Here is a 57437-nt window from a genome sequence, read left to right on the forward strand (position 1 = left end):
AGTCGGAGGTCGTCGTGGTAGTCGGCCATGTCCGAAACCCTAGCGAGCCCACCCCGATCGGGACAGTCGGGCTCGCGGACCGGGCGGTCGCGGCCGGTCGGGCGCCAGCCCTCCGGAGCAGGTGGGGGGCACGCCGCCGGCCCCGAGCCCTACGGCACGCGTCGGCCCCGAGGGCCCCGGCCGTGCACCGGGCCCGCTCCGAGCCACTCGGCACCCGCCCGCCCCGCCGACCCCGGTCGTGCACCGGACCCGCTCCGAGCCCTACGGCACCCGCCCGCCCCGCCGACCCCGGCCGTGCACCGAACCCGCCCCGAGCCGAAGGGCCGCGCCGGTGCCGAAAGGAAGAGCGCGAGGAGGCCGCGAGGAACGAGCGGCATCGGAGCGCCGACCGTCGGCACCGGATCAAAGCGGCCCGGAGGCGAGCGGGCGAAGAATCAGTGCGCGGAGCCGCTGAGCTGGAGGCCGATCACTCCGGCGATCACCAGGGAGATGGAGACCAGCTTGAGCACCGAGGTGGTCTCGTCCAGGAAGAGCATGCCGTAGATCGCGGTGCCGGCCGCGCCGATGCCGGTCCACACCGCGTACGCGGGGCCGACCGGGAGGGTCTTCAGGGAGATGGTGAGCAGGCCGAAGCTGCCGAGGGCGAAGACGCAGAAGCTGATGGTGGGCCAGAGCTTGGTGAAGCCTTCACTGAGCTTGAGGTTGATCGCGAAGCCGGTCTCCAGGAGGCCGGCGAGGATCACCAGGGCCCATGCCATCGCGTGCTCTCCCTGTCGATCGGCGGACCGGACCGTGATCCGGCCCGACTTTCCTATGATCACCAGGCGGAGGCGCTCCGACACCTCGAACGCGCGAAAACACCGGACTCAGCGGGCCCCGCGGCCCTCCGCAGAGCCTCACTCGTCCTCGCGGGCCTCCTTGCTGGCCAGCAGACGGCGCAGCGAGTAGAGCCGGGCCTGCTCGGCGTGGCCCTCGGCGACCCAGGCGTCCAGCGCACAGTCCGGCTCGTCGTGGCTGCACGCACGCGGGCACTCGGCGGTGCCGGGCTCCAGGTCGGGGAAGGCCAGGATGACCCGCGACGGGTCGATGTGCGAGAGGCCGAAGGACCGGAAACCCGGGGTGTCGATCACCCAGCCGGGGTCGAGGGCCTTCTTCGAGCCCGGCTTGGCGCCGGGCGGCGGAGGCAGCCGCAGCGCGAGGGCCGAGACGGTGGTGTGCCGGCCCCGGCCGGTCACCGCGTTGACCCGGCCGGTGCTCCGCTGGTGCTGCGGGACGAGGGCGTTGACCAGCGTGGTCTTCCCGACGCCGGAATGGCCGATGAACACCGTGCGCAGGCCGCGCAGCCGCTCCCGGACGGTCTCGGCACCGGTGGTCGCCAGCTCGTCCCGGCGGGTCACCACGTACTGGATGCCGAGCGGGGCGTAGGCGTCCAGCAGCGGTTCCGCCGGGCCCAGGTCGGCCTTGGTGAGGACGAGCAGCGGCTCCATCCCCGCGTCGTACGCGGCGACCAGGCAGCGGTCGATCAGCCGGGGCCGGGGCTCCGGGTCGGCCAGCGCGGTGACGATGGCGAGCTGCTCGGCGTTGGCGACGACGATCCGCTCGTACGGGTCGTCGTCGTCCGCGGTACGCCGCAGGACCGAACTGCGCTCCTCGACCCGGACGATCCGGGCCAGCGTGTCGGCGTCGCCGGAGAGGTCGCCGACCAGGGAGACGTTGTCGCCGACGACGACCCCCTTGCGGCCCAGCTCGCGGGCCTTCATCGCGACGATCTCGCGCTCCTGCTTGGTGCCCGGGTCGATCAGACAGGTCAGCCGGCCGCGGTCGACGGTGAGCACCATCGCCTCGGCGGCGTCCTCGTGCTTGGGCCGGATCCGGGTCCGCGGCCGGGAACCCTTCCGTCCCGGACGGTTGCGGATGTCGTCCTCGTCGGCGTCCTTGCCGTAACGGCGCATGTCCTCAGTCTCCCGCTCAGCCGCCCGCCACCGCTCCCGTGAGCAGCTCGTCCCACATCGCGGGGAAGTCCGGCAGGGTCTTGGCGGTGGTGGCCACGTTCTCCACCAGGACGCCGGGGACGGCCAGGCCGATCACCGCGGCGGCGGTGGCCAGACGGTGGTCCTCGTACGTGTGGAAGACGCCGCCGCCCAGCTTGCGGGGGCGGATCCGCAGACCGTCCTCGGTCTCGCTGACGTCGCCGCCGAGGTCGTTGATCTCCTTGGCGAGCGCGGCCAGCCGGTCCGTCTCGTGCAGGCGCAGGTGGGCGATGCCGTAGAGGTGAGACTCCGAGTCGGCGAGGGCGGCGACGGCGGCGATCACCGGGGTGAGCTCGCCGACGTCGTGCAGGTCGGCCTCGATGCCGTGGATCCGGCCGGTGCCGGTGAACTGGAGGCCCTCGTCCGTGAACTCGCAGCTGCCGCCCATCCGGGTGTAGATGTCGCGCAGCTGGTCGCCCGGCTGGGTGGTGTGCCGCGGCCAGTCGCGGACGGTCACCCGGCCGCCGGTGACCAGGGCGGCGGCGAAGAACGGCGCGGCGTTCGACAGGTCGGGCTCGACCACCATGTCGCGGCCGATCAGGGCGCCCGGCGTGACCCGCCAGACGTCCTTCTCGCCACCGTCCTCGGGGGCGTCGACCTGCACGCCCGCCAGCCGGAGCATCTCGACGGTCATCCGGATGTGCGGCAGCGACGGGACCGGGCCGCCGACGTGCCGGACCTCGACGCCCTGGTTGTAGCGGGCACCGGAGAGCAGCAGGGCGGAGACGAACTGCGAGGAGGACGAGGCGTCGAGCTCGACCGGCCCGCCCTCCAGCGCGCCCGTGCCGTGCACGGTGAGCGGGAAGGCGCCGCGGCCGCCGTCGTCGATCCGGGCGCCGAGCGCGCGCAGGGCGTTGATCACGCCGTGCTGGGGACGCTCGTGGCTGCGCGGGTCGCCGTCGAAGTGGACCGGGCCGTCGGCGAGGACGGCGAGCGGGGGAAGGAAGCGCATGACCGTGCCGGCGTTGCCGACGTCGACGGAGGCCGGGCCGCGCAGGGCGGGGGCGGGGATGACCCGCCAGGCCTCGCCGCCGCCGGTGCCGCCGGAGTCGTTGTTGACCTGCTCCTCGATGCCGACACCGAGCGCGCGCAGGCCGTCGGCCATCAGCTGGGAGTCCCGGCTGCGCAGCGGACGGCGCACCCAGCCGGGCTCGTCCGCCAGTGCCGCCAGCACCAGGGCCCGGTTGGTGACCGACTTGGAGCCGGGGATGGTGACGGTGGCGTCAACGGGGCTGGTCGCGACGGGGGCGGGCCACAGGGTCTCGGTCATGGGGCAAGTTTAGGGGCCGTACCGAAACAGTCTCTGCCGTGCTGTCGCCCGCTCGCCTCCGGGCCGCTTTGATCCGGTGCCGACGGTCGGCGCTCCGATGCCGCTCGTTCCTCGCGGCCTCCTCGCGCTCTCCCTTTCGGCACCGGCGCGGCCCTTCGGCTCGGGGCGGGTTCGGCGCATGGCCCGGGTTGGCGGGGCGGGCGGGTGCCGTAGGGCCCGGAGCGGGTCCGGTGCACGACCGGGGCCGGCGGGGTGGGCGGGTGCCGAGTGGCTCGGGGCGGGGCCGGTGTGTCGGTGGGGTGAGCGGGTGCCCTGCCGGCTCTGGCGAGCGGGCGCCGGGCAGCGTTTACGGCAGGGCCGGGGTTCGTGGGGCCCCGCCGTGTGCCCTGCCGGCCCTGGCGGGCGGGTGCCGTGCGGCGGCTCAGAGGGGGCGGAGCAGCCAGGTGGTGCCGAGGGCGAGGGCGGCGAGGGCGGTGACCAGGAAGAGCGTGATCCAGGCGAGGCCGGGGACGCCGGTGAGCCGGGCCAGCTGGTCGGCGTCGGAGTCGGTGGCCTGGCCCCGGCGGCGCTGGTGCTGGAGTTCGAGGACCGGGCGGACGGCGCCGAACAGCAGGAACCAGCTGCCCAGGTAGGCGAAGCCGGCCTGGACCTCGGGGCTGCCGAACCAGGAGACCAGGAAGAACGCGGCGCCGGTGACCAGCACGCTCAGGAAGCCGAAGGCGTTGCGGATGCGCACCAGCAGGGCGAGCAGCAGCGCGATGGCGAGCCAGAGCAGCAGCGTGATCCGGTCGGCGGCGAGCAGGGCGGCGCAGCCGAGGCCGAGCAGGGCGGGGGCGGTGTAGCCGGCGGCGGCGGTGAGGACCATGCCGGGGCCGGTGGGGCGGCCGTAGGAGAGGGTGAGGCCGGAGGTGTCGGAGTGCAGCCTGATGCCGGCCAGCCTGCGGTTCGTGGCGACGGCGGCGAGGCCGTGGCCGCCCTCGTGCGCGATGGTCACCGCGTTGCGGGCTATCCGCCAGACCGGGCGGGCGAGGACGGCGAGCAGGGCGGCGGCGCCGGTGGCGAGGGCGAGCCAGCCGGGCGGGGCGGGCTGGGTGCCGGTGACGGCGCTCCACAGTTCGTCGATGGTCCTGGCGTCCATGGGTCTCCTCCGCCTCGGTTCGGCCGTCCCGGGGTGGCAGCCTGCCATGCGGGGGGACGGCCCGGCAGGGGCGGGTGGTTCTGCGGCGGGTGTGAGGAGGGGGTGAGAATCCCGGCGGCGGTCGTGGTCGTGGCAAGCTGACGCCATGTGCGGTCGCTTCGCTTCGAGCACCAGGCCCGAGGACATCGTCGAGCTGTTCGGCGTCCGGCAGTGGGATCCGGCGGAGACGCTGGCCCCGAGCTGGAACGTCGCACCCACGCAGAGCGCCTTCGTGGTGCTGGAGCGGGTGCCGAAGGGGGAGCGGGCTCCGGTGCGGCAGCTGCGGGTGCTGCGCTGGGGGCTGGTGCCGCAGTGGGCGAAGTCGCCGGAGACGGCGGTGAAGATGATCAACGCCCGGTCGGACACGGTGCACGAGAAGCCCTCGTACCGGCAGGCCTTCACGTCCCGGCGGTGCATCCTGCCGGTGGACGGCTACTACGAGTGGCAGACGCTGCCGGGCGAGCGGGGCAAGGCGAGGAAGAAGCCCTTCTTCGTCTCCCGGGTGGACAGGGCGCCGCTGGCACTGGCCGGGCTGTACGAGTTCTGGCGGAACCGGGCGGTGCCGTCGGACCACCCGGAGGGCTGGCTGGTGACCTTCACCGTCGTGACCACCGACGCGGAGGAGCTGCTGGCGCCGATCCACGAGCGGATGCCGCTCTTCCTCGATCCGGGGTCGTTCGACGAGTGGCTGGACCCGGGGCTGAGCGACCCGGAGGAGCTGCGGCGGCTGCTGATACCCCCGCCGCCCGGGGCGTTGCGGGCCACCCCGGTGTCGCCGGCGGTCGGCAGCATCCGCAACGACGAGCCCGGGCTGACCGAGCCGTACACCGAGGTCGAGTACGAGACCACGCTCTTCTGACCCCCCGTCCTCCCGTACCGTCCTCCCGTTCCCAGCCAGCTCACCCACCCACCCGCACCGGAGCCGCCGTGACCCAGGAAGCCGTGACGAGGGAACTCGTCCCCACCACCGCCGGGGACGCCCGGATCACCCTGCACCGGGCGGCCGTGCCCCGGGCGGTGCTGGCGCTGGGGCACGGCGCCGGCGGCGGGGTCGAGGCGCGGGACCTGGTGGCGCTGGCCGGGGCGCTGCCCGCGCGGGGGATCTCGGTGGCGCTGGTCGAGCAGCCCTGGCGGGTGGCCGGGAAGCGGGTCGCCCCCGCGCCGAGGACGCTGGACGCGGGGTGGACGCCGGTGGCCGAGCGGCTGGCCGGCGCCGGGTTGCCGCTGGTGGTGGGCGGGCGCAGCGCCGGGGCCCGGGTGGCGTGCCGGACGGGTGCGGAGACCGGGGCGGCCGGGGTGGTGGCGCTGGCGTTCCCGCTGCACCCGCCGGGCCGGCCGGAGCGGAGCCGGGCGGAGGAGCTGCTGGGGTCGGGCCTGCCGACGCTGGTGGTGCAGGGCGGGGCGGACCCGTTCGGTGGGCCGGCGGAGTTCCCGGAGCTGCCGGGGACGCACGAGCTGGTGGCGCTGGAGTACGGCAACCACGGTTTCGAGGTGCCGAAGCGGGCGCCGGTGGGCCAGGGCGAGGTGCTGGAGCTGATCGTCTCGGCGGTGGGCGACTGGGTGCTGCGGCTGCTCTGAGGGGCGTTCCGGCGCTCCGTGCGCGGGCTGTCGCCGTCCGTTCACCCGTTCGAGCGAACTGCGGGCGGGGGGCGGGAATGCGGGAGTGATTCCAGTGGTTGACACCCTCGTCAGCTTGAGTCCCGATGGAAGGCAGGGCAGATGGGTTCGATCGCGTGCCCCGAGCGGCCGGACGAGCGCGAGGCCGCGGCGGCGTTCGCCCCCTCCTGGTCGGAGTGGATTGCCGCGGGCGAGAAGCCCGTCAGCCCGATATCCTCCATTTCGGGGCGGCCCGCCGTGGGCCGTGTCCGTCATGCCGAGGAGGTGGGTCCGGTCGTCGGGACCGAGCACGAGGCCGAGCCGGGCGGGGGCCCGGAGGAGGGCCTGCCCACGGGTGCGGCGCTCACCGGTGAGGAGCTGGCCGAGGCGATCGGCGAGGACACCTTCCGGGTGTCGGCGGAGGAGAGCGAGGAGGCCCGGCGGGAGCGCTTCGAGCGCGACGCCCTGGGCTACCTGGATCCGATGTACTCGGCGGCGCTGCGGATGACCCGCAACCCGGCGGACGCGGAGGACCTGCTCCAGGAGGCGTTCGCCAAGGCGTACGCGTCGTTCCACCAGTTCCGCGAGGGCACCAACCTCAAGGCCTGGCTGTACCGCATCCTCACCAACACGTTCATCAACTCGTACCGCAAGAAGCAGCGGGAGCCCCAGCGCACCGCCGCCGAGGAGATCGAGGACTGGCAGCTGGCCAGGGCCGAGTCGCACATGTCGACCGGCCTTCGCTCGGCGGAGACCCAGGCCCTGGACCACCTCCCGGACAGCGACGTCAAGGACGCCCTCCAGGCCATCCCGGAGGAGTTCCGTATCGCCGTCTATCTCGCGGACGTAGAGGGCTTTGCGTACAAGGAGATCGCGGACATCATGGGTACTCCCATCGGTACGGTGATGTCCCGGCTGCACCGCGGCCGCCGTCAGCTGCGCGGCATGCTGGAGGATTACGCCCGTGAGCGCGGGCTGGTCCCGGCCGGCAGTGGGGCAGGGCAGGAAGCGAAGGGCTCGGGCTCATGAGCTGCGGCGATCCGCACGACACCGAGTGTGGCGAGGTCCTCGACCACCTCTACGAATTCCTCGACAACGAGATGGCCGAGGGCGACTGCGCCAAGCTGCGCGAGCACTTCGACGAATGCTCGCCGTGCCTGAAGCAGTACGGGCTGGAGCAGGCGATCAAGGCACTGATCAAGCGTTCCTGCGGCTGCGACGACACCCCGGCCGATCTGCGGGGCAAGGTGCTGGCCAGGATCGACTCGATCCGGGCCGGGCAGCGCTCGGGCGAGACGGTGGTGGTCGCCGTCGAGACCACGGTCGAGGTGCACGCCGAGGTGGCGGGACCGGCCCGGTCCTCCGGGGAGGCGGCGGACGAGCCGTCCGCCCGTTCCGGTGCCCCGGTCGAGGCGGGGGCCCAGGCGGAGTGAGCGGAGGCCCGCCGGTAGCGGCGGGCGAGGAGTGACCTGTGCGCCGAACGGCGTGCGCGGGGCGGCCCCGGGAGCGAGTGCTCCCGGGGCCGCCCTCTTTCCGCTCGTGTGCGCCGTCACTCGTTCGAGTGACTTGGGGGTGTGCCAGCTGCGGCATTCCGCGATCATGCGTCCCCGCAGCGGAACAGCGCCCTATCCTCCTGACGGGCGCTCACCGCCGGTTGGCCCGGCGCGCCGGGCGCCGCGCGGGCCAGGACGGCGGGGAGGTCGAGATCGCTACCGACAGTGGAGACGCGGACCTGCCGGAGGGCGCCGCGCGCTACCTCGTGGCCGTCCCGGTGGCGGCGCTCTGCTGCCTGCTGCCGCTGCTGCCCGTACCGGGCCCGACGCAGCCGCCGCACTGGCTCGGTGCTCCGGTGGACTGGCCCAAGGTCGGGCTGCTGGCCTTCCTGCACGGGTGCTGGGAGTCGCTCGCGCAGGGGCTGCCCACGCCGTGCCTGCGGCTGGTCCGGATGGCGCTGCGGCGTCCGCCGGTGCGGCTCCGGGTGCCGGCCCGGCCCAGTGTCAACGCCTTCTTCCCGGTGCTGTTCGCCGGGGTGCTGATGCTGCCGCCGGCCGCCGCCGCGCTGGTGGCGGCACCGGCCGCGCTGGTCGGCGCCGCCGAACCGGTCTGCCGGCGGCGGCAGCTCTGGAACGGGTCCCAGCTCGCGCTCTCCGCCTTCGCCGCCTCGGTGGTCTTCCACCTGCTGGCCGGTCCGCAGCTGCTGCTCGGCTCCCGCTTCCCCGCCGCGCTGCTCCCCGGGTTCGCCGCCCTCGGCGCGTTCTGCCTGGTCAACGGGGTTCTGGTGGGCGGCATGCTGGTGCTGGCGGAGGGCCGCCGGGCGACCGTGCTGCTGCGCGGGCCGGCCGCCGCGGTCGGGCTGCCGGTGCTGGTGCACGCGGCCGGCGGGCTGATGGTCGCCGTCCTGTGGCAGGGCCCGTACGGTGCGTTCGCGGCGCTGCTGGCCCTGCTGCCGCTGACCATCTCCGCCTGGGTGTTCGCCCAGGGGCACCGGGAGCGCGACGCCCACCAGGCCACCGTCCAGGCGCTGGTGCAGGCGGTGGAGATCAAGGACGCCTACACCCGGGGGCACAGCGAACGGGTCGGCAAGGCGGCCGTCCTGATCGCCGGCCAGCTCGGCATGGAGTCCGAGCGGCTGCGCACCCTGCGGTACGCGGGTGTCCTGCACGACGTCGGCAAGCTGGGCGTCGCCACCGAGCTGTTGCGCAGAAACGGTCCCCTCAGCGACGCCGAGCGGCGGGCCGTCGAGGTGCACCCGGTGCACGGGTACGAGCTGGTGCGCGGGATCGCCTTCCTGGGCGAGGCGCACGCCGGGATCCTGCACCACCACGAGCGGATGGACGGACGGGGCTACCCGAGCGGACTGGCCGGCGGCCAGATCCCGGAGTTCGCAAGGATCATCTCGGTCGCGGACGCCTTCGACTCGATGACCTCGACCCGCTCCTACCGGCGCGGCCGGCCGGTCGCCGAGGCGGTGGCGGAGCTGGAGCGCTGCTCGGGCAGCCAGTTCGACCCGGTGATGGTGCGGGCGCTGGTCTCCGCGCTGGCCGTGCACGACTGGCAGCCGGTGCTGCCGCCGCCCGTCGACTGCATCCGGGCGGTGCCGGACATCCCGCTCGGCGTGCCCGAACCGGCCCGGGCGGCCCCGCGCGGGGTCCCCGCCCAGGGCGGCACCGTGCCGACGGCCGGGCCGTCGTGAGCGCGGGGGCCGACCGGGGCAGGCCGGCGGGCGCGCGGACGAGGAGCGCGGGCCTGGTGCGCGTGGTGCACGCCGGGGCGCTCGCGCTGCTGGCCGCTGCGTTCGGGGCGGTCGCCGTCCGCGGGGTGGCCGAGCCCGGGGTGGCCCTGGCCTTCACCGCGCTGATCGCGCTCGGCGAGTGCGTCCGGATCACCCTTCCGGGGGACCGTGAGCAGGCGCCGATCGGGGCCGCGGGGGCGCTTGCGTACGCGCTGCTCGGGCCGCTGCGCGGGCTGCCGACCGCGCACGGGGCGCTCCAGGTGGTGGCGGTGACCGGGACGGGGCTGCTGCTCGCCCTGCTGCCCGCCGCGGTGCGGGCGGCGCTGCCGGGCCCGCACGGCGCCCGCGGCCACCGGCGCCCGCCCTGGGGGGACCGGGCCCGGTGGGACGGCGCGGCCCGGCGGCTGCTCGGCGCCGCCTTCGCGGCCGTGGTGTTCCAGCCGCTCTACAACAGCGGGGTGGTCGACCGGTACTCCGCGGACGGCCCGGCGTACGGCGCGTTCCTGACGGCCGTCGCCGCGCTCGCCGCGCTCTGCGACGCCACCCTGGCGGCGCTGCTGCGCCGGGCCCGCACCGGGCTGCGGTTCCCGGCGGCGCTGGAGGACGAGCTGCGTTCGCTGTTCGGGATCGGGTCGGCGATCGTCGCCACCGGCATGCTGGTCAGCCTGGCCGCCGGTGAGGTGGGGCTCTGGGCGCTGCCGCTGTTCTGCGCGCCGCTGCTGCTCGCCCAGGTGTCGTTCCGGCGGGCGGCGGCCGTCCGGGCCACCACCGGGCAGACCATCGCGAGCCTGGCCAAGGCCACCGAGGTGGCCGGCTACACCCCGCCCGGGCACGCCCGCCGGGTCGCCGACACCGCCTGCGCGCTCGGCCGTGAGCTGGGCCTCGGCACCCGGGAGCTCGCGCTGCTGGAGTACGCGGCGCTGATGCACGACGTCGGGCAGCTGTCGCTGGTCGAGCCGGTGCCCGGCGGGGCGACGGCACTGCTGCCGGACGAGGAGCAGCAGCGGATCGCCCGGCTCGGCAGTGAGGTGATCCGGCGGACCGGGGTGCCCCGGCAGGTCGCCGAGCAGGTCGCCCGGCTGGCCGACCCGTGGCCCGGGCCGGGCGGCGTCGGGCGGCCGGTGCCGCTGGCCGCGCGGATCATCCGGGTGGCGAACGCGCACGACGACCTGCTGACGGCGGCGCGGGGGCGCGGGGTGGGCGAGGCGGTGGGCCGCCTGGAGGTGATGGAGGTGCTCCGGCTGGGGCGCGGGAGGGTGTACGACGCCCGGGTGGTGGACGCGCTGGTGCGGGTGCGCGGGTAGCCGGGGCCGCGGCGGTCCGGCGCCGTCCGGGGTTGAGCCTGCGGGGCGGGGCGGGCAGGCTGGGGGTGGGGGCCGGAGACGGGCAACCGCGGCGGTGGGAAGCGCGGGCGGCGGTGGGCGTGGTTGGATGCGGTCGTAGCGTGGAACACCGACCCGGGGCACCGGGCCCGGGACGCGGGAGCGGACACGGGACTTGAGCGGACGACGACGGCAGGGACGAACGTGAGGATCTTCCACCGGGCACGACACCGGCCGTCCGCCACCTGGCGGCAGACGACCGACCGGGCTTTCACGCTGATCGGTGACGGCCGCTACGAGGACGCCGGCGCGCTGCTGGTGATGGCGGCCGACCTGGAGCCGTGGCTGTCGGACTCGTGGTTCAACCTCGCGCTGCTGCACAAGTTCCGCCGCGACTGGGAGCAGGCGCGGGCGGCCGGGCTGCGGGCGGTGGCGCTGCTGGACCGCGAGCAGGGCGCCCCGGACTGGTGGAACCTGGGGATCACGGCGACCGCGCTGCAGGACTGGCCGCTGGCCCGGCGGGCCTGGCAGGCGTACGGGCTGCGGCTGCCCGGGGGCCCGGGCGGGCACCAGGACGGGCCGGTCAGCCTGGACCTGGGGACGACGCCGGTGCGGCTCTCGCCGGACGGCGAGTCCGAGGTGGTGTGGGGCCGGCGGCTGGACCCGGCCCGGATCGAGGTGCTGTCGATCCCGCTGCCCTCCTCCGGCCGGCGCTGGGGCGAGGTGGTGCTGCACGACGGGGCGCCGCACGGCGAGCGGGTCACCGACGGGGTCGCCTTCCCGGTCTTCGACGAGATCGAGCTGTGGGCGCCGTCCCCGGTGCCGACGTACGTCGTGCTGCTGCAGGCGGCGACGGCGGCGGACCGGGACGCCCTGGAGCGGCTGGTCGCGGACGCCGGCTACGCGGCGGAGGACTGGACGTCCTCGGTGCGGCTGCTCTGTCGTGCCTGTTCGGAGAGCCGGATGGCCTCGGACGACGGGCACACCGCCCACCACGACCCGCATGACGACGGGGACGCCGCGCACCCGGGCCACCTGAGCCACCTGAGCCAGGGCGCGGGCGGGATGTCCTGGCTGGTCGAGCGCGAGTGCGGGATCGCCGCGCCGGCCGGTCTGGTGCGCACGCTGCTGGACCGCTGGGCGGCGGCGGCCCCGGCGAGCCGGGCATATCGGGATCTCGAAGAAGTCTGCTGACCGGGCCGCTTACCCTTGACCGGTACGGGCCTGACAGTCCACGGGCGCGGCAGTCGACGGAAGCGGAAGCGGAAAGCAGCGATGGCGGAGCAGCACGACCACCAGCACGACCACGACCACGAGCCCGAGCAGGGCGGGGACCAGCCGGTGAAGGTGGTCGGTGAGGAGCCGGACCTCTCCCGGGGCACGGCGCGTCCGATCACCGTCTTCGGCAACCCGGTGCTGCACCGCGAGGTGAAGGACGTGACCGCCTTCGACGGCGGTCTGTCCGACCTGATCGACGACATGTTCCAGTCGATGTACGCGGCGGAGGGCGTGGGCCTGGCCGCCAACCAGATCGGCGTCGACCTGAAGGTCTTCGTGTACGACTGCCCGGACGACGACGGCGTGCGGCACGTCGGCCACGTGGTCAACCCGGTGCTGGAGGAGTACCCGGCCGACCGCCGGCGGGTGCTGGACGACGGCAACGAGGGCTGCCTGTCGGTGCCGACCGCGTACGCCGAGCTGCCCCGCCCGGACTACGCGGCGGTGACCGGCCAGGACAAGGACGGCAACCCGGTCCGGGTGGAGGGCACCGGGTTCTTCGCCCGCTGCCTCCAGCACGAGACCGACCACCTGTACGGCTTCCTGTACATCGACAAGCTGTCGAAGCGGGACCGCAAGGACGCGCTGAAGCAGATGGGCGAGGGCACCCCGCGCTACGCGACCGTCCCGAACAGCTGACGCCGCAGGCGGGTCGGCGAAGGGTCGGGGAGCCGGTGCTCCCCGGCCCTTCGCCGTGTCCGGGGTGGGTCCGGACGTGCTCGCACGGGTGGGGCCGGCGGGCCCGCCGCGTCAGCCGGCGACGAAGAGCCACTCCGGGCCGTAGGTGAGGTGCGGGGCGGCGGGGAGCTTCACCGCGCTGATCCCGATCGCGGACTCGCGCATGGCGCCCATCAGACCCCTCGCCGTGGCGACCGAGCCGCCGCCCTGGCCGCTGGGGACGCTCCAGGCGTGTTCGAGGGCGCGCAGCATGTCGCTGTAGCGCTGGTTGAACTCGTGCAGGAGGGCGGCGGTGGCCTGGTCGGGCGCGTTGCCGGGGTCCCCGGCCCAGCCGCCGCGGGGGACCCGGCCGACCGGGGCGGTGGCGGGCAGCGGCACCTCCGGGCCGTTGAAGTCGAACTGCCCCGTGTTCGGGTCGCGGACGAGCTTGCGGCCCTTGGCGATCTCCAGGAAGACGTAGTAGTGGGCGAGTTCGCCGGGCGCTCCGGGGAAGGGGTTCTCGGGGGAGGCCGCGGTGCCCTCGCCCTGGGCCTTGATGATCTCGATGGCCTTGAGGATCGCGTCGAGGCTTGTCATCGGGACGATGTTGTTCCCGGTGCCGTGGCTCGCGAGCGGGAAGGTGACCTGGTTGCGGTCCTGGATGAGGCCGGCGAACCTGGGGAAGACGTCGGCGATCCGCTGGTAGAAGGCGCCGATGGTGTTGCCGTCGGGGGCGAAGGCGAGCGGCTTCTCGGGCTTCTCGATCTCGGCGAACAGGGCGGCCGACTCGCGGCTCAGCCCGCTGAGGAAGACCTCCAGCCCGGGGTTGACGCCGCCGGGCAGCTCGCCGGGGTACTTGGGGACGGTGAGCGGGTCGGTGAGGACCACGGTGCCGCCGATGCTGGTGAGCATGTTGCAGACGAGCCCGAAGTGGGACATCTCGTCGAAGACGATCTCCTTGACGCCGTGGAACACCGGCTCGTCGTCGTCCCGGTCCGTGATCGACCAGAGCGCGGTGGCGTAGGGCGGGATGGTGGAGAGTTCCAGCATGGCGGCCCGCTGGAGCGCGTCCTTGAGCTCCTGCTCGGTCCAGTCGTCCTCGGCCATGTCCATCAGCCGGACGATGTCGGCGCTCTCGTAGTCCAGGACCCCGGTCACGGTGCTTCCCCTTTCGGTCGGTCGTGGCCGGACCGTACTCGGGAACCGATCGCACACGGAAACATTCCGCCAGGCGTGCCCCCGAGTTCATCCGGACGCCCGCACCTACCCCCTCCTCCCCGCCCCGCCCGGCGAGACCGCAGGGCGGGGCGGGGAGGAGGCCGCTCACGATCAGCAGCCTGTCGACGGCGCACTCACCCCTGGTGTGCCACGGACTGCCCGGTGACGGCGTCGATGAACTCGACCGTGCCGGAGCTTTGAGTCTCGCCGGGCTTGATGAGGTTGACCACCCAGCAGGGCCGCCACTGTCCGTCGATCTCCTTCGCCAGGAGGAAGGTGGTGTCCGCGCGGGATCCCGACACGGCGGTGACGGCCCGCTGCTTGGCCGTGTCGGCGGTGACGGTGGGTTTCGGCAGCTGGGGGTCGGCGGTCCGGCGTGCGGATGAGGCCATGACCCGGCCGGAGGTGGAGATGGTGATGTCCAGGCGCATGGGCATCAGGACGTTGTCGGCGTTGTAGCGGCGGTAGGTGAGCATGTAGGCGCCGCCCGCGGTGTCGGTGGAGGTCAGGGTCGGAGTCACGGCCCGCGTGAGGTCGGGGAACCAGGCCGCCGCGAAGTCGGTGCCGACCTTGAGGACCTGGTCCCGGGTGAGCGGCCCGGGGTCGATCCGGCTGTCGGCCGAGGCACTGTCGAGAAGGAGCCCGGTGGGCCACTCGATCCGGAACTGGCCGCGGTCGGTGGTGGCGTCGAGGATCGGCTGGGAGGGCTTCTCGGGGGTGCTGGTCAGGCGGGTGGTCTGCAACACGGTGCCGGGGCCGAAGAGCTGGGCGGCGATGTGTTGGGGCAGCTCGGTCTGGTCGGCCGCGGGGGGCGCGTTGAAGCCCGCCGCATCGTGATGGAGCGGTACGTACAGCCAGACGACGGCCGTGACGGCGGCGAGGCCGGTGCCGGCTGCGGCGAGGCCGTGGAGGCCGTCCCGGCGTCCGAACGGCGGCTTGTGGCGGCGGAGCCACAACCAGAGGACCGCGGTAACCGTGCCGATGAGCGCACCGAGAACGTTGTCGACGAGATCCGCGGCGTCGCAGGAGCGGCCGGTTCCCAGGAGGGTCTGGCAGACCTCGGTCACGGCGGAGAGTACCGCGCACGCCGCGAGGACGGTCAGGGGCCGGCGCAGGACCAGCGTGGCGAAGAGGGCGAGCGGCACGTACAGGGCGATGTTCATCAGTCCCTGCAGCGTGGTAGCCGTCTCCCACACCCCGCTGCCGATCGAACAGGTCGGCTTCCCGGCCGACCCGGTGACGGTCGGCGTCAGCGTCGCCGCGACCTCTCCCGCCAGCGACAGCCCCCAGAGCACTGCGGCGGCCGCCGGCCACTGCCGGGGCCGGGCCTGCCACGAGGCCACGGTGCCGAGGGCCAGGCCGAGCACGGCGAAGACGGGGAAGAGAGCGGGAGCTGAGGAGAGAATCGCGTCGATCATCGGTCTTCCGGGATGCGGTCGGGCAGTGGCCCGGGGAGGGCGCAGGGCTCGGCCCGCGCCCTCCCCGCGTTGCAGCGCGGCCCCCCAGCCCACAGATTGAGACCGGGCAGCCCCTTGCGTGGCATGGCCCGGCAGGTCGAAAGCCTTCCGCATACCTCCGATCCGGACAAGTGGACCAGTGGGCGATCTTCATCCCGCTTCGTGTGGGATCCCGCGCCCCGACAGACCGCCCCGGGCGAGGCAGCGGGCGACGCCGTCGCCGCTGCCGGGGCCGATGCAGATGCGGATGAAGTCCCGGTGGGCCTCGCGGGTGGCAATCGATGGTCGTGCCAGGCTTGTTGCAGACCGAGCACTACGCCCGTGCAGTGCTGGAAGCCAATCCGGCTGCCGTCCGACCGGAGCGCATCGAGCAGCTTGTTGAGATTCGGATGGAGGGAAGGAAGGCCTCTCCAGGACGGACCCGGCCAGATTCCGGGCGATCATCCGGGAGCCGGCGCTCAGGTGCCCCGTCGGAGGCAGGAGTGTCCAACGAGCGCAGTCGGAGCACCTTGCCGAGGTTGCTCAGCTTCCGAACACCACCTTGCAGGTTGTGCCATTGGAAGTTGGCGCCACGGCTGGCGCCTGCGGAGCATTGGTGATGTTCGGTCTCACCGACTCCCCGAACCCCTGGGGCGGTCTTCCCGGAGACACCGACGAGCAGCCGTTCCTCGCCGGGGTCAAGGGTGGGGAGTTTCCGACCGACTGACTCAACAGTGATGCCCCGCACGGCTGTGGCTGTGCGGGGCACCTCTGTCGGTTCCTCGTCGCTTAGAAGTCGTCGTCGAAGGCGACCGAGCCCTCGACGGCGACCTGGTACGCGGAGACCCGGCGCTCGAAGAAGTTGGTCAGCTCCTGGACGTTCTGGAGCTCCATGAACCCGAACGGGTTCGTCGACCCGTACCGGATCGGCATGCCGAGGCGGGCGAGGCGCTGGTCGGCCACGGCCTGGAGGTACTCGCGCATCGACGCGGTGTTCATGCCGGGCAGGCCGTCGCCGCACAGGTCCTGGGCGAACTGGAGCTCGGCCTCGACGGCCTCCTCCAGCATCTCCGTCACCTGCTGGGCCATCTTCTCGTCGAAGAGGTCGGGCTCCTCCTCGCGGACGGTGTCGACCACCGACATCGCGAAGTCCATGTGCATGGACTCGTCGCGGAACACCCAGTTCGTCCCCGTCGCCAGGCCGTGCAGCAGGCCGCGCGAGCGGAACCAGTACACGTACGCGAAGGCGCCGTAGAAGAACAGCCCCTCGACGCAGGCCGCGAAGCAGATCAGGTTCAGGAGGAACGCGCGGCGGTCGTCCTTGCTCTGCAGCGAGTCGATGTGGTCGACCGCGTTCATGTACTTGAAGCAGAACTGGGCCTTCTGGTGGATGGAGGGGATGTTCTCCACCGCGGCGAAGGCCGCGTTGCGGTCCTCCGGGTCCGGAAGGTAGGTGTCGAGCAGCGTCAGGTAGAACTGGACGTGCACGGCCTCCTCGAACAGCTGACGGCTCAGGTACAGCCGCGCCTCCGGGGAGTTGATGTGCTTGTACAGGCTCAGCACCACGTTGTTGGAGACGATCGAGTCACCGGTCGCGAAGAACGCGACCAGCCGGCCGATCATGTGCCGCTCGCCCTCACTCAGCTTCGCCAGGTCGGCGACGTCCGAGTGCAGGTCCACCTCCTCCACCGTCCAGGTGTTCTTGATGGCGTCGCGGTACCGGTCGTAGAACGACGGGTAGCGCATCGGGCGCAGCGTCAGCTCGAAGCCAGGGTCGAGCAGCATCTTCTCGCGGTCGGGGGTGCTCACTGGCAGGCCTCGCAGGACTCGGGGTTCTCCAGGGAGCAGGCCAGCGCGGCCTCCTCCTCCGGGGTGAGGGTCGGGGTGCCGGCGCCGATCGGGCCGACGGGGACCGGGGCGGCGGCGCGGGCGGTCCCGGAGGCGGCCTGGGCGATCCGGGTCGCCGGGCGCGAGCGCAGGTAGTAGGTGGTCTTCAGACCGACCTTCCAGGCGTACGCGTACATCGAGCTGAGCTTGCCGATGGTCGGCGCGGCCATGAACAGGTTCAGCGACTGGCTCTGGTCGATGTACGGCATCCGGGCCGCGGCCAGGTCGATCAGCGCGCGCTGCGGCAGCTCCCAGGCGGTGCGGTACAGCGACCGGACCTCGGCGGGCAGCCAGCCGAGCTCCTGGACCGAGCCGTTGGCGTCGCGCAGCGCGTCCCGGGTCTGCTCGTCCCAGACGCCCAGCTCCTTGAGCTCGCGCACCAGGTACGGGTTGACCTGGAGGAACTCGCCGGAGAGGGTCTCGCGCTTGAACAGGTTGGAGACCTGCGGCTCGATGCACTCGTACACGCCGGCGATCGAGGCGATCGTCGCGGTCGGGGCGATCGCCAGCAGCAGCGAGTTGCGCAGGCCGGTGGTGGCGACGCGGGCGCGCAGCGCCTCCCAGCGGTCGGCCCACTCGGGCGCGGCGCTCGGGCTGTGCTTGCCTTCCAAGAAGTGGTCGATGTGCAGCTCGCCGCGGGCGGCGCGGGTCTCGGCGTACGCCTCGTGGCGGCCGAGCTGCTCGGCCAGGTCGGCGGAGCGCTCGTACGCGGTGAGCATGATGCGCTCGGCGATCAGCGTGGAGAGCCGCTTGGCCTCGGCGGAGTCGAAGTCCAGGCGGAGCTGGAAGAAGACGTCCTGGAGGCCCATCACGCCGAGGCCGACCGGGCGCCAGCGGGAGTTGGAGGCCCCGGCCTCGGGGGTCGGGTAGAAGTTGATGTCCACCACGCGGTCGAGGAAGGTGACGGCGGTGCGGACGGTGGAGTCCAGGCGGTCCCAGTCCATCGCGTTCAGCAGGTCGGCGGCGGTCGCGCCGGCGGCCACGTGGGCGCCGAGGTTGACCGAGCCGAGGTTGCAGACGGCGGTCTCGGAGTCGTCCGTGACCTCCAGGATCTCGGTGCAGAGGTTGGAGGAGTGGACGGTGCGGCCGGGCAGCGCGGTCTGGTTGGCGGCGCGGTTGGAGGCGTCCTTGAAGGTCATCCAGCCGTTGCCGGTCTGCGCCAGGGTGCGCATCATCCGGGCGTACAGGGTCTGCGCGGGGATGGTGCGGACGGCCTTGCCGGCCAGCTCGGCCTTCAGGTAGGCCTCGTCGAACTCGGCGCCCCACAGGTCGACCAGCTCGGGGACGTCGGCCGGGGAGAACAGCGACCAGTCGGCGTTGGCGTTGACCCGGCGCATGAACTCGTCCGGGATCCAGTGCGCCAGGTTCAGGTTGTGGGTGCGGCGCGCCTCCTCACCGGTGTTGTCGCGCAGCTCCAGGAACTCCTCGATGTCCGCGTGCCAGGTCTCCAGGTAGACGCAGGCCGCGCCCTTGCGGCGGCCGCCCTGGTTGACGGCGGCGACCGAGGAGTCGAGGGTGCGCAGGAACGGGACGATGCCGTTCGACTTGCCGTTGGTGCCCCGGATCAGCGAGCCGCGCGAGCGGATCCGCGAGTAGGAGAGGCCGATGCCGCCGGCGTGCTTGGAGAGCCGGGCGATCTGCGCGTACCGCGAGTAGATCGAGTCCAGGTTGTCCAGCGGGGAGTCCAGCAGGTAGCAGCTGGACATCTGCGGGTGCCGGGTGCCGGAGTTGAAGAGGGTCGGCGAGGAGGTCAGGTACTCCAGCCGGCTCATCAGGCGGTACAGCTCGGCCACCTCGCGCACCGACTGCTCGTTGTCGCCGACCGCCAGGCCACAGGCGACGCGGAGCAGGAAGTGCTGCGGGGTCTCGACGACCTTGCGGGTGATCGGGTGGCGCAGCAGGTAGCGGGACTGCACGGTGCGCAGGCCGAAGTACTCGAAGCGGTCGTCGCCGGCCGGGTCGATCAGGGCGTTCAGCGCGTCGGTGTGCTTGGCGACGAAGGCCGCGGTGGCGTCGCCGATCAGGCCCTCGGCGTGGCCGACCGTGATCGAGGTGGAGAACGAGACCACGCCCTGGCTCGCCGCCTCGTCGACGATCTCCAGCGCGAGCAGCCGGGCCGCCAGCTTCGAGTACTGCGGGTCCTCGGCGATCATCGACGCGGAGGCGTCCACGGCCAGCCCGCGCAGCTCGGCGAAGTCCGATCCGGCGTGGCGGCCGCGCAGGGCGGCGGCGGCGACGTGGCCGGGGTCCACCTGGGGGAGGTCGGCGCTGCGGTCGGTCAGCAGTCGGAGGAGCGCGCCGCCCGGGTCGGAGACCGTCGGGGCGGTGGGGGCGGAGCTGGAACCCTGGGCGGGCAGGGTGACTGAGGCAGCGGTGGTCAAGGCGCTCTCTCCTGGCGGCGATCGGCGGCTGTGGATCGGGGTACCGGGCCGTTCGGGGCAGGGGAGGACGGCGCGGGCGCCCTGGGCGTCGCGCGGCGTGTCGTCCCCGGCCCGCCCGCGAGGCCCGGAAGGTGGTGCTCGTGCTGGGGCCTCTGCGGGGAGGCGCTCGCACACCGTCGGCAGGTACTCGGACTCGCGGGCCCCGTCGGGGGCGGCCGCTCACCGCTGCGGGGCAGTCCCGGACTCGCACCGGGTTCCCCTGCGTCGACAGCAGGATTGAGCATACATCTAGTGGTGCTCTCCCGATGCGACACCACATGTTGTGCAGCGCGGCGTGTTGGCCCGATGACGGCTGGTACCGGGGCGGGGGTCCGGACACCCGCCCGGAGCCGTGTTCTGAAACGGATTGGTCACCGGATCGACCCCTCGTCCGGTGCATGCCCTACGATCTCGGCACATGAGCGAGGGAACGGGCGCTCCGGGGGATCGGGCCAGTCGGGCCGTGCCGCCGGAGCAGGGTCAGCAGCCTGGGGCACCGGGGCCGGCGCCCCAGCACGGTCAGCCGCCGGTGCCGCCGCCCGGCGGGTTCGGGCCGCCTGCGACGCCGTACGTCCAGCCGGGGGCGGGGGTGCCGCCGCAGGGACCGCCGCCGGTGTTGCCGCAGGTGCCGTCCGGCTCGGTGCCGTACCCGCAGCCGGGTCCGCAGCCGGGCCCGCAGCAGGGTCACCAGCCGGGTCCGCAGCAGGGTCCGCAGCAGGGTCTCCCGCCGCAGGCGCAGTCGGTCGCCGGCGCTCCGACGCAGTTCGTCCAGTGGTCCCCGCAGGGCGGTGGGCCGCAGCCGGTCGCGCCGTCGTCCGCCGAGCCGGACTGGAACGCGATGGCGGACCGGCACGCCACCGATGCGCGCCGGCGCAAGCGCCTGTGGATCGGCGCGGTCGTGGTGGCGGCCGTCCTGGTCGGCGGGATCGTCGGGGCCGGGGTGTGGATCAACGGCAGGGACAAGGGCGGCGACGACCCGCAGCCGGTCGCGAGCTCGTCCACCGCGGGCGGTCCGTCCGCCACGGGCACTCCCACCGAGCAGGCGGTGGCGGCCATCTCCGACGCCGCCACCGACAAGCTGCCGGTCGACGCCGCGACGCTGTTCCCGGACCAGACCCGGACCATCGACGGCAAGGTGTGGACCCGTCAGGTGACCGGGTCGACCGCACCCTGCTCCAAGGCGACCACCGGCGGGCTCGGCCTCGCGCTCGGCGACGACACCTGCCGTTCGCTGGTCCGCGCGACGTACGTCAACGGAGAGAGCGCCGTCACGGTCGGCATCGCGGTCTTCGACAACAAGGCCGGTGCGGACCGGGCGCTCGGCCGGCACGCGGGCCTGATCCAGGGTCTGTCGGGCACCGGCGTCGCGATGTTCTGCGTGACCGACAAGTCGGGCTGCACCGAGACGCACGCGTCGATCGGCCGCTTCGGCTACTTCACGGTGGCGGGCTCGCTGAAGCAGGGCGCGGACCAGAGCGACCAGATCGCGGCGGCCGCGGCCGCCCCGCTGGCGGGGCGCGCCAAGGAGGTCCTGCTGGGCCGCGGCGGTCGCAGCGGCTGACCGCGGGACCGGGGGAAGGCTGAGTCGGGAGGCCGGGGGCGGTCCGATAGGATGACCGCCGCCGGGGGGAGGGATGCACTCTCCACGGCCGCCCTGGTGGGGAATCAGCGAGCAGGAGGTACCGCGCGGTGAGCGCTGCCGTCAATGCGACCAGCAGACGGCGCAGAGCGGCGGGCCGCAGACGCGGACAGGGGGAGCCTGTTCCGGCGATGCTGCTCCCGGCGCCGCCCACTTCCCAGGAGAAGTACAGCTACACCGTCCGGCACCAGTGGGTGTTGACCCTGTGTTCGGTGGTGAGTTTCGGCTGCCTGGTGGTCAGCCAGGCCGAGCTGTACTCGCTCGGGTCGTGGTTCTGGCTCTGCGTCCCGTTCCTGTTCTTCACGGTCGTCTACTACGTGGTGTCGCTGCGCGTGAACAGCTTCACGCCCAACTTCGACATCAGGGAGCACCGCCGGCTGGTCCGGCAGTGGAGCCCTGACACCCACCCGACGGTGGACGTGTTCCTGCCGGTCTGCGGCGAGCCGATCGAGGTGCTGCACAACACCTGGACGTACGTCCGCAAGATGGCGGAGCACTACCCGGGCCTGGTCATGCCGTACGTCCTGGACGACGCGGCGAGTCCGGAGGTCGAGGCGATGGCCGCCGACTTCGGGTTCCGGTACGGCGTGCGGGAGAACCGCGGCTGGTTCAAGAAGGCCGGCAACCTGCACTACGGCTTCGGGCGCTCCGACGGCGAGTTCATCCTCATCCTGGACGCGGACTTCGCGCCCCGGCACGACCTGCTGCACGAGGTGCTGCCGTACCTGCAGCGCAACCCGAAGCTGGGCATCGTCCAGTCGCCGCAGTTCTTCCGGGTGCTGGACTCGCAGAACTGGATCGAGCGCGGCGCCGGCGCCATCCAGGAGCTCTTCTACCGCTCGGTCCAGGTCGCCCGGCAGCGCAACGACGGCGCGATCTGCGTCGGCAGCTGCGCGGTCTACCGGCGGGCCGCGCTGGTGGAGAACGGCGGCACCACGCTGATCGCCCACTCCGAGGACGTGCACACCGGCTTCGACCTGCGGGCCCTCGGCTGGGACCTGCAGTACATTCCCGTGGCCCTGTCCACCGGCGTCTGCCCGGACAACGCCGGGGCGTTCCAGAACCAGCAGTACCGCTGGTGCATGGGGTCGATGTCGCTGATGACGAGCCGCAAGTTCTGGAACACCGACCTCGACTTCACCACGCGGCTCTGCTACGTCTCCGGGTTCCTCTACTACATCCACACCGCGCTGCTGACCTTCGCGCTGCCGATGCTGCCGATCATGCTGCTGCTCTGGCGGCCGGACCTGCTGAAGGTCGAGCACCTGGTGCTGGTCATCCCCAGCCTGGTGTACGCCACCCTGATCTTCCCGCTCTGGCACCGGGCGCCGTACCGGCTGGAGGCCTGGGCCGGCCGGATGATGTACGGCTGGGCGCACTTCTTCGCGGTCTGGGACCTGGTTCGGGGCCGCCAGCGGGGCTGGCAGCCGACCGGTTCCAGCAAGGCCAAGAACCGGCAGCGGCGGTTCTGGGCCGGCGTCATCGTCTGGGGCGGCGGCTCCGCGCTGGTCTGGGTGGTCGCCGCGGTCTACCGGATGTTCACGCTGAACCCGCTGGACTTCGCCCTGGTGCTCTCCTCAGGCCTGTTCTACGCGGTGACGGTCGGCCGCATCCTCATCCAGCCCCGATCCCAGGACGCCCCGGCATGACCCTCCCCACCCGCACCGCCCGTGACGGCCGCCGGGCGCGTGCCGCCCTGGCCCGCGCCCTCGTGGCGGCCCTGCTGGTACTCCCGCTGGCGGCCTGCGACCTGCTCGGGGAGAAGCCGCTCGGCCCCGCGGCGGCGGCCGTCGCCGCCGCGCCCTCCCCGGGGGGTACGACCGGCGCCGCCCCGACCGCCGTGGCCGCTCCGTCGACGCCCGCCACCGCGCTGCCGTACGACGTCCGGCCGCTGCTCAAGCCGGCCAAGAAGTACCTGGGTGTCGCCGTCGACGGGGCCCCGCAGTCGATGGCCGGCGTGGACGAGTTCGCCGGGCGGATCGGCAAGCGGCCGAACATCGTCGAGTACTACTCGGGCTGGGGCGACGAGTACGACGTCAAGGGCGTGACCAACGCGTGGCAGGGCGGCGCGCTGCCGTTCATCGCCTGGGAGCCCTACAAGACGCCGCTGGCGGACATCGCCGCGGGCAAGTACGACGACTACGTCAAGCGCTACGCGGCGGCCGTCCGCAACACCAACGTGCCGGTCGCGATCAGCTTCGCCCACGAGTTCAACGGCACCTGGTACGACTGGGGCACCAAGACCACCACGGCGGCCGACTTCGTCGCCGCCTACCGGCACCTGCACGACGTGTTCACCCAGCTCGGAGTCGGCCAGGTGATCTGGGTCTGGAGCCCGAACAGCATCAACCCGGTGCCGGCGGTCGCGCTCAAGCCCTACTACCCCGGCGACACCTACGTCGACTGGGTGGGCATCGTCGCCTACTACACGCATCTGGAAGCCGGCACCTTCGACACCCTCTACACGCCCACCCTCACGCAGATCCGCACCTTCACCAACAAGCCGTGGATCATCGCCGAGACGGGCTCCGAACCGGGTGCCCGCAAGGTGTCCGACATCTACAACCTCGCCGCGAACGTGATCAAGCGTCCCGACTGCCTGGGCTTCATCTGGTTCAACCTCAACAAGGAGGTCGACTGGCGGATCGAGGGTGATCCGCAGTCCCAGAGCGCGTTCAAGCAGGCGGTGTCCGACGGCCGCTACAGCTTCGACGTGAAGAGCCCCTGATGACGCCCTCCCCCACGCCCCGCAGCCGCCGCCGGATCCCCGGCCCGCGTCCACAGGGCGCGGCCGCCGCCCCCGAGGGCGCCGGGTCGGTCGGTCTGCGTCCCGCCGACGACCGGCCCGCCGACGACCGGCCCGCCGACGACAGGCCCGTCGACGACCGGCCCGCCGACGACCCGTCGCCCGGTGAGGCGTCCGCCGCCGAGGCGCCGAACCGGGTGCCCGACACCGGTGGCTCGTGGTTCGAGAGCCGCCATCCGTCGCCGCCCTCCCGGCACCGGGGGGAGCGGTCGGGGGAAGGCGACCGGTCCACCGGGGAGGACCGGAGCGACGACGACCGGAGCGACGACGAGCCGTACCCCGATCCGGACGCCGAGGACACCGACGCCGACGCCGGCCCGCCCGACGGGCCCGGCTACACCCTGCCGTCGGTGCCCGAGGCCAGCTGGAGGCTCGACTCCGGCCGCCGCCGCTCGTGGATCAGCCGCGCGCTGCTGCTGGTCATCCTGCTGATCCAGACCGCGATGTCCGTGCGCCTGTCGAACACCGCGTTCCAGGACGAGGCGCTCTACATGTACGCGGGGCACGCGCAGCTCTCGCACTGGCTCTACGACACCCCCGTCCCGAAGGACTACAACACCTACTTCTCCGGCGCGCCGACGCTGTACCCGATCGCGGCCGCGGTGCTGGAGAACCACTTCGGCATGCTCGGGGTCCGCCTGTTCAGCCTGTTCTGCATGCTGGGCACGACCTCGCTGCTCTACGGCTCGACCCGGCGGCTGTTCAACGAGCGGGTCGCGCTCGGCGCCGCGGCGATGTTCGCGGTGACCCAGTCGACCGTGGTGCTCGGCTTCTTCGCCACCTACGACGCCCCGGCGGTGCTGCTGCTCGCCCTGGCGGTCTGGGTCGTGGTGCGCACCGACCGGGCCCCCGCGGCCGCCGTCCTCGCCGCCGCGCCGGTCATGGTGCTCGCGGTCGGACTGAAGTACGCCTCGGCGCTCTACCTCCCCAGCCTGGTGCTGCTGGCCGTGCTGACCGGGCGGCGCAACCGCAACCGCCAGCCGCTGCTGCGCGGCGTCCTGCTCGCGGGCGGCGCGGGCGGCCTGCTCTGGCTGGGGATGACCTTCACCGACGTCCTCAAGGGCGTCCGGGCCACCACCACCCAGCGCGCCCACGGCACCGAGCCCTGGACCGAGCTGGCCCGCCAGTGCGTGGAGTTCGGCGGCCTGATGTTCGTCACCGCGGTCGGCGGCGCGATCGCGTACGCGCTGCGCGGCCGGATGAACGAGTCGCCGCTGGTGCGCACGATGACCGGGCCCGGCCGCCGCCGCCGGATCCTCCTCGGCCTGCTGCTGACCGGGACGGCGCTGCTCGCCCCGGCCTACCAGATGCACCTCAACACCTCGGTGGCGCTGTACAAGCACCTCGGCTTCGGCCTGCTGTTCGCCGCGCCGATGGCCGGCATCGGCCTGGCCCGCCTGGTCGGTCCGCACTTCCGGCACCCGCAGCTGGGGATCCTGCTCTGGGTGGTGGCGCTCGCCCTCGGGCTGAGCCAGTCGACCTGGCGGTTCGACACCTGGCCCGACTCCACCCGGATGACCGAGGTGGTGCGCCAGCACGTGAGCCCCACCGGCCGGTACCTGGCCTCGGCCGACAACGTCCCGGTCTACTACACCCGCGATCTGACCCTGCAGAGCCAGTGGACGTCCACCTACGGCATCGGGTACGTCGACAAGGCGGGCACGCTGCACACCGGCGACGACGGCTACCGGACGGCGATCGCCGACGGCTGGTTCGACCTCGTGGTGCTGGACGGCGTCGCCACCCCGGACACCGACCGGGTGGTGGCGGAGGCGATCACGGAGAGTCCGCACTACCGACTCCTCGGACGCATTCCCTTCACACACGTCGGTGGAACCGGGTACTACCGGATCTGGGTCAGACAGTAGCGATGACCACCCCGATAGAGGCGACCCCCGCGTCGGCGAACGTGCCGCCGGAACCGGGCCACCCGCCGAAGCCCCCGTTCCCGCCCGTTCCGGCCGTACCGCCCGCGCCCGCCGTACCGCCCGCGCCCGCCGTACCGCCCGCGCCGGCGGCACCGCCGCCGCACCCGGTGCCGCCGCCCGCCGCCGCGCCGGACGCCGACGAGCGCGCCCCGCGGTGGCGCGCCACCGCGGGTCTCGTCCTGCCGCCGGTGCTGCTCACCCTGCTGCTCTGCCTCTACGGCATCGGCGACCGCCAGCTCTGGCGCGACGAGCACGCCTCCTGGTGGGCGACCACCCTGTCCTGGTCCGACCTCGCCTCCCTTCTCGGGAACATGGACCTGGTGCTGGCCCCCTACTACCTGCTGCTGAACCTCTGGGTCACGGTGGCAGGGGACTCCGAGACCGCGCTGCGGCTGCCCTCGGCGTTCGCCATGGCCGCCGCCGCCGGCTGCGTGGCCCTGCTCGGCCGTCGGCTGCTCTCGCCGTGGGCCGGGCTGCTCGGCGGCCTGCTGTTCGCCGTCTGCCCGGCGATCACCTGGTACGGCCAGGACGCCCGGCCGTACGCCTTCGCCGTGCTCTCGGCCGTCGGCAGCACCCTGCTGCTCGTCCGGCTCGTCCAGGACCCGCCGGCGGCGGTGCCGCCCGCGCCGCGCGCCGTCGTGACCGCCTGGGTCGGCTACGGGCTGACCGTGGTCGCCATGGGGCTGACCCACGTGGTGACGCTGATGGTGCTGCCCGCCCATCTGCTGCTGGTCGCCCGCGAGTTCCGGCGCGTTCGGACGGCGCCGGACGACGGCGGGACCGGCTGGGTGCTGTTCGGCCGGTGGGCGCTCGCCTCGGCCGGGGCGGTGCTGCTGCTGAGCCCGCTGCTGCTGCTCGGCGCCGGGCAGAGCGGCCAGATCGCCTGGAACGAGCGCGACTGGGACGATCTGGGCGCGCTCGTCCCGGACCTCGCCGGGTCCGACGCGCTCGGCTGGACCCTGCTGGCCCTGGGCGTGCTGGGCGCGGTCGGCCTGCTGGTGCTGCGCCAGCAGGCCGGTCTGCTGATCTGCTGGGCGCTGGCTCCGGTGCTGCTGACCCTGGTGACCGCGCACTGGCTGCACCTGTTCCTGGCCCGCTACCTGCTCTTCACGGTGCCCGCCTGGACCCTGCTGGGCGCCGGGGCGGTCGGCCGGCTGCCGGGCCTGGTCGCCCGGTTCACCGCCTCGCGGACCCCGCCGCGATGGGTGGTCGGACCGGCCCCGCTGGTCGCGGCGGTCGCGCTGGCCGCCGCCCTCGCCTGGCCCGCCCAGGCGTCGGTACGGGACGACCTGCCCGGTGAGGCGGATGCCCGGGCCGCCGCCCGGCTGATCGCTGCGGGGCTGCGCCCGGGGGACGGCGTGGTCTACGAGCCGGGCAGCTCGATGCGCCGGGCCCTGGCCTACGAGCTGCGCGGCCGCCCGGCGCCCGCGGACAGCCTGCTGCGGGTGTCCCCGGAACGCGCCGGCAGCTTCGGCGCGCTGGAGTGCGAGGAACCCGCCCGCTGCCTGGCCGGCACGCAGCGCGTCTGGCTGCTGGTGGCGGGCGGCGACCGTCGGCCGTTCGGCGCGCTCCCGGACAAGGTGGCCAAGGAGCTGAACGCGTTCCGCCCGGTGCGCACCGAGACCGTGCCGCACCTGCGGGTGGTGCTGCTGGAGCGCAAGGTCGGCAAGCCCGGCAAGGGCTGACCGGTCGGCCTCGCCGGCGGCCGGCCGGTCAGAACGCCAGGCTGTACACCATCAGGTCGACGCCCGGGTACGGCGACCAGTCGCGGTCGGGCGAGCGGCGGAAGCCGACCCGCTGGTAGATGCGGTGGGCGGCGGTCATCTCCGGGCGGGTGGAGAACGCCATCCCGGCCAGGCCGAGCTCGCGGCTGCGGGCGAGCGCGGCGCGGACCAGGGCCTCGCCGACGCCCCGCCCGCGGGCGGCCGCCGAGGTGGCGAGCATCCGGATCTCGCCCTCCTCGGGGGTGGCGATGTCGGCCCACCCGGTGCCGCCGACCGCGAAGGTCACGCAGCCGAGGACCCGTCCTTCGGCCGCGTCGACCGCGACGAGGAGTTCGGCCTCCCGGGCCCGGCGGGCGGCGTCGCGCAGGAGGTGGACGTAGTCGCTCTCGGGCGAGGTGTGGCCGTCGCCGACGAAGGCCTCGACGGTGATGCGGCCGGCGTCCTCAAGCTCCTCGGCGCGGGCCGGGCGGATGGCGATGTCCATCCGGTCAGTGTGCCGGACCCGTCGTCGGGGCGGGCCGCCGGGTCGGCCGTGGACGGACCGGTGGTCCGCGCCGGTGCGGCGGCGGTGGCGCGGGAGGCGGTGGGGGAGGGGGCGGTGGCGGGGTCGGCGGAGGGACGGAGGGAGGCGGCGGGCATGGTGCCGTAGAGCCGGTCCGGCAGGGCGGGGTCGACGGGGTAGCCGCCCTGCCGGTGCCAGTTGTCGCGTCCGGTGGCGTCCTGCTGTGCCACCTCGCGTCCGATGAGGGCGCCGAGCAGGCCGAATCCGCCGACGGCCCCGACCAGGGCCAGTGCGCTGGCGATCGTGTCGGAATCCATGGCTTCACTCTGCTCCCGCCGCCGAACGCCCACGAGTGGCAGGAATGCCTTAATGCATCGAAAAACTGCCAGTGGTCGGCCTATCCTGGGGGCATGCTCAACAACGTGGTCGCGGTGGTCCTCGAAGAACTCCACCCCTTCGAGCTCGGTGTCGCCTGCGAGGTCTTCGGACTGGACCGCAGCGAGGACGGCCTGCCCCGGTACGAGTTCGCGATCGCCGGCGCCCGCCCGGGCCTGCACCGCACGCACGCCGGCTTCTCCGTCGACGTCCCGCACGGCCCCGAGCGGCTCGCCGGGGCGGACCTGGTGGTGGTCACCGCGACCGGCGTCCGCGAGGAGTACCCGGCGCCCCTGGTGGACGCGGTCCGGGCGGCCGTCGAGGGCGGCGCCCGGGTGCTCTCCATCTGCAGCGGCGCCTTCGTGCTCGGCGCCGCCGGCCTGCTGGACGGCCGCCGCTCCACCACGCACTGGCGGCACGCGGCGGAGCTGGCCGAGCGCTTCCCGCTGACCACGGTCGAGCCGGACGTCCTGTACGTGGACGACGACCCGGTGATCACCTCCGCCGGGACGGCGGCCGGCATCGACGCCTGCCTGCACCTGGTGCGCCGGCTGCAGGGCGCCGAGGTGGCCCGCGGGATCGCCCGCCGGATGGTGGTGGCCCCGCACCGGGAGGGCGGCCAGGCGCAGTTCGTGAACCGGCCGCTGCCGGAGCACGACGGGGACTCGCTGGCCCCGCTGCTCGACTGGATGCGCCACCACCTGGACCGGGAGTCGACCGTCGAGCAGCTGGCCGCCCGGGTGCACATGTCGCCGCGCACCTTCGCCCGCCGCTTCCAGCAGGAGACCGGCACCACCCCGCACCGCTGGCTGACCGGCCAGCGGCTGCTGCTCGCCCAGCGGTTGCTGGAGTCGACCGCCGAGCCGGTGGACGCGATCGCCGCCCGCTGCGGCTTCGGCAACGCGGCCACCCTGCGGCACCACTTCGGCCGCCGGCTCGGCACCACCCCGCTGGCGTACCGCCGCTGCTTCGCCGAGCCCGAGGCCGCCGCCGTCTGAGCGGCCCGCCGTCCAGGCCGTCGGCGGTCCCGGCGGCCCCGGCGCGCGGCCCTGGCCGCCCCGGCACGGGGCCGCCAGGACCGCCCCGGGTCACCCCCCGTCGGCCAGGTGCCCGGTGTCGTTCCAGTGCGCGGGCCGCAGCCGGCCGTCCTCCGCCCGCCAGACGCTGGTGGAGCAGTTCCGCACCGGCTCCAGCGCCGTCAGCTGCGCCTCGGTGAGCCGGTCCAGCGCGTACCGCAGCATCAGCACGGTGCAGTCGTGGGCCACGAGCAGGACGGGCCGGCCGGCCTCCTCGGCACAGACGTCGCGCAGCACGCTGCGCACCCGCAGCGCCACGTCCGCCCAGGACTCGCCGCCGGGCGGCCGGTAGTACAGCTCGCCCATCTTGCGCCGCCGGGCCGCCTCCTCGGGGTGCTTGGCCTCGATGGCGGCCTTGGGCAGCATCTCCAGGACGCCGAGTTCGCGGTCGCGCAGCCGCTCGTCGTAGCGGACGGCGAGCGAGACCGGGACGGCGCCGAGCCCGGCGGCCTGGGCGATCGCGATCCGGGCGGTCTCGGCGGTGCGCACGTACGGCGAGCACCAGACGCTGCGCGGGCGGTCGGCGCCGGGCAGGCCGGCCCACCAGCGGCCGAGGGCGTGGGCCTGCTGCTGACCGTGCAGGGAGAGCGGGATGTCCGCGTCCCGGCAGCTGATCGGCACGCTGAGCGCGCCGGCGGCCTCGGCGAGCTGGAACTCGACGTTGGCAGTGGACTCGCCGTGGCGGGTGGCGATCAGGACGGACGGCAGCCGGGTGGCCGTCGCGTCGGGCGTCTGGGTGGAGGGGTGGTGACCGTTGAGCGTGGTGCCGAGTTCTGCCATCGCCGCTGCTCCCCGTGGGTCGATCAGTTGCCGGCCGGTCCGGTCCGGTCTGGTTGCTGCCCTGTTGGTGCCCTGCCGGTGCGGCTGTTCATACATATGATCGCGCCGCCCCTCCAGTGTTGACGGAGGAGACGGCGCGATCACAGGGCGCGCGTGGGGCGTATCAGTGCGCCGCCACGGGCTCCGGCGCGTTCTTCGGCTCGTCGTCGCGGCCCTCGGCGCTGTAGTCGCCCGGGCGGGTCTCGTCCGGGCTCTCCGGCGCCCTGGTGGCCCGCAGCACCAGCGTGAGCACCACCGCGACCAGCAGGTTGAGCACGAAGGCGGTGAGCCCGATGTAGCCGATCTCCCCGATGACGGGGATCGGCGCCGAGTTCCCGCCGAAGTGCTTGGTGGCCGGGCTGGCGATCGTGTAGGCCTTCCAGGTGCCGTAGACCATGCCGGCCGCCCAGCCGGCCAGCAGCGCCCAGTGGTGGAACCAGCGGGTGAACAGGCCGCCGACGATGGCGATGAAGGTCTGCAGGATCCAGAGGCCGCCGAGCAGCTGCAGGTTGATCGCGGCCTGCTTGTCCATGCCGAGCACGAAGACCAGGGCGCCGACCTTGACCAGCAGCGAGACGAACTTGGCCACCCGGGTCTCGTCGGCGGGGGTGGCGGCGGGCTTCAGGTACTCCTTGTAGACGTTGCGGGTGAAGAGGTTGGCCGCCGCGATCGACATGATGGCGGCGGGGACGAGCGCGCCGATCCCGATCGCCGCGAAGGCGACCCCGGTGAACCAGTCCGGGAACATGTCCTCGAACAGCTGCGGCACCGACAGCTGGGTGTTGAACTTCTTGTCGCCCTTGCCGACCCCGGCCGCGACCGCCATGAACCCGAGCAGCGCGAGCAGCCCCAGCATCAGCGAGTAGGCGGGCATGATCGCCATGTTCCGGCGGACCGTGTTGCGGGACTTGGAGGCCAGCACGCCGGTCACCGAGTGCGGGTACATGAACAGCGCCATCGCCGAGCCGAGCGCCAGCGTGGCGTACGTCCACTGCTTGTTCTCCGGCACGGTGAGCGAGCCGGCGGCCTTGGGGGCGCTGAACTTCTCGCCCACGGCGTCGAAGATGTGCCCGTAGCCGCCCAGCCGGATCGGGATGTAGATCACCGCGACGATGATCACGATGTAGATCAGGGTGTCCTTGACGAAGGCGATCAGGGCCGGCGCCCGCAGCCCGGAGGAGTAGGTGTACGCGGCCAGCACGCCGAAGGCGATGAACAGCGGCAGGTCCTTGACGAACCAGTTGGCGTTCTCGCCGCCGCCGACGCCCAGCACGTCCAGCACCGCCTGGATGCCGACCAGCTGGAGCGCGATGTACGGCATGGTGGCCAGGATCCCGGTGAGCGCGACCACCAGGGAGAGCGGCTTGGAGCCGTACCGCCCGCGCACGAAGTCCGCCGGGGTGACATACCCGTGGACCCGGGAGACCGACCAGAGCCGGGGCAGGAAGAGGAAGACCAGCGGGTAGGCGATGATCGTGTACGGCACCGCGAAGAAGCCGGCCGCGCCGGTCGCGTACACGGCCGCCGGGACGGCGACGAAGGTGTACGCGGTGTAGAGGTCGCCGCCGAGCAGGAACCAGGTGATCCAGGTCCCGAAGCTGCGCCCGCCGAGGCCCCACTCGTCGAGGTGCTGCGCGTCGTCGGCGCGGCGCCACCGGGAGGCGAGGAAGCCCATCACGGTGACCAGCGCGAAGAAGAGGACGAAGACCGCCAGCGCGGGAACGTTGACCCCGTTCATCGGGCGCCACCCGCCTTCCGGACGGCCCGGCGGGCCTTCTCGTCCCGGTTGATCAGCAGGTACGCCGCGACCGTGAAGACGGCCGAGACCGGCACCCAGAGCAGCTGGTACCAGTAGAAGAAGGGCACCCCGCCGGCCTCGGGGTCGAGCTTGTCGTACGAGCCCACCCAGAGCATCGCGACGATCGGCACCAGCAGGGCGAGTCCGGCGAGGACCCGTTCCGGGGTGACCGCCGGGGCGGCCGCGGGACCGTCTGGCTCGGGCATGACAGGTTGGTCGGTATCGAGGTCTGACGACATGGTTCGGCTCCGCTTCGGAGGGTTTCACCTCGTCGGCGCCGCAACCCTGAGGGGCCGCACACCCCCCGCGAGTCCGCCGAGCAGCACCACTGGTGATCGACAGTCAGTACGGATGCGGAATCTAGAGCATCGAGTGATCCGTGTCACCGGATTCACCACAACTTCCCGCCATCCGGACGACGCGCGCGCCCGCCGGGAGGTGCGCGCGCCGGTCGGGCGCCCCGCGCGCCGGGAAACGGAACGGGCACCGGCGTGTGCGGGGAGTGCACGCCGGTGCCTGGAAGCACGGGGGAGGGGTGCGGCTACTCGGGCTGCCCCGGCCGCTTCAGGCGGGTGATGAACTTGTAGCGGTCGCCGCGGTAGATCGAGCGGACCCACTCCACCGGGTCGCCCTCGGCGTCGAAGGAGTGCCGGGAGAGCTGGAGCATCGGCAGGCCGAGGTCGGAGCCGAGCAGCCCGGCCTCGCGCGGGTCGGCGAGCGTGGTCTCGATGGTCTCCTCGGCCTCGGCCACGGTGACGCCGTACACCTCGCGCAGGGCCGTGTACAGCGAGTTGTGCTTGGCCAGGTTGCGCCGCAGCGCGGGGAAGCGCTTGGCGGAGAGGTGGGCGACCTCGATGGCCATCGGGTCGCCGTTGGCCAGCCGGAGGCGCTCGATCCGCAGCACCCGGCCGCCGGGCTTGATGTCCAGCAGCGGGGCCAGCCGGTCGTCGGCGGTGATGTAGCCGATCTCGATCAGCCGGGAGGTGGGCTCCAGGCCCTGGGCGCGCATGTCCTCCGTGTAGGAGGTGAGCTGGAGGGCCTGGGCGACCTTGGGCTTGGCCACGAAGGTGCCCTTGCCCTGGATGCGCTCCAGCCGCCCCTCGACGACCAGCTCCTGGAGGGCCTGCCGGACGGTGGTCCGCGAGGTGTCGAACTGGGCCGCCAGGGCCCGCTCGGGCGGTACCGGGGTGCCGGCGGGCTGGGTCTCGGTGAGCTGCAGCAGGTGCCGCTTGAGGCCGTAGTACTTGGGCACCCGTGCGGTCGGGTCCGCGCCGGCCTGCGCGGGGAGGTTCTTCACCTGGGGGTCGTTGACCTGGGCCGTGCTGCCCCCGTCGCTGCTCATCGGACCTGTCTCCCGCTTCTCGCGGGGCTTTTGGGGGCCCCGCCGCATCATTAACAACTCACATCGTTGCATGTATGGCTACGGAACGAATACCTCATCACGCGATGAACGATGTGCGGTGTCGGCTTGATAACGGGTGGTCCTGATCGGTCGAACAGCCGTTGACAGGCCCATTGGTCTAGGCCAAGCTCCAGGCATCTGGTCTACACCACTAGGCCGGTCACTATGAATCCCCCCACCCGTTCGCTGGGGTCCGCGGCACCAATCCTCCCGCATTGTGTGGGTGCGCCGCAGCCACCCGACGGGGGTAACCCAGGCATCCCTCAGGAGGATGGCGTGAAGCGTCAGCTCATTGCGGCGGTCGGCGTCGCGGCCATGGTCGTCGGTCTCGCGGCCTGTGGCTCGGACGGCAAGAAGGACGAGTCGAAGGACAACGGCACCGGTTCGACCTCCGCCGCCAAGAACTACAGCGGCAAGACGCTGAAGGTGTGGCTGATGTCCGGCTCGGCCCCCAAGGGCTGGGAGGACTCGGTGAAGACCGAGTTCGAGACCACCTACCCGGGCTCCAAGGTCGAGTTCCAGATCCAGGAGTGGACCGGCATCGGCCCCAAGGTCACCGCCGCCCTCTCCGAGGGCTCCGTCGACGTCCTGGAGGTCGGCAACACCCAGACGGCCGGCTACGCGGCCACCGGCGGCCTGCTGGACATCACCAAGGACAAGGCCGCCATCGGCGGTGCCGACTGGGCCGCCAACCAGAGCGAGTCCGCGATCCTGGACGGCAAGCAGTACGCCGCCCCGTGGTACGTCACCAACCGCGTCGTCGCCTACAACAAGGACCTCTGGGCGAAGGCCGGCCTGACCGCCACCCCGAAGACCCTGGACGAGTTCCACGCCGCCCTGGACAAGCTCAAGGCCACCCCGGGCGTCGCCGACCCGATCTACATGCCGGGCCAGGAGTGGTACGTCTACTTCGGTCTGCTCACCAGCGAGGGCGGCAAGCTGGCGAAGAAGGAGGGCGACAAGTGGGTCGGCGGCCTGTCGTCCCCCGAGGCGCAGAAGGCCTTCGACGCCTACAAGGCGCTCCAGGCCAAGTCCGTCACGGGCGCCAAGGACAAGGACGAGGCCAAGCCGCAGCAGAAGGACGTCTTCGGCAAGGGTGACGTCGGCACGATCATCGGTCTCGGCTGGGAGCTCCCGGACGAGAAGGCGATCCCGAAGGACAAGATCGGCTTCTTCCCGCTCCCGGGCAAGACCGCCGACAAGCCGTCCGGCGTGTTCCTCGGTGGCTCGAACCTGGCCATCGCCCAGGCCAGCAAGAACTCCGACATGGCCAAGGACTTCCTCAAGGTCGCGCTGAACGACAAGAACGAGGGCCTGGTCGCCGCCTCCGGCCTGATCCCGAACAAGAACTCGCTCAACGACAAGGTCGTCGGCGACTTCGCCACCGCCGCGAAGAGCGCCGCCGTCGTCGGTGGCATCACCCCGACCACGCCGAACTGGGCGGCCGTCGAGAACGAGCCGAACCCGATCAAGGACTTCCTGACCGGTGCCCTGACCGGCGACTACACCACGGCGGCCAAGAAGGCCGACGAGGAGATCGCCAAGCGTCTCAACGCCAAGCAGTAACAGTCGAGCGGCGTCGCTCACCGGCCCCCGGCGGGGGGCCGGTGGGCGGCGCCTGTCCGTCGTGGGTCAGGTTTGTCAGGAAGAGAGAACGATGGCTGTGCATTCGGAGCGGGTGCAGACACAGTCCCCGGAAACAGGGAAGGCTGCTGTGGCCAGTATCGAGACGAGCGCCGCCGGCGGCGGCGCCAAGGGCACCCCGAAGAAGAGCGCCAGACCGGCGGACGCCCGGAGCTACGGCTCCCGGTTCGCGCCGTACCTGCTGCTCCTGCCCGCCACCGTGGCGACCGTGGCCCTCCTGGGCTGGCCGCTGCTGAAGACCATCCTGGTCTCGTTCCAGAACCTGAACGCGCGCCAGCTCGTCCAGCATCTGACCGAGTGGAACGGCTTCGACAACTACACCGAGCAGCTGACCGACCCGCAGTTCTGGGCGGTCGCCGGCCGGAGCGTCGCCTTCACCGCGCTCAACGTCTTCCTGATCATGGTGGGCGGCTCGCTGATAGGCCTGCTGCTCAACCGGCTCGGCAAGAAGATGCGGCTGCTGCTGTCGATCGGCCTGCTGCTGGCCTGGGCCATGCCGGTGGTCGCTGCGACCACCGTCTACACCTGGCTGTTCGACACCCGGTTCGGTGTCGTCAACTGGCTGCTGGACACCCTGGGCTGGCACTCGATGGCCACCTACAACTGGACCGGCAGCCAGTACTCGACGTTCTTCGTGATCCTCCTGCTGCTGGTCTGGGGCTCGATCCCGTTCGTGGCGTTCAACATGTACGCGGCGCTGACCACCATCCCGAAGGAGCTCTACGAGGCCGCCCGGATGGACGGTGCCGGAGCGGTCAAGCTCTTCACCGCGGTGATGTTCCCCAGCCTCAAGCCGTTCTTCCTGGCCACGACCTTCCTTGAGGTCATCTGGATCTTCAAGGCCTTCACCCAGATCTACGCGATCAAGGCCGGCGGTCCCGACGGGCTCACCCGGACCCTGCCGATCCACGCGTTCCTGGAGGGCTCGGGCCGCCAGCACTACGGCACCGGTTCCGCGATCGCGGTGCTCACGATCCTGATGCTGGGCGTGCTGATGGCCTACTACTTCCGCATCATTCTCAAGCAGGAGGACGAGCTGTGAGGCGCTCGCTCATCGGACGCACCTGGCCGAACGTCATCGCCGTCGTCCTCTTCGTCTTCTTCGTGTTCCCCGTCTACTGGATGATCGTCACGGCCTTCAAGCCGGAGAAGGACATCATCAGCAAGACGCCGGTCTTCCTGCCGCTGGAAGCGACCTTCGACCACTTCAAGACCGCCGTCAACGCGCCCAATTTCTGGACGTACACGGCCAACAGCTTCATCGTCACCATCCTCGCGGTGGTGCTCTCGCTGGTGATCGCCACCCTGGCGTCCTTCGCCATCGCCCGGATGAAGTTCCGCGGACGCAAGGCCTTCGTGCTGGTCGTCATGGCGGCCCAGATGGCGCCCTGGGAGGTCATGACCATCGCGGTCTACCTGATCTCCCGCGACAACGACATGCTGAACAGCCTCGTCCCGCTCACCGCCTTCTACATGATGATGGTGCTGCCCTTCACCATCTTCACGCTCCGCGGCTTCATCGCCGCGGTGCCGAAGGAGCTGGAGGAGTCGGCGATGGTGGACGGCTGCACCCGCACCCAGGCGTTCATCAAGGTGATCTTCCCGCTGCTGGCGCCGGGCCTGATGTCGACCTCGCTGTTCGGCTTCATCACGGCCTGGAACGAGTTCCCCCTCGTCCTGATCATCAACAAGACCGAGGGCCAGACCCTGCCGGTGTGGCTGTCCTCCTTCCAGACCAACTTCGGCACCGACTGGGGCGCCACCATGGCCGCCTCGACGCTGTTCGCCCTGCCGGTGCTGATCCTGTTCGTCTTCCTGCAGCGCAAGGCGGTCGGTGGCCTCACCGACGGCGCCGTGAAGGGCTGATCCCGCCATGAGCATCCTCGTTCCCACCCTCCCGGCCTCCGACCAGCTGCACCGCGACGCACTGACCGTCCTCCAGCCCGGCTTCGTCGGCACCGAGCCGCCGGAGTGGCTGCGCCGCCACCTGGCGGCCGGCCTGGGCTCGGTCGCGCTGTTCGACCGCAACGTGGCCGACCTCGACCAGCTCGCCGCCCTCACCGGCGCGCTGCGGGCCGAGAACCCCGACCTGCTGATCGCCATCGACGAGGAGTCCGGGGACGTCACGCGGCTGGAGGCGGGCTCCGGTTCGTCCTGGCCGGGCAACCTGGCGCTCGGCGCGATCGACGACCCGGCGCTGACCCGGGACGTCGCCCGCGAGCTGGGCCGGGCCCTGGCCGCGGCCGGCGTCAACTACAACTGGGCGCCCACCGCCGACGTCAACTCCAACCCGCGCAACCCGGTGATCGGCGTCCGCTCGTTCGGTGCCGACCCGGAGCTGTGCGCCCGGCACACCGCCGCCTGGGTGGAGGGCCTGCAGTCGGCCGGTGTCGCGGCCTGCTCCAAGCACTTCCCGGGGCACGGTGACACCGCCGTCGACTCGCACCACGGCCTGCCGGTCATCGACGTCGACCTGGACGTGCTGCGCGCCCGCGACCTGATCCCGTTCCAGGCCGCCATCGCCGCCGGGACCAAGGCCGTGATGACGGCCCACATCATGATCCCCGCGCTCGACCCGAAGCTGCCGGCGACGCTCAGCCCGGCCGTGCTGCGCGACCTGCTGCGCGCGGCCCCGGAGGACGGCGGCCTGGGCTACCAGGGCCTGATCGTCAGCGACGCGATCGAGATGGGCGCCATCGCCGACACCTTCGGGATGGGCGAGGGCACCGTGCTGGCCCTGGCGGCCGGCGCGGACGCGATCTGCGTGGGCGGCGGTCTCGCCGACGAGGACACCGTGCTGATGCTGCGTGACGCCATCGTGGCGGGCGTGCAGTCCGGCAAGCTCGCCGAGGAGCGGCTCGCGGACGCGGCCGCCCGGGTGCGGGCGCTCGGCAGCTGGGGCCGGATCGCGGGCCAGGCCGAGCGGCCGGACGCGGACCTGGCGGTCGGCCTGCGGGCGGCCCGCCGGGCGCTGCGGGTGGTCCGCGCACCGGGCCGGGAGGTCCTGCCGGTGACCGAGCGCCCCTTCGTGGCCTCGTTCTCGGCGGAGCCGAACATCGCGGTCGGCGACGTCACCCCGTGGGGCGTGGCGGGCATGCTGGCCGACCGCTTCCCCGGCACCCGGACCCGTGAGGTCGGCCCGGAGGTCGCCGCGCCGGCGGAGCTGGACGCGGTGGTGGCCGAGGTGCTGGCCGGCGCCGAGGGCCGCCGCCTGGTGCTGGTGGTCCGGGACGCCCACCGGCACGAGTGGATGTCGGCCGCGCTGGCCCGCCTGGTGGCGGCCCGGCCGGACGCCGCGGTGGTCGAGATGGGCCTGCCGCAGTCCGGACCGGTCGGTGCGCTGCACATCGCCACCCACGGTGCCGCCCGGGTCTGCGGCCTGGCGGCCGTGGAGGTGCTCACCGGGCAGCCGGGGGCAGTCGGCTGAGGAGCCCCGATCCCCGGCCGGGGGGACCCCTCTGCCGGGCCGTGACACAGGGTGCCGGGAGGCATCTGCCCAGCGGGCCCGTCATGCGCATGTCGCATGGCGGGCCCGCTGTCGTTTCCGCTCCCTGACCTGCAGGGTTGTGACCTGACGGTGTTCCCTCAAATCCTCCTTAAGGCACCCTTAAGTTCTACTTAGGGTGACGGTGGGGCAACTGATCGCCACGCGGTACAACAGGTCTGCAACAGCCTTGGCTGCCAGGCCATTTGGCGTTGACACCGTCAGTGGTCTAGGCCAGGCTCCAGTGCATCCGGTTCGAATTTCAATTTCACCGGATGTGGTATTGGCCCACCCCTAAGCTCTTCGCCGCCCCACCCCGGACACCGTCCCGGCGGGCGCCACCACGCTGCCGGCGGGCACAGGCTCTAACACCCTCGGAGGATGGCGTGAAGAAGCGTCGGCTCATGGCCACGGCCGGAATCATGGCGCTGGCGGTCGGACTGACGGCATGTTCGTCGGGCGGCTCCGCGTCGAGTGACGCCAAGAACGCCTCGACGGACCCGAAGGCCGCGACCGGCACCGTCACCGTCTGGCTGATGGACGACGCCCAGAAGAGCTGGCCGGACCTCGTCCAGCGGGTCAACGACGACTTCGCCGCCAAGTACCCCAACGTCACCCTGAAGCTCGCCTACCAGGGTTGGGCCGACAAGGTCACCAAGCTGGACAAGGCGCTCGCCGACGGCAGCGCCCCGGACGTCGTGGAGCTCGGCAACACCGAGACCATGAAGTACGTGCTCTCCGGCGCGCTGGCCCCGGTCGAGCGGAACACCTTCGACAACGCCGACTCCTGGATCAAGGCGCTCGCCAACACCTGCACCTACCAGGACAAGCTGTGGTGCGTGCCCTACTACGCGGGCGCCCGGGTCGCCATCTACAACTCGGCCGCCTTCCAGCAGGCCACCGGCAACGCCGAGTTCCCGAAGACCGAGGACGAGCTGCGCGCGGCCCTGGACAAGGTCGCCGACAAGAACAAGGCCGACCGCACCTACTCCTCGCTCTACCTGCCCGGCCCGTACTGGTACGCTGCGATGAGCTACGTCTCCGCGTACGGCGGCGCCATCGCCCGCTTCGACAGCGCCGGCAACTGGCACGGCACCCTGAGCGACCCCAAGTCCCAGCAGGGCATCAACCACTTCGTCGACCTGGTGCGCAAGTACAACAAGGGCGACCTCGCGGTGAACGAGCAGAACCAGTTCGAGTCGATGGCCCGCGGCCACGCGGCGGCCTTCTACGGCAACGGCTACGAGGCCTCCAGCGTCACCGCGCCGGTCACCGGCGACCCGAGCCTCAAGGACGCCGTCAAGGTGGCCACCATGCCCGGCCCGGGCGGCAAGCCGCTGCCGACCTTCATCGGCGGCTCGGCCCTCGCCGTCACCGCCAAGTCGCCGACCGCGGGGCCGGCCGCCGACTGGGTCCGGATGTTCACCAGCACCAAGTCCCAGCAGGCGCTCGCCGACAAGGACATCCTGCCGAACAACCTGACCCAGCTGAACCCGCTGAAGAGCAAGCCGGCCACCGCCGCCGCGGCCAACGCCGTGCCGGACGCCTGGTTCACCCCGCTGGCCCCCGGCTGGGGCGCCGTCGAGAAGCAGAAGATCCTGCCGGACATGCTGACCGCGATCCTCAAGGGCAAGCCGGTGGACCAGGCCACCAAGGAGGCCGACGCCGCCATCGACCAGCTGATCAACAAGGCCGGCTGAGCCGGCCGGACCGGCCCCCGGCCCCCCTCCGGGGCCCGGGGGCCGCCGGAGCCCCTCCCCGCACCGCCGGGAGGGGCTCCGGCGCTCCGGGGGACCGGACCTGCCCGAGCCGGTCCTCGAATGTGCTCCGCGGGGACGCCCCCCGTAGGATTGCCGCAGATTCACCGCAGCGAGTGTGCGGACTCGCCGCCGTAGAGGTCCCCGCCGGGCATTCCCGCCCAGCGGGGTTGAACCACTCATCGGAGGCACACCCACGATGTCCGACACGCAGACCGTCCCTGGCCGGATCATGGCGGCGGAGATGGCCGAGCAGCCGGCCGTCCTGCAGCGCATCCTCGACGAGGGCGCTCCCAAGATCTTCGAGATCGCGTCCCAGATCGCCGCCCGCAACCCGCGCTTCGTGCTGCTCACCGCACGCGGCACCTCGGACAACGCGGCGCTCTACGCGAAGTACCTGATCGAGATCCTGCTGGGCAAGCCGGCCGGTCTGACCTCCATGTCGACCACCACCGCGTACGGGGCCAAGCCCGACCTCACCGATGTGCTGGTGATCACCGTCAGCCAGTCGGGCGGCTCGCCGGACCTGGTCGCCTCCACCAAGGCGGCCCGTGAGGCCGGCGCCATCACCCTGGCGGTCACCAACAACGCCGGCTCGCCGCTGGCGGAGGTCTCCGAGTTCCACATCGACGTGCTGGCCGGGCCGGAGAAGGCGCTGCCCGCGACCAAGACGTACACCGCCGAGCTGCTGGCCCTCTACCTGCTCATCGAGGGCCTGCGCGGCGGCGACGGCGCGGCCGCCAAGGAGCTGCCGTCGCTGGCCGCCGGCGTGCTCGCCCGCCAGGGCGAGGTCAAGGCCCTGGCCGAGCGCTACCGCTTCGCCCAGCGCCTGGTCATCACCTCGCGCGGCTACGGCTACCCGACCGCCCGCGAGGCGGCCCTGAAGCTCATGGAGACCACCTACATCCCGGCCTCCCCGTTCTCCGGCGCCGACCTGCTGCACGGCCCGCTGGCCATGGTGGACAACGTCTCGCCGGTCATCGCGATCGTGCCGGACGGCAAGGGCGGAGAGGCCCTGCAGCCGGTCCTGGACCGCCTGCGCGGCCGTGGCGCGGACCTCGTCGTGGTCGGCCAGCAGGCGCAGGTGGAGGCGGCCTCCGGCGGCTTCGCGCTGCCGGCCGGCGTCCCCGAGGAGGTCCAGCCGATCCTGGAGATCCTGCCGCTGCAGCTGCTGGCCTACGAGGTCACCATCGCCCGCGGCCAGGACCCGGACGCCCCGCGTGCGCTCGCCAAGGTCACCGAGACCCACTGACGACCCGCACACCCCGCACGGAACGCCGCGAGCCCCCGTCCACAGCCTGTGGACGGGGGCTCGCGGCGTTCCGTACGGAGCGGAGGAGGACGGGGACCGGGCGCGCGGACCCGGAAAGCACTACGGGCCACGGCGCCGACACGGGACCCTCAACCCTCCCTCCTTGCCCGCCAGCGGGCAAGAGGGGCCCATGGCACCGCAGCCCGGAGCTGTCGTCGGGCGGTCTCTTGCGGTGCCGGGCCGGAAAAGCACTACGGGCCACGGCGCCGACACGGGACCCTCAACCCATGCGGCACCGCAGCCCGGAGCTGTCGTCGGGCGCCGTTGACGATCGAGAACTGTGCGGGGTCCTCGCTCGGCGGCGTCCGACCGAGAAGGGGCCTCGCGCGGTCAGGGCAGTTGCGCGGTGGGCCTCTCCTTGGTGCCCTTTCATTGTGGACTAGACCAATCTGGGTTGTCCAGGGCTCCCCGAAAATTGGTCTGGACAACCTCCGGCGCGCGCGCCCGGGCGGGTGCGCCGGGCCCGCCCGCGCCCCCTGGAGCTACGCTCGCCATGTGCCCTCGCTGAACGAACTCGTCCGCCGCCACACCACCCTGACCGGTGCCGATGTGGAGTGGCTCCACATGCTGGTCTCGGAGTGGCAGCTGCTCTCCGACCTCTCCTTCGCCGACCTCGTGCTGTGGATCCCCACCTGGGACGGCATCCGGTACGTCTCGGTGGCCCAGATGCGGCCCAACACCGGGCCCACCTCGTACCAGGACGACATGGTCGGCCACCTCGTCCCGCGCGGCCGCCGCCCGCTGCTGGACGCCGCCTTCGACGAGGGCCGGATCGTGCGCGAGGGGGACCCGGAGTGGCGCGAGGAGGTGCCGGTCCGGGTCGAGTCCATCCCGGTGCGCCGCGAGGGCAAGGTGCTCGGCGTGATCGCCCGCAACACCAACCTGCTGACCGTCCGCACCCCCAGCCGGCTGGAGCTCACCTACCTGCAGAGCGCCTCCGACCTCGCCCAGATGATCGCGGCCGGCACCTTCCCCTACCCCGGGGTCGAGCAGACCGACATGGACGCCGCGCCGCGGGTCGGCGACGGGCTGATCCGCCTCGACGCGGACGGCATCGTCACCTACGCCAGCCCCAACGCGCTCTCCGCCTACCACCGGCTCGGCCTCACCACCGACCTGGTCGGCAGCCACCTGGGCCGTGCCACCGCCGAACTGGTGCCGCCGTCCCGGGCGGCCGTGCACGAGGCGCTGGTCAAGCTGGCGAGCGGCTGGGCGCCCCGGCAGACCGAGGTGGAGGTCCAGGGCGGGGTGGTGACCCTGCGGGCCATCCCGCTCAAGCCCAAGGGCACCCTGACCGGCTCGCTGGTGCTCTGCCGGGACGTCACCGAACTGCGCCGCCGCGACCGCGAACTGATGACCAAGGACGCGACCATCCGGGAGATCCACCACCGGGTGAAGAACAACCTGCAGACCGTCGCCGCGCTGCTGCGCCTGCAGTCCCGCCGGATGGAGTCGGAGGCCGGCCGCGCCGCGCTGGACGAGGCGGTCCGCCGGGTCGGCTCGATCGCGATCGTGCACGAGACGCTCTCCCAGGCGCTGGACGAGCAGGTGGCCTTCGACGAGATCGCCGACCGGGTGCTGGCCATGGTGATGGAGCTCTCCCAGGACGGCCGGGTGGCGACCCGCCGCAGCGGCAGCTTCGGCATCCTCTCCGCCGAGGTGGCGACCCCGCTGGCGATGGTGCTGACCGAGCTGCTGCAGAACGCGCTGGAGCACGCCTTCGGTCCGTCGGCCTCCGGAAACCTGGAGGTCAGCGCGCTGCGCGGGCGGGCGCCGGCCACCGGCATGGGCTGGTCGGACAGTTGGAACGGCGGGGCGCGCCCGGAGGAGTACCTGCTGATCACCGTGCAGGACGACGGGCGGGGTATGCCGGAGGGGTTCGACCCGCAGCAGGCGGGCAATCTCGGGCTGCAGATCGTCCGGACCCTGGCCACCGGTGAGCTGGGCGGCACCTTCGACATGGTGGCCGGCCCGAACGGCGGTACCAAGGTGGTCCTGGAGATCCCGGTCCGCTGAGGGGGTCCCGCGAGCGGGCCGGTCCCGTGGGCGGGCGGCCCCCGCGGGGAACCGGAGCGTCGGGGAACCGGAGCGCAGGCGTGTCCGCGCGCCGGTGCATCGGGTGGTGGGGCGTGAGCGCACCGAGGTGCGAAGGGGCGTGCAGTCGGCGGACGCGCCGGGGGCACGCTTCCTCACCACTGCCGGAAAACAGAAACGAGGCCCTGTCGACCGGGGGGGGTGGGTCGACAGGGCCTCTCAACCCGTTCCGGCCGTCGGGGGGAGTCGGCCGGAACGGGGGCTCTGAGTGGTGCGACACCACACCGGTGCGTTGCACACGGTGAGCGCCACAGCTCCACAATATTGCTCTAAGTGAACAGTATCAAGTGGCTGGGCGGGTCGGTGTCGCAGGACCTCGTCGAACAAGGTCCTTTGTACGGAAGGCTTCGCCAGGAAGTGCAGGGAAGCCTTTGATCATGTGTTGATCGGTCTAACTGTCACTGCGGGTACTACGGCGTGTGATCAGGCGGTGCGGGCGCGGTTGCGGGCGGCACGGCGCTTCATCGCGCGGCGCTCGTCCTCGCTCATACCGCCCCAGACGCCGGCGTCCTGGCCGGTTTCGAGAGCCCACTGGAGGCACTGCTCCATGACCGGACAGCGGCGGCACACGGCCTTGGCTTCCTCGATCTGCAGCAGAGCGGGACCGGTGTTCCCGATCGGGAAGAACAGCTCCGGGTCCTCTTCGCGGCAGACAGCGCGGTGGCGCCAGTCCATGGTCGTCCAACTCCTCCTGCCGCCGGGGGTTGCCCGATCGGCGTCATCGATGGTGTTTGTGAATGTGAACGCTTTCACGAATCCCGCAACAGCAAAAGAGACCAAAGGCCCATCGGGCCCGGGTGGTCTGTGCTGGGGAGGGATTCGGCGGTTCGAGGGACGCTCCGCGGTCGGCATCCAACAGGTTCTGCGGTTGCCGTCGCTGCGATGTGTCCCGATCGCCATGTAGAGGTTCGCAAACCTCGGGCTCGGATACAACCCCCTTCAGGAAGGAATTTTTGATTCTTCGGTGTCGCCTAGCTCACAGCCAGTACTTCTATGGAGTGAAGGGGGCTTGTGCGTTCGAGAAGAAGGGCGAAGCCCCCTTCCGGTCACACAATCACACGCAGTGCCCGCCGTACGCCTGTGAAACTGACGCGACTCCTGGATCCAAGGTGGTCCCCGTCGACCTGGAACGGGGCCGGTTCCTCTGAAACCAAGGTGAAGTGCCGGACGTCGTGATAGGAGACGACGTGCTTCCCGGAGGGGCCGGGCGGCGGGGTGTCCGTGCTCGAAGACCCGTGCGACCGCAGGATCTGACGGACCGTTCGAGCAGTGCCGAACGCCGTCATCCGGGTGATGCCGAAGACGTCGAGATCCGCGTCGAAGGAGGCGAGGGGTGAGGGGTAGACCGGCCGGCTGCCCAGGAACGTCCACGGCGAGGTGTTGCTGACTATCGTCAGCGCCAGGCCGGGAACCGGTTCGCGGCCCGCCAGTTCCAGGGTGACGGGGCCCGATCTGCGCTGCTCACGCTGGGTGACGAAGTGCCGGAGCGCCTGGGTGACGTAGAGCGCGTGCGTGGACTTGCGCCCCGCGCGGCGCTGCTCCTCCACCCGGCCGACCACACCGGCGTCGAAGCCGAGACCGGCGGTGAAGGTGAACCAGCGGTCGGGCAGGCCCTCGGTCATCGCCTTGCCCAGCCCGATCGGCCGCTCCCGCCGGTGCTCCAGGGCGTCCAGCAGCGCGCCGGTCGCCTCCACCGGGTCGTTGGGCAGGCCCAGGGCGCGGGCGAACACGTTGGTCGAGCCGCCGGGCACCACGGCCAGCCGGGGGACCTTCTCGCCCGGGCCGTGCGCGAGCAGCCCGTTGACCACCTCGTTGACGGTGCCGTCGCCGCCCAGCGCCACCACCAGGTCCACCGCGCCGTCGTCCACCGCCTCGCGGGCCAGGTCGCGCGCGTGACCGCGGTACTCGGTCTGCGCGACCTCCAGTTTGAGGTCGCTGCGCAGGGCGTGGATCAGGACATCCCTGGTGCGGCCACTGGTGGTGGTCGCTTTCGGATTGACGACCAGGAGAGCGCGCATGTGCTCAGCCTACGGGTCGGTACGGACCGGTCGGCGGCTACCCTGCTGGAGTGACCGCAGAATCCTCCGCACCCGTACCCGTGCCCGGCGCCGACCGGCCGGCGGCCCTCACCCTGGGCGCAGCCATCACCGCCCTGGAGGGCGCCGCGCTGGCCGTCGTCGGCGTCTGGGACATGGTCGCCGCGCTGTCCGGCCAGTCGAAGCAGCTCGCCCTGAACGAGTTCGGCGGCCTGGTGATCGTGCTGCTCGGCGTCCTGCCGCTGCTGGCCGCCCGGGCCCTGCTCAGGGGCCGCCGCTGGGGCCGCAGTCCGGCCGTGCTGACCAACTCGATCTGCCTGCCGGTGGCGTACTACATGTGGCAGAGCGGCGGCCCGATGGCCGCCGTGGCCGTGGCCGTCGGCGCGCTCGGCCTGGTCGGCATCGGCGCGCTGCTCAGCCCCAAGGCGACGGCGGCCCTCTACGCTCCGCACGAGGGCTGAGCACAGGGGGCCGCCGGTCCGCGGCCGTCCCCTCGGGGGCGGCCGCTCGGGTCTTCATCCGCTCGGGTCCTACTCCTCGACCAGCAGCTTCTCCCGCAGCTGGGCGAGGGTCCGGGCGAGCAGCCGTGAGACGTGCATCTGCGAGATGCCCACCTCGGCGGCGATCTGCGACTGCGTCATGTTCCGGAAGAACCGCAGCACCAGGATCTTCTGCTCGCGGGGCGGCAGTTGGGCCAGCAGCGGCTTGAGCGACTCGCGGTACTCGACGCCCTCCAGCGCCTCGTCGGTGGCGCCCAGGGTGTCCGCGACGGCCGGCGACTCGTCGTCGCTGTCCGGCACGTCCAGCGAGAGCGTGGAGTACGCGTTGGCGGACTCCAGGCCCTCCAGCACGTCCTCCTCGGAGATCCCCAGGTGCTCGGCCAGCTCGTGCACCGTGGGGGAGCGGCCGTGCCGCTGGGAGAGCTCGCTGGTCGCCGTGGTCAGCGAGAGCCGCAGTTCCTGGAGCCGGCGCGGTACCCGGACCGCCCAGCCCTTGTCGCGGAAGTGCCGCTTGATCTCGCCGACGATGGTCGGTGTCGCGTAGGTGGAGAACTCGACCCCGCGCTCGTGGTCGAAGCGGTCCACCGACTTGATCAGGCCGATGGTGGCGACCTGGGTCAGATCGTCCAGGGGCTCGCCCCGGTTGCGGAACCGCCGGGCGAGGTGCTCGACCAGCGGGATGTGCATGCGCACCAGCTGGTTGCGCAGCTCGACGCGCTCCGGGGAGCCGTCGGGCAGCACGGACAGCCGGACGAACAGGGCCCGGGCCGCCTCGCGGTCGGGTGCGCCGCTGCGGTGCGGGGCCTGGGTGGGCACCGCGGCGCGCAGCGCCTCGGCAGCCTGCTCGGCCGTGTCGGCCGCCTCGGCCGCCTCGTCCGGGAGGTCCGCGGTGGGCGGCTCGGGCGTGGGCGACGGATCGGGCGTCGGCTCGGTCGGCTGGCTCATCCGCTGGGCGTCCTTCGGGTGCGCTTCGTCGTTGGCGGCGAGGCCGGGCACGCTCGCCTGGGTCGGTACGGCAGGGCCCGCCGTCGCGAGGCCGGTACGGTCCAGATCACTCACGGCCATTCCCCCGTTCCGTTCCGGGAGAACCGGGGCCGCCGGCCCCGGTTCGTCTCGATGGTCGTACCGCCCGGTGGGGGCGGTACCGGGAGCCGTCCGCCGGCCCGGGTGGGGTGCCGGGCGGACGGCCCTTGCTCGGTTGCGGCCACGATCGCTCGCGGCGGCTCTAGTGGGCGGCGGGGCCGCCGCGCTTCTTGTGCAGGCTGATCGACACGGTCTTGTCCTCGGCGACCGAGGACTCCACCTCGCCGGCCAGCGCCGAGAGCACGGTCCAGGCGAAGGTGTCGCGTTCGGGGGCCCGGCCGTCGGTGGTGGGCGCCGAGACGATCACCTTCAGCGAGTCGCCGACCAGCCGGAACTCGCAGGACAGGACCGATCCGGGAACGGCCTGCTGGAGCAGGATGGCGCAGGCCTCGTCGACCGCGATGCGCAGGTCCTCGATCTCGTCCAGCGTGAAGTCCAGCCGGGCCGCCAGGCCCGCCGTGGCTGTTCGCAGGACCGAGAGGTAGGCACCCGCCGCGGGCAGTCGGACCTCCACGAAGTCCTGCACTCCGGGCTCGCCGTCGATCTGGGACACCCTCACCTCCTGGGTGGCGCGCTGTGCTTCCGGGCCGGTGGCCGCGGCACTGTCTGTTGCTTGGCTCAACTGCTTCGCCCCAACTGTCCAGAGGGGTGGTGCGGTACGTACCGGTCATACCCCTCGAAGAGTGGCCGGACGCCGCGCGTCCGCCCGAGACGTTACCGCTTTCCTGACCCGGTGCGGGAGTCACTCATGGTAAGGCATCGCGACGCAGGGTGTCAGTGGTCGGACGGCGGCCTCGTGCGCCGTCCGCGAGCGACTCCGCGCGCCGGTTTCCTGCGGGTTTCAGCGGGTTCCGGCGCCGGCGAGCGCGTCGCCGGTGAGCCGGTAGACGGTCCAGCCGTTCATCGGCACCGCGCCGAGCGACTCGTAGAAGTCGATCGACGGCGCGTTCCAGTCCAGGACGGACCACTCCATCCGCGAGTAGCCGCGCTCGACGGCGATCCGCGCCAGCTCCAGGAGCAGCGCCTTGCCGTGGCCGCCGCCGCGGGCCGCCGGGCGGACGTAGAGGTCCTCCAGGTAGATCCCGTGGGTGCCGCGCCAGGTCGAGAAGTTGAGGAACCAGACCGCGAAGCCGACCGGCTCGCCGGTGGTGTCGTCCTCGGCGACCAGGCCGAACAGCGCCGGCGCGGCGCCGAACAGCGCCTCGTGCAGCTGTTCCTCGGTGGCCACGGCCTCGTCCGGGGCCTTCTCGTACTCCGCGAGTTCGCGGATCATGGTGTGGATGAGCGGGACGTCGTCGGCGCGGGCGGTGCGGATCATGGCACGAGCCTACTGGGCCGGTTCGGTCTCGTCCCAGGCCTGGACGGAGGTCTGGTCGACGATCCGCCCGTCGCGCAGGCCCGCGACCGAGCTGACCAGCACCCGGAACCCGTCCGGGTAGCGGCAGGACTCCAGGAAGGCGAGCCGGTCGTCCTGGAGCACCACCTGTTCGAGCCGGTGGGTGGTCTCCCGGCCGTAGAGGTCGTCCAGCAGCGCGCCGATCTGGTCCCGGCCGTGCACCACCAGCGGGTGGCTGGGCTGGGTCCTGCGGTCGACCACGCGCAGTTCGGCGTCGTCCGCGTAGAGCGCCAGCAGGGCGTCGGCGTCGGCGTGCTCGATGCCCTCGCGCAGGGCCCCGGTGTCGAAGGCGGGCGGTGCGGCCATGGCGGTCATGTCCTCGCTCCTCCGGTCGGTTCCGTCGGCTCGTACGTTTCGAGCGTACGCCCGGCGGAACCGGCCGGCGGAGCGGTGGTTCAGCGGGCCGGGACGGTGCGCAGGTAGGCGGCCAGCGCGGTGATCGCGGCCGGGTTGCGCGGGCTCTCGACCAGGTCGACGTAGTCCAGGACGAAGATCCGGTCGTTGCGGACCGCGGAGACGCCGGCCAGCGGGGGGAAGGACTTCAGGAACTTCCGCTTGCTCTCGGCGTCCGGGGTGCCGTAGTTGTTGATCACGATCACCTCGGGGTCGCGCTGGACCACGCTCTCCCAGCCGACCGTCGTCCACGAGTCGGCGACGTCGCCCATCACGTTCCGCCCGCCGGCCTTGGCGATGATCTCCTCGGGCGCGGCGAACTTCCCCGAGGTGTACGGCTTGTCCTCGCCGCTGTCGTACAGGAAGACGCCGGGCCGGTACGCCGGCTCGGGCACGGCGGCGACCTGCCCCTTGAAGTCGGCGATCAGCTTGTCGGCCCGGTCCCGGACGTCGAAGATCTCGCCCAGGTTGGCGAGGTCGGTGTAGAGCGCGTCCAGCGGGGACATCACGCCGCGCTCCGGGCCCTTGCCGCTGCGGCAGGACTCGCTGAGCACGTACGAGGCGATGCCCAGGTCGCCCAGCGCCTGCGGGGTGACGCCGCTCGCGTCGTCGAAGCCGTAGTGCCAGCCGGCGAAGACCAGGTCGGCCTTGGCCTCCAGCGCGATCTCCTTGGTGATCTGCTTCTTGGAGAGCCAGGTGGTCCGCTGGTAGCCGTCCTTCCAGGCGACCTTCCCGACGTCGCCCTTGTCGTCGGGCATCACGTAGCCGGCCATCCGGTTCTCCAGGCCGAGCGCCAGCATCAGCTCGGTGATGCCGACGTCGTTGGTCACCGTCCGGGCCGGCTTCTGCTTGAAGGTGAGCTCGGTGCCGCAGTTCCTGACGGTCACCGGGTAGTGGGCGGAGGCGGTGGCGCCGTCACCGCTCGGGGCGATCTCGGCCCCGCAGCCGGTGAGCGCGAGGGTGAGCAGGGCGGCGGCGGCAACGGCCTTGGTGCGCATGGGGGTTCCTTGCTGGATCAACGGGGGGTCACTTGGCGAGTCGGTCGAAGAGCAGCTGGACGGCGCCGGTCACGGGGTGCCGGACGGGCGTCGCCCGGACTCCGAACACCTCGGCGAGCAGCGCGGGTTCGAGCACCTCGGCGGGCGGTCCCGAGGCGACGATCCGCCCGGCCGCGACCACGTACAGCAGGTCGCAGTGGCCGGCCGCGAGGTTGAGGTCGTGCAGCGCGGTGAGCACGGTCGGCCCGGCCTCCCGGACCAGCGCCAGCACCTCCAGCTGGTGGGCGATGTCCAGGTGGTTGGTGGGTTCGTCGAGCACCAGCACCTTCGGCTCCTGGACCAGCGCCCGGGCGATCAGCACCCGCTGCTTCTCGCCGCCGGACAGGCTCAGGAAGCCCCGTTCGGCCAGGTGCGCGGCGCCCACCCGGCGCAGCGCCCCGGCGCACCGCTCGCCGTCGCCGGAGGCGGCGGCGGCGGCGAACCCGCGGCGGTGCGGCAGCCGGCCCATGCCGACCACCTCGGCCACCGTGAAGTCGAACTCGGCGGAGTGCTCCTGCGGCAGCGCGGCGACCCGCCGGGCGGCCTCGCGCGCGGTGAGCGCGTGCAGCTCCTCGCCGCCCAGCCGGACGGCCCCGGCGGCGGGCCGCAGCGCCCGGTAGACGCAGCGCAGCAGGGTGGACTTGCCGCTGCCGTTCGGTCCGACCAGGCCGACGACCTGCCCGGCCGCGGCGTCCAGGGTGACGTCGTGGACCAGTCGGAGGCCGGCCACCTCGACCGAGACGCGGTCGACGGCGAGGTCCAGGGCGGGGGCCGCGGCGGGCCCGGGGACGGTCGTGCGGGCCGTGGTCACCGGCCACCTCCGAAGGAGTAGCCGCGACGGCGCATCAGCAGCAGGAAGCAGGGGACCCCGAGGGCGGCGGTGACCACCCCGACCGGCAGTTCGGCCGGCGCCAGCAGGGTGCGGGAGACGACGTCCACCCAGACCAGCAGCAGTGCCCCGGCGAGCGGGGCGATCACCAGCACCCGGCGGTGTCCGGCGCCGACCAGCATCCGCACCAGGTGCGGGACCATCAGCCCGACGAAGCCGATCGCGCCGCTGACCGCGACCACGGTGCCGGTGACGGCCGCCGTCACGACGAACAGTTCGCGCCGCAGCCGGTCCGGGTCGACGCCGAGCGAGGCGGCCGTCTCGTCGCCCATGGCGAGCGCGTCCAGCCGGCCGGCGGCGCAGAGCAGGTAGGCCGCGCCGGCCAGGACGGTGGCGGCGGCGATCGGCACCGAGGCCCAGGTGGCCCCGCCGAGGCTGCCGAGCAGCCACATCATGGCGGAGCGGGCGGCCTCGCCGCGGGCGGCGGCGAACACCATCAGCGCCGTGACGGCGGAGAAGCCGTAGGACATCGCGGTGCCGGTCAGCACCAGTCGCAGCGGGGTGAGCCCGTAGGCGGTACGGGCCGTCAGGTAGACCAGCACCATGGCGATCAGGGCGGCGCCGAAGGCGGAGACGGACAGCGCCCAGACGCCGAGCGAGGCGAAGGCGCCGAGCATCAGGACGGCGCTGGCGCCGACCGAGGCGCCGGAGGAGATGCCGAGCACGAAGGGGTCGGCCAGCGCGTTGCGGACCATCGCCTGCACCGCCGCGCCGGTGACGGACAGTCCGGCGCCGACGACGGCGGCGAGGACGGCGCGCGGCAGCCGGATCTCCCAGACGATCGCGTAGGCGGCGGCCTCGTCGGCCTCCAGCCGGCCGCCGGTCAGGCCGGCGCCGAGCAGTCGCAGCACCTGGGACCAGCCGAGGCCGGAGGAGCCCAGTGTCACCGCGCAGACCAGGGAGAGCAGCAGGGCCGCGGCGAGGCCTGCGGCCAGCGGGAGGGTGGGTGTCCGGCCCGGTCCGGGCGGGGCGCCGGCCGGCGCCGGTGGTGCGGTGGCGGTGGTGCTCAAGAGGGGCGCGCCTTCGCCTCGGGCCGGTTCGGCGCGGGGCGGCGCGCCCGGGCGGGGATGTGCCGGGGCGCCATCCCCTCGCAGTCCGCGGCGAGTTGTCGGGAGGTCGGCGTCCCGGGGCGATCGGGCTCACGGTGCGGGGCACCGTTTACCGTTGCGGGTCAGCGCCGGATTCGCACCGGCTTCCCCCTCGGGACGCCCTGGCAGCATAACAAGCGCTCAGGGCAGGCAACCCTTACCCGGTCGGATGATCGGGGAAACGCACGGCCGCCCCCGTCCGGCGGTGCGGACGGGGGCGGCCGAAGGGTCGTGAGCGGGGATCAGCCCTGCTTGGTCTCCCAGAAGATCTTGTCGACCTCGGCGATCAGGTCGAGCAGGGCCTGCCCGGTGGCCGGGTCGGTCGACGCCTTGGCGGCCGAGGCGGCCTTCAGGGTGTCGTTGACCAGCTGGTGCAGCTGCGGGTACTTCTCGAAGTGCGGGGCCTTGAAGTAGTCGCTCCACAGCACCGAGATGTGGTGCTTGACGGCCTCGGCGCGCTGCTCCTTGATGATGACGGCGCGGGCCCGGAAGTGCGGGTCCTCGTTGGCCTGGTACTTCTCCTGGGTGGCCTTCACCGACTCGGCCTCGATCCGGGCCTGAGCGGGGTCGTACACGCCGCAGGGCAGGTCACAGTGGGCGTGGGCGGTGGCGCGCGGTGCAAACAGACGAGAGAACATGGGAGTCCTTCCTTAGATCGTCTTCCCGCGGCCGAGATTACCCCGCCGCCCGCGGGGTTTCGCGGTCGGGCAGCGGGCCTAGGGCAAAAGTCGGAGCCGGAACCGTGCGAATCCGGACACCGGCGGGTGACGGTCCGTACGGCAGACTGGGGAGCCGAGGACGCGGTCGGGAGCCGGGAGGAGGAGTCGTGGCGCGGAGCGCGGAATCGGAGGGCGGCACCGCGGGGGGTGGCGCGCCGTTCGGGCTGATCGACGTGGCGGGCGACTCGATGGTGCCGACGCTGCGCGAGGGGGACCAGCTGCTGGTCCGGTACGGGGCGCGGATCCGGCCGGGCGCGGTGGTGGTGTTCCGCCACCCGTTCCAGCAGGACCTGCTGGTGGTCAAGCGGGCCGACGGCCGGCGCCCCAAGGGGTGGTGGCTGCTCTCGGACAACCGGCCGGTGGACAGCGACAGCCGCAGCTACGGCGCGGTCCCGGAGGAGCTGGTGCTCGGCCGGGTGCTGCTGAGGCTGCGCCCGCGCCCGGCCTGGCTGGCCCCGGGCCGCCGGCTGGAGCGGCTGCTGCTCTCCGCCCCGCTGGTCCGGATCCCGGGACTGGCCAGGCGCTTCGGCGTCTGGGTCCGCCCGGAGGAGATCCGGGGGACCGGGGCCTGACCCGCCCTAGCCCTGCCCGGCGATGGCGGCGGCGGCCTCCTGGGCCTCCAGCCGCTTGCGGGCCCGGTAGGCGGCGACGTTCGCGCGGGTCGCGCAGCGGTCCGAGCAGTACCGCCGGGACCGGTTGGTCGAGGTGTCCAGGTAGGCGTTGCGGCAGGGCGCGGCCTGGCAGATGCCCAGCCGGTCGGAGCCCAGCTCGGTCAGGTGGACGGCCAGGCCCATGCAGGCGACGGCGCTGAAGTGCGCGGTCGCGGTCGGGGAGTTGTCGGCGAGGTGCAGGTGCCAGCGGGGCCGACCGTCGGCGTCGAGGTAGTCGTGGCCGGAGACCAGCGGACTGACCGGGAACTCCATCAGCAGGCTGTTCAGCAGGTCGACGCTGCGGAACTCGTCGCCCTCGGCGGCGGCCTCGAAGACCCCGCGCAGCCGGGTGCGGACGGCCCGCAGCCGGGGCAGGTCGGACTCGTCGGCCAGGTCGCGGGCGCGGGAGGAGTCCGAGAACAGTCCGCGCACCGCCTCCACCGAGGTCAGCGCGTCGGTGCCGCGCTCGGGCTCCTCGGTGTTCACCAGCCGGACGGCCAGATCGGCGTACGAGGCGAGCTCCACGGGGGTCCTTCCAGGGTAGGTAACGGGCTGACTGCCTCCAGCCTATTACCCGTTCGGGGAAAACGTCGGCGCCCGGCAGGACCGGCCTGCCGGGCGCCGGGGCGGGCGCGTTCGGGGCGCCCCGGATCGGGGCGCCCCGGCCCGGGTCAGAGCACCTTGGAGAGGAACGCGCGGGTGCGCTCGTGCTGCGGGTCGGTGAGGACCTGGCGCGGGTCGCCGGACTCGACGACCACGCCGCCGTCCATGAACACCAGCGCGTCGCCGACCTCGCGGGCGAAGCCCATCTCGTGGGTGACGACCACCATGGTCATCCCCTCCTCGGCGAGGCCGCGCATGACGTCGAGGACGTCGCCGACCAGCTCGGGGTCGAGCGCCGAGGTGGGCTCGTCGAAGAGCATCAGCTTGGGCTTCATGGCCAGGGCCCGGGCGATCGCCACCCGCTGCTGCTGGCCGCCGGAGAGCTGGGACGGGTAGTTCTTCGCCTTGTCGGCCAGGCCGACCCGCTCCAGCAGGGCCATCCCGCGCTCCCGGGCGGCGCTCCTGCTCTCGCCCTTGACCTGCACCGGCGCCTCGATGATGTTCTCTATGGCGGTCATGTGCGGGAACAGGTTGAAGCGCTGGAAGACCATGCCGATGTCGCGCCGCTTCAGCGCGACCTCGCTGTCCTTGAGCTCGTAGAGCCGGTCGCCCTTCTGGCGGTAGCCGACGAGGTCGCCGTCCACCCAGAGCCGGCCGCCGTTGATCTTCTCCAGGTGGTTGATGCACCGGAGGAAGGTCGACTTGCCGGAGCCGGAGGGGCCGATCAGGCAGAACACCTCGCCCTGCTTGACCTCCAGGTCGATGCCCTTGAGGACGTGCACGGCACCGTAGGACTTGTGGACGTTCTCGGCGCGGACCATCGGGCCGCCCTGGGGGGCGTCGGCGGTCGGCTTGGTCAGATCGGTCATACGTGACCACCTCCCTCGATCCCCGGGACCACGTCGTGCTGGGTCTTCGGGGTGCGCTTCCCGGCGAACAGGCCCCGCAGTCGCTGCAGCGGGGTGGGCGGGAGGGTCCGGTTGGAGCCGCGGGCGTAGTGCCGCTCGATGTAGTACTGGCCGATGGTCAGCACGGAGGTGAAGGCGAGGTACCAGAGGCTGACCACGATCAGGATCGGGATGTTCTGGTAGTTCCGAGAGTAGATGATCTGACCGGCGCGGAAGATCTCCTCCAGGGAGATCACGGAGACCAGCGAGGTGGTCTTGAGCATCGAGATGGTCTCGTTGCCGGTCGGCGGGATGATCACCCGCATCGCCTGCGGCAGGATGACCCGCCGCATGGTCGTGAACTGGCTCATGCCGAGCGCGTGCGACGCCTCGGCCTGGCCCTCGTCCACCGACTGGATGCCGCCGCGGACGATCTCCGCCATGTAGGCGGCCTCGTTCAGGCCGAGGCCCAGCAGGGCGGCGACGAAGGTCGGGATCAGCACGTTGGTGGACTCGGACCAGAACTCCGGTCCCCACGGCACGCCGATCGAGAGCTTGGCCCAGATCAGGCCGAGGAAGTTCCAGAACACCAGCTGCACCAGCACCGGGGTGCCGCGGAAGACCCAGATGTAGATCCAGGCGGTGCCGGAGAGCAGCGGGTTCCGGGAGAGCCGCATCACCGCGAGGATGATGCCGCCGACCACACCCATGATCATGGCGAGCGCGGTCAGCTCCAGCGTGACGAGCATGCCGTGCACGATGCTGTCGTGGAAGAGGTACTTCCCGACGATGTCCCACTTGAAAGCGGGGTTGGTGAAGAGGGCGCTCAGCAGCATCGCGCCGAGGACGGCGATGACGACGGCGCCCGCCCAGCGTCCGGGGTGGCGGACCGGGACGGCCTTGATGGTCTCAGGCCGTCCCTTCTCCGCGTGCCCCTTGTCCAGAGAGTTCACGGTGTGGCCTCGGGGGAGAGAGGAATCCGGCGGAGGGTCAGCTGACGGCGCCGTTGAGCGTGGACTTGTCGAGGGCACCGGCCTCGACGCCCCACTTGGAGAGGATCTGCTTGTAGGTGCCGTCGTCGATCAGCGACTGGACGGCGCCCTGGACGGCCGGCGCGAGCGCCGAGCCCTTGGCGAGGGCGATGCCGTAGGGGGCCGAGTCGTAGGTGGCGCCGAGCTTCTCCAGCTGGCCGCCGGACTGCTTGATCGCGTAGTCGACGACCGGGGAGTCGGCCATCATCGCCTGGTCGCGGCCGGAGACCACCGCGTTGGTGACGTCGGTCTGCAGGTCGAACTTGTCGCCGTCGTTGACGACGCCCGGCTTGCCGGCCTTGACGCAGGCGGGGCTGCGGGTGTCGGTGATCTCCTGCGCCTGGGTGGTGCCGGTCTGGACGGCGATCTTCTTGCCGCAGAGGTCGTCGGCGCTGATCTTGTCCGGGTTGCCCTTCTTCACGGCGATCGCGCTGCCGGCGTTGAAGTAGGTGACCAGGTCGACGGTCTGCTCGCGCTCCTTGTTGTCCGTGAGGGACGACATGCCGAGCTGGAACTTGTTCGACTGGATGCCCGGGATGATCGCGGTGAACTGCGAGTCCTGGACGTCCGCCTTGAGGCCGAGCTTGGCGGCGACGGCGTTGGCCAGGTCGACGTCCATGCCGACGATCTTGCCGCTGTCGTCCTTGAACTCGTTCGGCGCGTACGAGGCGTCCGTACCGACCACGATCTTGCCGGACGACTTGACGTCGGCGGGCACGAGCGCCGCCAGCTTGTCGTCGGCCTTGACCTCGTTGACGGTTGCGGAGGCGTTCGGCGCGCCGCTGCTCTCTTCCTTGCTGCTGCCGCAGGCGGTCAGCACGAGCGACGCGGACGCGAGCACGGCCGCGCCGGCGAGGAGACGGGTGCGCTTGGTACGGACGATCATGGGGGAGATCTCCTCCTGAGGGAGAGGTCGGGCGGAGCGCGCCGCGGGGGAGCGGCACACCGGTGCAGCAGGCCGTACGGCGCTGTACGGGTGGGGCAGGGTGACTGCGCTGGGTGGTGCGGGTACTGCGTCTCCGCCACCGTCCGCCGAGGTGGGCGTTTGACCGAACCGCCTCGACCAGTGGCCGGCTCGATCCGAGATGGGGGGAATCCTGCCATCTGATGACGGTCGGTTGGTCCTTATTCAGATCAAAATCGGATAACGAGGGGGCGTGCTGTCCGCTATTCGGACGGATACCGTGTCCCTGTCACCCTGCGTATAAGTATGCAGATCCCTTTGCGGTCCGCCCGGAGGCC

51 protein-coding genes, 1 pseudogene and 2 riboswitches (1 of these 54 running past the window's edge) are annotated in these 57437 nt (G+C 72.3%); of the genes and pseudogenes, 24 read left to right on the plus strand and 28 right to left on the minus strand.

Features of this window, described 5'->3' with window-relative positions; all coding sequences use genetic code 11:
- The 5 genes from hisN to OG550_RS23195 form a co-directional block, all read right to left on the minus strand.
- On the minus strand, positions 1–29 hold the beginning of the coding sequence (hisN, locus tag OG550_RS23175; RefSeq protein WP_327680501.1) for a histidinol-phosphatase. It extends 769 nt beyond the left edge of the window; only the first 29 of its 798 coding nucleotides appear in the window; its start codon is at positions 27–29; its stop codon lies off the left edge, out of view.
- Positions 30–434: 405 nt separating this feature from the next.
- A complete protein-coding gene (locus tag OG550_RS23180; protein ID WP_327680503.1) occupies positions 435–758 on the minus strand; it encodes a DMT family transporter in 324 nt (107 codons plus the stop codon).
- 138 nt (positions 759–896) lie between these two features.
- Positions 897–1952, minus strand: a complete 1056-nt coding sequence (rsgA, locus tag OG550_RS23185) for a ribosome small subunit-dependent GTPase A (protein ID WP_327680504.1) — start codon at positions 1950–1952, stop codon at positions 897–899.
- Between the two features lie 16 nt (positions 1953–1968).
- The gene (aroA, locus tag OG550_RS23190; RefSeq protein ID WP_327680506.1) at positions 1969–3300 is read right to left on the minus strand and encodes a 3-phosphoshikimate 1-carboxyvinyltransferase; all 1332 of its coding nucleotides are present in this window, start codon (positions 3298–3300) and stop codon (positions 1969–1971) included.
- A 421-nt stretch (positions 3301–3721) separates the two neighbouring features.
- Entirely contained in the window at positions 3722–4438 is a 717-nt protein-coding gene (locus OG550_RS23195) for a M50 family metallopeptidase (protein WP_327680508.1), read from the minus strand.
- Between the two features lie 145 nt (positions 4439–4583).
- Between OG550_RS23195 and OG550_RS23200 the strand changes: the two genes are divergently transcribed.
- From OG550_RS23200 to def, 8 genes are all read left to right on the plus strand, one after another.
- On the plus strand, positions 4584–5336 hold the full coding sequence (locus OG550_RS23200; protein WP_327680510.1) for an SOS response-associated peptidase: 753 nt from the start codon (positions 4584–4586) through the stop codon (positions 5334–5336).
- Positions 5337–5404: 68 nt separating this feature from the next.
- Complete coding sequence (locus OG550_RS23205; RefSeq protein WP_327680512.1) at positions 5405–6055, plus strand: alpha/beta hydrolase family protein; 651 nt, start codon at positions 5405–5407, stop codon at positions 6053–6055.
- A 303-nt stretch (positions 6056–6358) separates the two neighbouring features.
- Positions 6359–7102, plus strand: coding sequence for a sigma-70 family RNA polymerase sigma factor (locus OG550_RS23210; protein WP_442906169.1), 744 nt, complete (start codon positions 6359–6361; stop codon positions 7100–7102).
- Positions 7099–7506, plus strand: a complete 408-nt coding sequence (gene rsrA / locus OG550_RS23215) for a mycothiol system anti-sigma-R factor (protein ID WP_327680514.1) — start codon at positions 7099–7101, stop codon at positions 7504–7506. Before OG550_RS23210 ends, rsrA begins: the two co-directional genes overlap by 4 nt.
- A gap of 299 nt (positions 7507–7805) precedes the next feature.
- Complete coding sequence (locus tag OG550_RS23220; RefSeq protein WP_442906170.1) at positions 7806–9266, plus strand: HD-GYP domain-containing protein; 1461 nt, start codon at positions 7806–7808, stop codon at positions 9264–9266.
- 56 nt (positions 9267–9322) lie between these two features.
- A complete protein-coding gene (locus OG550_RS23225; RefSeq protein ID WP_327680518.1) occupies positions 9323–10609 on the plus strand; it encodes an HD domain-containing protein in 1287 nt (428 codons plus the stop codon).
- A gap of 222 nt (positions 10610–10831) precedes the next feature.
- A complete protein-coding gene (locus OG550_RS23230) occupies positions 10832–11821 on the plus strand; it encodes a tetratricopeptide repeat protein (RefSeq protein WP_327680520.1) in 990 nt (329 codons plus the stop codon).
- A gap of 81 nt (positions 11822–11902) precedes the next feature.
- Positions 11903–12544 (plus strand): peptide deformylase, encoded by a 642-nt coding sequence (gene def / locus OG550_RS23235; RefSeq protein WP_327680522.1) that lies wholly within the window; start codon positions 11903–11905, stop codon positions 12542–12544.
- 111 nt (positions 12545–12655) lie between these two features.
- On the opposite strand, the gene OG550_RS23240 is transcribed toward def, so the two are convergent.
- Both OG550_RS23240 and OG550_RS23245 read right to left on the minus strand, forming a co-directional pair.
- Positions 12656–13720 carry a ferritin-like domain-containing protein gene (locus OG550_RS23240; RefSeq protein WP_327680524.1) on the minus strand — a complete coding sequence of 355 codons (1065 nt, stop codon included), beginning with the start codon at positions 13718–13720 and terminating at the stop codon, positions 12656–12658.
- Positions 13721–13914: 194 nt separating this feature from the next.
- On the minus strand, positions 13915–15198 hold the full coding sequence (locus OG550_RS23245; RefSeq protein ID WP_327680526.1) for a VanZ family protein: 1284 nt from the start codon (positions 15196–15198) through the stop codon (positions 13915–13917).
- Positions 15199–15515: 317 nt separating this feature from the next.
- Between OG550_RS23245 and OG550_RS32810 the strand changes: the two are divergent.
- A pseudogene (locus OG550_RS32810) lies at positions 15516–15943 on the plus strand (DUF5753 domain-containing protein); the annotation flags it as partial.
- Between the two features lie 62 nt (positions 15944–16005).
- Here the strand turns inward: OG550_RS32810 and OG550_RS23250 are convergent.
- Together OG550_RS23250 and OG550_RS23255 are read right to left on the minus strand one after the other, a co-directional pair.
- Complete coding sequence (locus tag OG550_RS23250) at positions 16006–17001, minus strand: ribonucleotide-diphosphate reductase subunit beta (protein ID WP_327684077.1); 996 nt, start codon at positions 16999–17001, stop codon at positions 16006–16008.
- Between the two features lie 20 nt (positions 17002–17021).
- The gene (locus tag OG550_RS23255) at positions 17022–19460 is read right to left on the minus strand and encodes a ribonucleoside-diphosphate reductase subunit alpha (RefSeq protein WP_327684079.1); all 2439 of its coding nucleotides are present in this window, start codon (positions 19458–19460) and stop codon (positions 17022–17024) included.
- 185 nt (positions 19461–19645) lie between these two features.
- Positions 19646–19768, minus strand: a riboswitch (cobalamin riboswitch).
- Positions 19769–20136: 368 nt separating this feature from the next.
- On the opposite strand from OG550_RS23255, the gene OG550_RS23260 reads away from it, so the two are divergent.
- The 5 genes from OG550_RS23260 to OG550_RS23280 all read left to right on the plus strand — a co-directional run bounded on the left by OG550_RS23260 (position 20137) and on the right by OG550_RS23280 (position 27581).
- Positions 20137–21084, plus strand: a complete 948-nt coding sequence (locus OG550_RS23260) for a hypothetical protein (protein ID WP_327680528.1) — start codon at positions 20137–20139, stop codon at positions 21082–21084.
- Positions 21085–21293: 209 nt separating this feature from the next.
- Complete coding sequence (locus OG550_RS23265) at positions 21294–22811, plus strand: glycosyltransferase family 2 protein (protein WP_327680530.1); 1518 nt, start codon at positions 21294–21296, stop codon at positions 22809–22811.
- The gene (locus tag OG550_RS23270; protein ID WP_327680532.1) at positions 22808–23890 is read left to right on the plus strand and encodes a glycoside hydrolase family 26 protein; all 1083 of its coding nucleotides are present in this window, start codon (positions 22808–22810) and stop codon (positions 23888–23890) included. The genes OG550_RS23265 and OG550_RS23270 overlap by 4 nt, the downstream gene beginning before the upstream one ends.
- Positions 23890–25836 carry an ArnT family glycosyltransferase gene (locus OG550_RS23275; protein WP_327680534.1) on the plus strand — a complete coding sequence of 649 codons (1947 nt, stop codon included), beginning with the start codon at positions 23890–23892 and terminating at the stop codon, positions 25834–25836. The genes OG550_RS23270 and OG550_RS23275 overlap by 1 nt, the downstream gene beginning before the upstream one ends.
- Positions 25837–25838: 2 nt before the next feature.
- Positions 25839–27581 (plus strand): glycosyltransferase family 39 protein, encoded by a 1743-nt coding sequence (locus OG550_RS23280; RefSeq protein WP_327680536.1) that lies wholly within the window; start codon positions 25839–25841, stop codon positions 27579–27581.
- Between the two features lie 28 nt (positions 27582–27609).
- Here OG550_RS23280 and OG550_RS23285 read toward each other — a convergent pair whose 3' ends face one another.
- Complete coding sequence (locus tag OG550_RS23285) at positions 27610–28104, minus strand: GNAT family N-acetyltransferase (protein WP_327680538.1); 495 nt, start codon at positions 28102–28104, stop codon at positions 27610–27612.
- 428 nt (positions 28105–28532) lie between these two features.
- On the opposite strand from OG550_RS23285, the gene OG550_RS23290 reads away from it, so the two are divergent.
- The gene (locus OG550_RS23290; protein WP_327680540.1) at positions 28533–29495 is read left to right on the plus strand and encodes a helix-turn-helix domain-containing protein; all 963 of its coding nucleotides are present in this window, start codon (positions 28533–28535) and stop codon (positions 29493–29495) included.
- A 90-nt stretch (positions 29496–29585) separates the two neighbouring features.
- Here the strand turns inward: OG550_RS23290 and OG550_RS23295 are convergent, their stop codons facing one another.
- The 4 genes from OG550_RS23295 to OG550_RS23310 all read right to left on the minus strand — a co-directional run bounded on the left by OG550_RS23295 (position 29586) and on the right by OG550_RS23310 (position 33532).
- Positions 29586–30353, minus strand: coding sequence for a histidine phosphatase family protein (locus OG550_RS23295; protein ID WP_327680542.1), 768 nt, complete (start codon positions 30351–30353; stop codon positions 29586–29588).
- A 163-nt stretch (positions 30354–30516) separates the two neighbouring features.
- A complete protein-coding gene (mctP, locus tag OG550_RS23300; protein ID WP_327680544.1) occupies positions 30517–32130 on the minus strand; it encodes a monocarboxylate uptake permease MctP in 1614 nt (537 codons plus the stop codon).
- Positions 32127–32396 carry a DUF3311 domain-containing protein gene (locus OG550_RS23305; protein WP_327680545.1) on the minus strand — a complete coding sequence of 90 codons (270 nt, stop codon included), beginning with the start codon at positions 32394–32396 and terminating at the stop codon, positions 32127–32129. The genes mctP and OG550_RS23305 overlap by 4 nt, the downstream gene beginning before the upstream one ends.
- 335 nt (positions 32397–32731) lie before the next feature.
- Positions 32732–33532, minus strand: a complete 801-nt coding sequence (locus OG550_RS23310) for a GntR family transcriptional regulator (protein WP_327680547.1) — start codon at positions 33530–33532, stop codon at positions 32732–32734.
- A 336-nt stretch (positions 33533–33868) separates the two neighbouring features.
- Here OG550_RS23310 and OG550_RS23315 point away from each other — a divergent pair, with 336 nt between their 5' ends.
- The 7 genes from OG550_RS23315 to OG550_RS23345 all read left to right on the plus strand — a co-directional run bounded on the left by OG550_RS23315 (position 33869) and on the right by OG550_RS23345 (position 43805).
- On the plus strand, positions 33869–35158 hold the full coding sequence (locus OG550_RS23315) for an extracellular solute-binding protein (protein WP_327680549.1): 1290 nt from the start codon (positions 33869–33871) through the stop codon (positions 35156–35158).
- A gap of 148 nt (positions 35159–35306) precedes the next feature.
- Complete coding sequence (locus OG550_RS23320) at positions 35307–36278, plus strand: carbohydrate ABC transporter permease (protein ID WP_442906062.1); 972 nt, start codon at positions 35307–35309, stop codon at positions 36276–36278.
- A complete protein-coding gene (locus OG550_RS23325; RefSeq protein WP_327680553.1) occupies positions 36275–37102 on the plus strand; it encodes a carbohydrate ABC transporter permease in 828 nt (275 codons plus the stop codon). The genes OG550_RS23320 and OG550_RS23325 overlap by 4 nt, the downstream gene beginning before the upstream one ends.
- 7 nt (positions 37103–37109) lie before the next feature.
- Complete coding sequence (locus tag OG550_RS23330; protein WP_327680554.1) at positions 37110–38663, plus strand: glycoside hydrolase family 3 protein; 1554 nt, start codon at positions 37110–37112, stop codon at positions 38661–38663.
- A 461-nt stretch (positions 38664–39124) separates the two neighbouring features.
- A complete protein-coding gene (locus OG550_RS23335; RefSeq protein WP_327680556.1) occupies positions 39125–40420 on the plus strand; it encodes an extracellular solute-binding protein in 1296 nt (431 codons plus the stop codon).
- A gap of 256 nt (positions 40421–40676) precedes the next feature.
- On the plus strand, positions 40677–41729 hold the full coding sequence (locus OG550_RS23340) for an SIS domain-containing protein (RefSeq protein ID WP_327680558.1): 1053 nt from the start codon (positions 40677–40679) through the stop codon (positions 41727–41729).
- A 555-nt stretch (positions 41730–42284) separates the two neighbouring features.
- On the plus strand, positions 42285–43805 hold the full coding sequence (locus OG550_RS23345) for a sensor histidine kinase (protein ID WP_327680560.1): 1521 nt from the start codon (positions 42285–42287) through the stop codon (positions 43803–43805).
- A gap of 501 nt (positions 43806–44306) precedes the next feature.
- Here OG550_RS23345 and OG550_RS23350 read toward each other — a convergent pair.
- Positions 44307–44558, minus strand: a complete 252-nt coding sequence (locus tag OG550_RS23350; protein WP_014138019.1) for a WhiB family transcriptional regulator — start codon at positions 44556–44558, stop codon at positions 44307–44309.
- 371 nt (positions 44559–44929) lie between these two features.
- Entirely contained in the window at positions 44930–45901 is a 972-nt protein-coding gene (locus OG550_RS23355) for a diacylglycerol/lipid kinase family protein (RefSeq protein ID WP_327680562.1), read from the minus strand.
- 50 nt (positions 45902–45951) lie between these two features.
- Here OG550_RS23355 and OG550_RS23360 point away from each other — a divergent pair, with 50 nt between their 5' ends.
- Positions 45952–46380 (plus strand): hypothetical protein, encoded by a 429-nt coding sequence (locus OG550_RS23360; RefSeq protein WP_327680564.1) that lies wholly within the window; start codon positions 45952–45954, stop codon positions 46378–46380.
- A 69-nt stretch (positions 46381–46449) separates the two neighbouring features.
- On the opposite strand, the gene OG550_RS23365 is transcribed toward OG550_RS23360, so the two are convergent.
- The 8 genes from OG550_RS23365 to sodN all read right to left on the minus strand — a co-directional run bounded on the left by OG550_RS23365 (position 46450) and on the right by sodN (position 52943).
- Positions 46450–47478 (minus strand): RNA polymerase sigma factor SigF, encoded by a 1029-nt coding sequence (locus OG550_RS23365; protein ID WP_327680565.1) that lies wholly within the window; start codon positions 47476–47478, stop codon positions 46450–46452.
- A gap of 166 nt (positions 47479–47644) precedes the next feature.
- The gene (locus OG550_RS23370) at positions 47645–48055 is read right to left on the minus strand and encodes an anti-sigma regulatory factor (RefSeq protein WP_327680567.1); all 411 of its coding nucleotides are present in this window, start codon (positions 48053–48055) and stop codon (positions 47645–47647) included.
- 288 nt (positions 48056–48343) lie between these two features.
- Positions 48344–48820 (minus strand): GNAT family N-acetyltransferase, encoded by a 477-nt coding sequence (locus tag OG550_RS23375; protein WP_327680569.1) that lies wholly within the window; start codon positions 48818–48820, stop codon positions 48344–48346.
- Between the two features lie 9 nt (positions 48821–48829).
- Complete coding sequence (locus OG550_RS23380) at positions 48830–49213, minus strand: nuclear transport factor 2 family protein (RefSeq protein WP_327680571.1); 384 nt, start codon at positions 49211–49213, stop codon at positions 48830–48832.
- Positions 49214–49293: 80 nt separating this feature from the next.
- Positions 49294–50289 (minus strand): ABC transporter substrate-binding protein, encoded by a 996-nt coding sequence (locus OG550_RS23385; protein WP_327680573.1) that lies wholly within the window; start codon positions 50287–50289, stop codon positions 49294–49296.
- Positions 50290–50317: 28 nt separating this feature from the next.
- Positions 50318–51091 carry an ABC transporter ATP-binding protein gene (locus tag OG550_RS23390; RefSeq protein WP_327684082.1) on the minus strand — a complete coding sequence of 258 codons (774 nt, stop codon included), beginning with the start codon at positions 51089–51091 and terminating at the stop codon, positions 50318–50320.
- Positions 51092–51135: 44 nt separating this feature from the next.
- Complete coding sequence (locus tag OG550_RS23395; RefSeq protein WP_442906063.1) at positions 51136–52227, minus strand: FecCD family ABC transporter permease; 1092 nt, start codon at positions 52225–52227, stop codon at positions 51136–51138.
- A 105-nt stretch (positions 52228–52332) separates the two neighbouring features.
- Positions 52333–52461: riboswitch (cobalamin riboswitch) on the minus strand.
- Positions 52462–52547: 86 nt separating this feature from the next.
- On the minus strand, positions 52548–52943 hold the full coding sequence (gene sodN, locus OG550_RS23400) for a superoxide dismutase, Ni (RefSeq protein ID WP_327680575.1): 396 nt from the start codon (positions 52941–52943) through the stop codon (positions 52548–52550).
- A gap of 188 nt (positions 52944–53131) precedes the next feature.
- On the opposite strand from sodN, the gene sodX reads away from it, so the two are divergent.
- Positions 53132–53596 (plus strand): nickel-type superoxide dismutase maturation protease, encoded by a 465-nt coding sequence (gene sodX / locus OG550_RS23405; RefSeq protein ID WP_442906064.1) that lies wholly within the window; start codon positions 53132–53134, stop codon positions 53594–53596.
- A gap of 6 nt (positions 53597–53602) precedes the next feature.
- Here sodX and OG550_RS23410 read toward each other — a convergent pair whose 3' ends face one another.
- The 4 genes from OG550_RS23410 to OG550_RS23425 all read right to left on the minus strand — a co-directional run bounded on the left by OG550_RS23410 (position 53603) and on the right by OG550_RS23425 (position 57081).
- Entirely contained in the window at positions 53603–54199 is a 597-nt protein-coding gene (locus tag OG550_RS23410; protein ID WP_327680577.1) for a CGNR zinc finger domain-containing protein, read from the minus strand.
- Between the two features lie 146 nt (positions 54200–54345).
- Entirely contained in the window at positions 54346–55146 is an 801-nt protein-coding gene (locus OG550_RS23415) for an amino acid ABC transporter ATP-binding protein (protein WP_327680579.1), read from the minus strand.
- Positions 55143–56117: an amino acid ABC transporter permease gene (locus tag OG550_RS23420; protein ID WP_327680581.1), complete on the minus strand. Its 975-nt coding sequence runs from the start codon at positions 56115–56117 to the stop codon at positions 55143–55145. The genes OG550_RS23415 and OG550_RS23420 overlap by 4 nt, the downstream gene beginning before the upstream one ends.
- Before the next feature lie 37 nt (positions 56118–56154).
- Positions 56155–57081: an ABC transporter substrate-binding protein gene (locus tag OG550_RS23425; RefSeq protein ID WP_327680583.1), complete on the minus strand. Its 927-nt coding sequence runs from the start codon at positions 57079–57081 to the stop codon at positions 56155–56157.
- Between the last annotated feature and the right edge of the window lie 356 nt (positions 57082–57437).

It is taken from the genome of Kitasatospora sp. NBC_00458 (assembly GCF_036013975.1).
In the GTDB taxonomy this organism is placed as follows: Bacteria; Actinomycetota; Actinomycetes; order Streptomycetales; family Streptomycetaceae; genus Kitasatospora.

Coding starts and splice junctions, on each gene's coding strand:
- rsgA (WP_327680504.1), bottom strand. CDS start 1,952: ATGCGCCGTTACGGCAAGGACGCCGACGAGGACGACATCCGCAACCGT.
- def (WP_327680522.1), top strand. CDS start 11,903: ATGGCGGAGCAGCACGACCACCAGCACGACCACGACCACGAGCCCGAG.
- OG550_RS23330 (WP_327680554.1), top strand. CDS start 37,110: ATGAGCATCCTCGTTCCCACCCTCCCGGCCTCCGACCAGCTGCACCGC.
- OG550_RS23245 (WP_327680526.1), bottom strand. CDS start 15,198: ATGATCGACGCGATTCTCTCCTCAGCTCCCGCTCTCTTCCCCGTCTTC.
- OG550_RS23415 (WP_327680579.1), bottom strand. CDS start 55,146: ATGACCGATCTGACCAAGCCGACCGCCGACGCCCCCCAGGGCGGCCCG.
- OG550_RS23275 (WP_327680534.1), top strand. CDS start 23,890: ATGACGCCCTCCCCCACGCCCCGCAGCCGCCGCCGGATCCCCGGCCCG.
- rsrA (WP_327680514.1), top strand. CDS start 7,099: ATGAGCTGCGGCGATCCGCACGACACCGAGTGTGGCGAGGTCCTCGAC.
- OG550_RS23425 (WP_327680583.1), bottom strand. CDS start 57,081: ATGATCGTCCGTACCAAGCGCACCCGTCTCCTCGCCGGCGCGGCCGTG.
- OG550_RS23200 (WP_327680510.1), top strand. CDS start 4,584: ATGTGCGGTCGCTTCGCTTCGAGCACCAGGCCCGAGGACATCGTCGAG.
- OG550_RS23195 (WP_327680508.1), bottom strand. CDS start 4,438: ATGGACGCCAGGACCATCGACGAACTGTGGAGCGCCGTCACCGGCACC.
- OG550_RS23355 (WP_327680562.1), bottom strand. CDS start 45,901: ATGCGCGCTCTCCTGGTCGTCAATCCGAAAGCGACCACCACCAGTGGC.
- OG550_RS23280 (WP_327680536.1), top strand. CDS start 25,839: ATGACCACCCCGATAGAGGCGACCCCCGCGTCGGCGAACGTGCCGCCG.
- OG550_RS23385 (WP_327680573.1), bottom strand. CDS start 50,289: ATGCGCACCAAGGCCGTTGCCGCCGCCGCCCTGCTCACCCTCGCGCTC.
- OG550_RS23290 (WP_327680540.1), top strand. CDS start 28,533: ATGCTCAACAACGTGGTCGCGGTGGTCCTCGAAGAACTCCACCCCTTC.
- OG550_RS23335 (WP_327680556.1), top strand. CDS start 39,125: ATGGCCACGGCCGGAATCATGGCGCTGGCGGTCGGACTGACGGCATGT.
- OG550_RS23270 (WP_327680532.1), top strand. CDS start 22,808: ATGACCCTCCCCACCCGCACCGCCCGTGACGGCCGCCGGGCGCGTGCC.
- OG550_RS23350 (WP_014138019.1), bottom strand. CDS start 44,558: ATGGACTGGCGCCACCGCGCTGTCTGCCGCGAAGAGGACCCGGAGCTG.
- mctP (WP_327680544.1), bottom strand. CDS start 32,130: ATGAACGGGGTCAACGTTCCCGCGCTGGCGGTCTTCGTCCTCTTCTTC.
- OG550_RS23285 (WP_327680538.1), bottom strand. CDS start 28,104: ATGGACATCGCCATCCGCCCGGCCCGCGCCGAGGAGCTTGAGGACGCC.
- OG550_RS23375 (WP_327680569.1), bottom strand. CDS start 48,820: ATGATCCGCACCGCCCGCGCCGACGACGTCCCGCTCATCCACACCATG.
- OG550_RS23380 (WP_327680571.1), bottom strand. CDS start 49,213: ATGACCGCCATGGCCGCACCGCCCGCCTTCGACACCGGGGCCCTGCGC.
- OG550_RS23180 (WP_327680503.1), bottom strand. CDS start 758: ATGGCATGGGCCCTGGTGATCCTCGCCGGCCTCCTGGAGACCGGCTTC.
- sodN (WP_327680575.1), bottom strand. CDS start 52,943: ATGTTCTCTCGTCTGTTTGCACCGCGCGCCACCGCCCACGCCCACTGT.
- OG550_RS23305 (WP_327680545.1), bottom strand. CDS start 32,396: ATGCCCGAGCCAGACGGTCCCGCGGCCGCCCCGGCGGTCACCCCGGAA.
- aroA (WP_327680506.1), bottom strand. CDS start 3,300: ATGACCGAGACCCTGTGGCCCGCCCCCGTCGCGACCAGCCCCGTTGAC.
- OG550_RS23250 (WP_327684077.1), bottom strand. CDS start 17,001: ATGCTGCTCGACCCTGGCTTCGAGCTGACGCTGCGCCCGATGCGCTAC.
- OG550_RS23265 (WP_327680530.1), top strand. CDS start 21,294: ATGCTGCTCCCGGCGCCGCCCACTTCCCAGGAGAAGTACAGCTACACC.
- OG550_RS23310 (WP_327680547.1), bottom strand. CDS start 33,532: ATGAGCAGCGACGGGGGCAGCACGGCCCAGGTCAACGACCCCCAGGTG.
- OG550_RS23295 (WP_327680542.1), bottom strand. CDS start 30,353: ATGGCAGAACTCGGCACCACGCTCAACGGTCACCACCCCTCCACCCAG.
- OG550_RS23340 (WP_327680558.1), top strand. CDS start 40,677: ATGTCCGACACGCAGACCGTCCCTGGCCGGATCATGGCGGCGGAGATG.